Source organism: Pseudomonas sp. 1912-s, assembly GCF_029269205.1.
Taxonomy (GTDB): domain Bacteria; phylum Pseudomonadota; class Gammaproteobacteria; order Pseudomonadales; family Pseudomonadaceae; genus Aquipseudomonas.
Window position 1 is genome coordinate 227597 of record NZ_JARIXR010000005.1, and the last position, 57671, is coordinate 285267.

45 protein-coding genes and 2 riboswitches (2 of these 47 running past the window's edge) are annotated in these 57671 nt (G+C 62.0%); of the genes, 26 read left to right on the forward strand and 19 right to left on the reverse strand.

The genetic code is table 11. From position 1 onward, the window contains the following. Together P3C29_RS09045 and P3C29_RS09050 are read left to right on the forward strand one after the other, a co-directional pair. On the forward strand, positions 1–3 hold the end of the coding sequence (locus tag P3C29_RS09045) for a serine/threonine transporter (RefSeq protein WP_169388124.1). Its footprint begins 1275 nt before the window's first position; the window shows 3 of its 1278 coding nt (coding positions 1276–1278); its start codon lies beyond the left edge, outside the window; it ends in the stop codon at positions 1–3. Between the two features lie 80 nt (positions 4–83). Beyond that, positions 84–1730: a SulP family inorganic anion transporter gene (locus P3C29_RS09050; protein WP_010173018.1), complete on the forward strand. Its 1647-nt coding sequence runs from the start codon at positions 84–86 to the stop codon at positions 1728–1730. Positions 1731–1738: 8 nt separating this feature from the next. Here P3C29_RS09050 and P3C29_RS09055 read toward each other — a convergent pair whose 3' ends face one another. Continuing rightward, positions 1739–3244 carry an FAD-dependent oxidoreductase gene (locus P3C29_RS09055; RefSeq protein WP_275964342.1) on the reverse strand — a complete coding sequence of 502 codons (1506 nt, stop codon included), beginning with the start codon at positions 3242–3244 and terminating at the stop codon, positions 1739–1741. A gap of 52 nt (positions 3245–3296) precedes the next feature. Here P3C29_RS09055 and P3C29_RS09060 point away from each other — a divergent pair, with 52 nt between their 5' ends. Beyond that, entirely contained in the window at positions 3297–3797 is a 501-nt protein-coding gene (locus P3C29_RS09060) for a MarR family transcriptional regulator (protein ID WP_275964343.1), read from the forward strand. 56 nt (positions 3798–3853) lie between these two features. Here the strand turns inward: P3C29_RS09060 and P3C29_RS09065 are convergent, their stop codons facing one another. Next, complete coding sequence (locus tag P3C29_RS09065; RefSeq protein ID WP_010173013.1) at positions 3854–4348, reverse strand: DUF934 domain-containing protein; 495 nt, start codon at positions 4346–4348, stop codon at positions 3854–3856. Beyond that, positions 4332–5990 (reverse strand): nitrite/sulfite reductase, encoded by a 1659-nt coding sequence (locus P3C29_RS09070; protein WP_275964344.1) that lies wholly within the window; start codon positions 5988–5990, stop codon positions 4332–4334. Before P3C29_RS09070 ends, P3C29_RS09065 begins: the two co-directional genes overlap by 17 nt. 451 nt (positions 5991–6441) lie before the next feature. Here P3C29_RS09070 and P3C29_RS09075 point away from each other — a divergent pair, with 451 nt between their 5' ends. Next, positions 6442–7521 (forward strand): ABC transporter substrate-binding protein, encoded by a 1080-nt coding sequence (locus P3C29_RS09075; protein ID WP_201123546.1) that lies wholly within the window; start codon positions 6442–6444, stop codon positions 7519–7521. Between the two features lie 6 nt (positions 7522–7527). Here the strand turns inward: P3C29_RS09075 and P3C29_RS09080 are convergent, their stop codons facing one another. Continuing rightward, positions 7528–7743 carry a DUF2970 domain-containing protein gene (locus P3C29_RS09080; RefSeq protein ID WP_177088140.1) on the reverse strand — a complete coding sequence of 72 codons (216 nt, stop codon included), beginning with the start codon at positions 7741–7743 and terminating at the stop codon, positions 7528–7530. A gap of 147 nt (positions 7744–7890) precedes the next feature. On the opposite strand from P3C29_RS09080, the gene P3C29_RS09085 reads away from it, so the two are divergent. Next, entirely contained in the window at positions 7891–14862 is a 6972-nt protein-coding gene (locus tag P3C29_RS09085) for an NEL-type E3 ubiquitin ligase domain-containing protein (RefSeq protein WP_275964345.1), read from the forward strand. Positions 14863–14901: 39 nt separating this feature from the next. Here P3C29_RS09085 and metH read toward each other — a convergent pair whose 3' ends face one another. Continuing rightward, positions 14902–18612 (reverse strand): methionine synthase, encoded by a 3711-nt coding sequence (metH, locus tag P3C29_RS09090; RefSeq protein ID WP_275964346.1) that lies wholly within the window; start codon positions 18610–18612, stop codon positions 14902–14904. A 164-nt stretch (positions 18613–18776) separates the two neighbouring features. Between metH and P3C29_RS09095 the strand changes: the two genes are divergently transcribed. Beyond that, entirely contained in the window at positions 18777–21068 is a 2292-nt protein-coding gene (locus P3C29_RS09095) for a fatty acid cis/trans isomerase (protein WP_201123556.1), read from the forward strand. A 94-nt stretch (positions 21069–21162) separates the two neighbouring features. Further along, positions 21163–21747 (forward strand): Fe-S biogenesis protein NfuA, encoded by a 585-nt coding sequence (gene nfuA, locus P3C29_RS09100; RefSeq protein WP_003210817.1) that lies wholly within the window; start codon positions 21163–21165, stop codon positions 21745–21747. Positions 21748–21958: 211 nt separating this feature from the next. On the opposite strand, the gene cobM is transcribed toward nfuA, so the two are convergent. The 5 genes from cobM to fabF all read right to left on the reverse strand — a co-directional run bounded on the left by cobM (position 21959) and on the right by fabF (position 25693). Further along, positions 21959–22705, reverse strand: a complete 747-nt coding sequence (gene cobM, locus P3C29_RS09105) for a precorrin-4 C(11)-methyltransferase (RefSeq protein ID WP_201123558.1) — start codon at positions 22703–22705, stop codon at positions 21959–21961. Positions 22706–22787: 82 nt separating this feature from the next. Beyond that, on the reverse strand, positions 22788–23180 hold the full coding sequence (locus P3C29_RS09110; RefSeq protein ID WP_275964347.1) for a cobalamin biosynthesis protein: 393 nt from the start codon (positions 23178–23180) through the stop codon (positions 22788–22790). Beyond that, complete coding sequence (locus P3C29_RS09115) at positions 23177–23875, reverse strand: CbtA family protein (RefSeq protein ID WP_177088128.1); 699 nt, start codon at positions 23873–23875, stop codon at positions 23177–23179. The genes P3C29_RS09110 and P3C29_RS09115 overlap by 4 nt, the downstream gene beginning before the upstream one ends. A gap of 11 nt (positions 23876–23886) precedes the next feature. After that, the gene (locus tag P3C29_RS09120) at positions 23887–24075 is read right to left on the reverse strand and encodes a CbtB-domain containing protein (RefSeq protein ID WP_003217883.1); all 189 of its coding nucleotides are present in this window, start codon (positions 24073–24075) and stop codon (positions 23887–23889) included. A 96-nt stretch (positions 24076–24171) separates the two neighbouring features. Next, a riboswitch (cobalamin riboswitch) is annotated at positions 24172–24388 on the reverse strand. A gap of 36 nt (positions 24389–24424) precedes the next feature. Further along, a complete protein-coding gene (gene fabF, locus P3C29_RS09125) occupies positions 24425–25693 on the reverse strand; it encodes a beta-ketoacyl-ACP synthase II (RefSeq protein WP_275964348.1) in 1269 nt (422 codons plus the stop codon). Positions 25694–25805: 112 nt separating this feature from the next. Between fabF and P3C29_RS09130 the strand changes: the two genes are divergently transcribed. The 5 genes from P3C29_RS09130 (at position 25806) to P3C29_RS09150 (ending at position 33117) form a co-directional block, all read left to right on the forward strand. After that, a complete protein-coding gene (locus tag P3C29_RS09130) occupies positions 25806–26327 on the forward strand; it encodes a helix-turn-helix domain-containing protein (RefSeq protein ID WP_169388134.1) in 522 nt (173 codons plus the stop codon). Beyond that, positions 26324–26526, forward strand: a riboswitch (cobalamin riboswitch). It overlaps the preceding gene by 4 nt. Before the next feature lie 92 nt (positions 26527–26618). Further along, a complete protein-coding gene (gene cobW / locus P3C29_RS09135; protein WP_201123569.1) occupies positions 26619–27686 on the forward strand; it encodes a cobalamin biosynthesis protein CobW in 1068 nt (355 codons plus the stop codon). Between the two features lie 3 nt (positions 27687–27689). Next, on the forward strand, positions 27690–31463 hold the full coding sequence (gene cobN, locus P3C29_RS09140) for a cobaltochelatase subunit CobN (protein ID WP_275964349.1): 3774 nt from the start codon (positions 27690–27692) through the stop codon (positions 31461–31463). Continuing rightward, positions 31463–32461: an AAA family ATPase gene (locus P3C29_RS09145; protein WP_275964350.1), complete on the forward strand. Its 999-nt coding sequence runs from the start codon at positions 31463–31465 to the stop codon at positions 32459–32461. The genes cobN and P3C29_RS09145 overlap by 1 nt, the downstream gene beginning before the upstream one ends. A gap of 53 nt (positions 32462–32514) precedes the next feature. After that, positions 32515–33117, forward strand: coding sequence for a VWA domain-containing protein (locus P3C29_RS09150; protein ID WP_275964369.1), 603 nt, complete (start codon positions 32515–32517; stop codon positions 33115–33117). Here the strand turns inward: P3C29_RS09150 and P3C29_RS09155 are convergent. Then, on the reverse strand, positions 33074–34060 hold the full coding sequence (locus P3C29_RS09155; RefSeq protein ID WP_201123573.1) for a DUF1853 family protein: 987 nt from the start codon (positions 34058–34060) through the stop codon (positions 33074–33076). The two genes, P3C29_RS09150 and P3C29_RS09155, sit on opposite strands and share 44 nt — an antisense overlap. A 143-nt stretch (positions 34061–34203) precedes the next feature. On the opposite strand from P3C29_RS09155, the gene P3C29_RS09160 reads away from it, so the two are divergent. The 6 genes from P3C29_RS09160 to pepN are packed head-to-tail and all read left to right on the forward strand — an operon-like array spanning position 34204 to position 40711. Beyond that, complete coding sequence (locus P3C29_RS09160) at positions 34204–35094, forward strand: NAD(+) kinase (protein ID WP_003217892.1); 891 nt, start codon at positions 34204–34206, stop codon at positions 35092–35094. Further along, positions 35091–36065 carry a metallophosphoesterase gene (locus P3C29_RS09165; protein ID WP_177088513.1) on the forward strand — a complete coding sequence of 325 codons (975 nt, stop codon included), beginning with the start codon at positions 35091–35093 and terminating at the stop codon, positions 36063–36065. The genes P3C29_RS09160 and P3C29_RS09165 overlap by 4 nt, the downstream gene beginning before the upstream one ends. Next, positions 36062–36937 (forward strand): rhomboid family intramembrane serine protease, encoded by an 876-nt coding sequence (locus P3C29_RS09170; RefSeq protein ID WP_010172965.1) that lies wholly within the window; start codon positions 36062–36064, stop codon positions 36935–36937. Before P3C29_RS09165 ends, P3C29_RS09170 begins: the two co-directional genes overlap by 4 nt. A gap of 15 nt (positions 36938–36952) precedes the next feature. Then, the gene (locus tag P3C29_RS09175; protein ID WP_003217900.1) at positions 36953–37213 is read left to right on the forward strand and encodes a DUF1315 family protein; all 261 of its coding nucleotides are present in this window, start codon (positions 36953–36955) and stop codon (positions 37211–37213) included. Continuing rightward, positions 37210–38040, forward strand: coding sequence for a DUF2797 domain-containing protein (locus P3C29_RS09180; RefSeq protein WP_177088511.1), 831 nt, complete (start codon positions 37210–37212; stop codon positions 38038–38040). The genes P3C29_RS09175 and P3C29_RS09180 overlap by 4 nt, the downstream gene beginning before the upstream one ends. A gap of 13 nt (positions 38041–38053) precedes the next feature. Beyond that, a complete protein-coding gene (gene pepN / locus P3C29_RS09185) occupies positions 38054–40711 on the forward strand; it encodes an aminopeptidase N (RefSeq protein ID WP_275964351.1) in 2658 nt (885 codons plus the stop codon). 235 nt (positions 40712–40946) lie between these two features. On the opposite strand, the gene P3C29_RS09190 is transcribed toward pepN, so the two are convergent. Beyond that, complete coding sequence (locus P3C29_RS09190; protein ID WP_169388141.1) at positions 40947–42002, reverse strand: aldo/keto reductase; 1056 nt, start codon at positions 42000–42002, stop codon at positions 40947–40949. 182 nt (positions 42003–42184) lie between these two features. Between P3C29_RS09190 and P3C29_RS09195 the strand changes: the two genes are divergently transcribed. The 4 genes from P3C29_RS09195 (at position 42185) to P3C29_RS09210 (ending at position 45034) form a co-directional block, all read left to right on the forward strand. Next, positions 42185–42901 carry a YafY family protein gene (locus tag P3C29_RS09195; RefSeq protein ID WP_275964352.1) on the forward strand — a complete coding sequence of 239 codons (717 nt, stop codon included), beginning with the start codon at positions 42185–42187 and terminating at the stop codon, positions 42899–42901. Between the two features lie 52 nt (positions 42902–42953). Next, entirely contained in the window at positions 42954–43295 is a 342-nt protein-coding gene (locus P3C29_RS09200; protein WP_010172953.1) for a nuclear transport factor 2 family protein, read from the forward strand. A 22-nt stretch (positions 43296–43317) separates the two neighbouring features. Beyond that, positions 43318–44451 (forward strand): cell division protein ZapE, encoded by a 1134-nt coding sequence (gene zapE, locus P3C29_RS09205; RefSeq protein ID WP_275964353.1) that lies wholly within the window; start codon positions 43318–43320, stop codon positions 44449–44451. Between the two features lie 91 nt (positions 44452–44542). Next, positions 44543–45034, forward strand: coding sequence for a GNAT family N-acetyltransferase (locus P3C29_RS09210; RefSeq protein WP_010172950.1), 492 nt, complete (start codon positions 44543–44545; stop codon positions 45032–45034). 100 nt (positions 45035–45134) lie between these two features. Here the strand turns inward: P3C29_RS09210 and P3C29_RS09215 are convergent, their stop codons facing one another. The 4 genes from P3C29_RS09215 to P3C29_RS09230 form a co-directional block, all read right to left on the reverse strand. Next, complete coding sequence (locus P3C29_RS09215; protein WP_010172949.1) at positions 45135–45350, reverse strand: hypothetical protein; 216 nt, start codon at positions 45348–45350, stop codon at positions 45135–45137. A 152-nt stretch (positions 45351–45502) separates the two neighbouring features. Continuing rightward, on the reverse strand, positions 45503–47752 hold the full coding sequence (locus P3C29_RS09220; RefSeq protein ID WP_275964354.1) for a TonB-dependent siderophore receptor: 2250 nt from the start codon (positions 47750–47752) through the stop codon (positions 45503–45505). A 156-nt stretch (positions 47753–47908) separates the two neighbouring features. Next, positions 47909–49651, reverse strand: coding sequence for a phosphoethanolamine transferase CptA (locus P3C29_RS09225; protein WP_275964355.1), 1743 nt, complete (start codon positions 49649–49651; stop codon positions 47909–47911). 152 nt (positions 49652–49803) lie between these two features. Further along, positions 49804–49980: a DUF6026 family protein gene (locus P3C29_RS09230; protein ID WP_158000316.1), complete on the reverse strand. Its 177-nt coding sequence runs from the start codon at positions 49978–49980 to the stop codon at positions 49804–49806. 244 nt (positions 49981–50224) lie between these two features. Between P3C29_RS09230 and gnd the strand changes: the two genes are divergently transcribed. The 3 genes from gnd to P3C29_RS09245 are packed head-to-tail and all read left to right on the forward strand — an operon-like array spanning position 50225 to position 53573. Continuing rightward, on the forward strand, positions 50225–51232 hold the full coding sequence (gene gnd, locus P3C29_RS09235) for a phosphogluconate dehydrogenase (NAD(+)-dependent, decarboxylating) (protein WP_275964370.1): 1008 nt from the start codon (positions 50225–50227) through the stop codon (positions 51230–51232). Further along, the gene (gene zwf / locus P3C29_RS09240) at positions 51229–52752 is read left to right on the forward strand and encodes a glucose-6-phosphate dehydrogenase (RefSeq protein ID WP_275964356.1); all 1524 of its coding nucleotides are present in this window, start codon (positions 51229–51231) and stop codon (positions 52750–52752) included. Before gnd ends, zwf begins: the two co-directional genes overlap by 4 nt. Next, on the forward strand, positions 52749–53573 hold the full coding sequence (locus P3C29_RS09245) for an HAD family hydrolase (RefSeq protein ID WP_201123584.1): 825 nt from the start codon (positions 52749–52751) through the stop codon (positions 53571–53573). The genes zwf and P3C29_RS09245 overlap by 4 nt, the downstream gene beginning before the upstream one ends. Before the next feature lie 137 nt (positions 53574–53710). Here the strand turns inward: P3C29_RS09245 and P3C29_RS09250 are convergent, their stop codons facing one another. Continuing rightward, on the reverse strand, positions 53711–53971 hold the full coding sequence (locus tag P3C29_RS09250; RefSeq protein ID WP_010172941.1) for a hypothetical protein: 261 nt from the start codon (positions 53969–53971) through the stop codon (positions 53711–53713). Positions 53972–54312: 341 nt separating this feature from the next. On the opposite strand from P3C29_RS09250, the gene P3C29_RS09255 reads away from it, so the two are divergent. After that, positions 54313–55641 carry a sigma-54 dependent transcriptional regulator gene (locus P3C29_RS09255; protein WP_010172939.1) on the forward strand — a complete coding sequence of 443 codons (1329 nt, stop codon included), beginning with the start codon at positions 54313–54315 and terminating at the stop codon, positions 55639–55641. A 65-nt stretch (positions 55642–55706) separates the two neighbouring features. Here the strand turns inward: P3C29_RS09255 and P3C29_RS09260 are convergent, their stop codons facing one another. Then, positions 55707–57020 (reverse strand): hypothetical protein, encoded by a 1314-nt coding sequence (locus tag P3C29_RS09260; RefSeq protein WP_275964357.1) that lies wholly within the window; start codon positions 57018–57020, stop codon positions 55707–55709. Positions 57021–57069: 49 nt separating this feature from the next. Further along, on the reverse strand, positions 57070–57671 hold the 3' portion of the coding sequence (locus tag P3C29_RS09265; protein ID WP_201123587.1) for a hypothetical protein. The gene runs 148 nt beyond the window's last position; 602 of the gene's 750 nt are visible here — the last part of the coding sequence; its start codon lies off the right edge, out of view; its stop codon occupies positions 57070–57072.

Below are 57671 nucleotides of genomic sequence, written 5' to 3' on the forward strand. Positions count from 1 at the left end.
TGACAGCACCCCGTTTCAATGCAATGATCACGGCCAATTCGCAGACTGCGGATTGGCCGTTTTTTTTGCCAGGGAATTAAGGATTGATCACCACGCCTGAGAGCAACACCGCGCCGAACCGAGCACAAGACTTGCTGGCCGGCCTGTCCATCGCCGGCCTGCTGCTGCCCGAGGCCGTGGCCTATTCCAGCATCGCTGCGTTGCCGCCCCAGGCGGGCGTGATCGCCTTGTTTGCCGGGTTGCTGTGCTACGGCCTGTTTGGCACCAGCCGTTTTGCGATTGTCTCTGCCACATCGTCTTCGGCAGCTGTTCTGGCGGCGGCCACCGCGACGTTGGCCGGGGATGATCCGACGCTGCGGCTAAGCCTGGCGATGGGCCTGGTGCTGGTGACCGGAGCCTTTTTCCTGCTGGCCGGGTTGCTCAAGCTGGGCGGCCTGACCTCGTTTATCGCCAAGCCGGTGCTGCGTGGCTTTGCCTTCGGCCTGGCGCTGACGATCATCCTCAAGCAATTGGCCAGCGTGGTCGGTGTACACCTGACCGACAACAACCTGATTCGCTTCCTGCCCCAGCTACTGGAACAACTGCCTCACTGGAACTGGGCAGCGGCTGCCGTGGCGGGTGTCGCCTTGCTGCTGCTGTGGCTGTGCGCGCGTGTCCGGCGTTTGCCGGGCGGGTTGCTGGTGGTAGTCCTCGGGATTGCCGCCGGCCAGTGGCTGGACTTGCAAGCCCATGGCGTGGCGTTGATCGGCGTGATCGACCTGCGTCTGGAACTGGCAAGCCTGCCGGTGTTGCCGTTTGCCGACTGGCTGCGCCTGGGCGAGCTGGCGTTTGCCATGGTGATGATTCTCTACGCCGAGTCCTACGGCTCCATCAGCTCGTTCGCCCTCAAGCATGGCGACCGGGTGTCGTCCAACCGCGACTTGCTGGCGCTGGGGGCGGCTAACCTGCTGTCCGGGTTGTTTCAGGGCATGCCCACCGGAGCCGGTTATTCGGCGACATCGGCCAATGAAGCGGCAGGCGCCAACTCCCGGCTGGCGGGAGCGGTGGCGGCGCTGGTGGTGTTGGCTATTGTGCTGACGGTGCTGCCGCTGGTGGCATTGACGCCGGAGCCGGTACTCGCGGCCATCGTCATCTATGCCTTGGGCCGTGGCTTGAGCCTGCAACCCCTGGGCCGCTATTTTTCGTGGCGCCGCGACCGATTGCTGGTGATCTGCGCGGTGGCCGCGGTATTGGTGCTTGGCGTGCTGGACGGCCTGTTGGTGGCGGTCGGGATCAGCGTGGTGTTGATGCTGCGCCAGATGTCGTCGGCGGATGTCCGTGAGCTGGGGCGCATCGATGGCGGGCATGATTTTGTCGACCTGCAACATCATCCCGGCGCCGAACGGATTTCGGGCGTGCTGATCGTAAGGCCCAGCGAAGCGCTGTTTTTCGCGAATGCCGAGCGCGTGCTGGGCGCCGTGTTGCATCTGATGCGGCGGGTGTCGTCGCCGGTTCATACCGTGGTGCTGAGCCTGGAAGAGTCGCCGGACCTGGACGGCACCAGTATCGAGGCGCTGCAGGCGTTTTTCGTGCAGGTGCAAGGCGAGGGCAAGTGCCTGGTGCTGGCCCGCGTAAGGCATGAGGCGCAGGAAGTGTTGCAGACGTTGCCTGAAGCGTGCGCGCCTCAGGTGCTGATCAGCGGGTTGAGTGTGGATGGCGCGGTGCAGTTGGCCTTGCAGCCAACTGCTTGAGTTCGAAACTAAAACGTCTCGGCGCTGATCCCCACTTGGGCGAGGTAGCCGTGCAGTGCCTCAAGGTCGTCGTCCGTGACGATCGCACCGACATAGCCATCCGGGCGCACCAGCACCCATTCGCCATGGTCGAGGTTGTAAGCGTCATTGAACTGTCGTTGATCATCCGCCAGGTCGGCGCCTGGCCCGAAGCGATGGATATGCAGGCCAGGACCAGGCTTCAACGACCCGCGCTTCACCTCGTAGCCCAGCAACGTCCAATGCGTGCCTTGGAACAGGTTGAATAGCCGGGACGAATGACCAGCGGCGTCCCGGACCGTTGCATCGGGTGCCCGGTCGCCGGCGAGCAAGCGGCCGTCACGTTCAGCCGGTTGCAGCGCAAGGCTGGAGTGGGGATACCCGATATCGAGTTGGTGCACCTCGCGGCCACGACGCATGTCGCCGTTTTTCATCCCGTCCAGCAGCTTGGTCGACAGGCCGAGCATCGACGCAGCCACCGGGCGTCGCTCTTCCTCATAGGTGTCGAGCAATGCGTCGGGCGCACCGGCAATGACCGCTGCCAGCTTCCAGCCCAGGTTGTAGGCATCCTGCACGCTGGTATTGAGGCCCTGGCCCCCGGTTGGCGGGTGAATGTGCGCGGCGTCCCCGATGAGAAACACCTGCCCGACGCGATAGCGGTCGGCGAGCCGCGCATTCATCGTGTAGGCCGACGCCCAGGAGACGGACTGGATGTGAATGTCCTGCCGACCTGTGCGCTGCGCCACCATGGTCATGAGCCCTTCGGCACTGAGGTCAACTTCTGCGTCCAGTGGAATCGGCGCCTGTATCTGAAACAGCTCGGTCCCCGCCAATGGGCAGATAGCGATCTGCGTTGTCATGCACTCATTGCTGAACCGGTGCCAGTAGTCCCGTGACAGGCCGGTCATTACAACGTCGGCCACGATGGCGCGAACGCCGAGGGTTTGCCCGGGAAACCCGATATCCAGCGTGCGCCGTACCACACTGCGGCCGCCGTCTGCGCCAACGAGCCAACGCGTGTGAAGGGTGTGTCCGCCGTCATGGCCGGCCAGATGTGCGGTCACGCCCTGGCTGTCCTGCTCGAAGCCCACCAGCTCGCAGCCAAACTCCGGGCGGTGCCCCAGTTCCAGCAGGCGGTCGCGCATCAGCCCTTCGGTCAGGAACTGCGCCAGCATCAAGGGCTGCTGATAGGGCTCCGCTGGCGTCGGCTCGGACTGCTCGACCACCTTGGCGTCTGTATGGCTGCCGTCTGCGTTGTATCGCCGCTCGGGCGGGTAGACGTCGCCCGCGGCGATGATGCGGTCGAGAATGCCGAGGTCTTCGAAGATTTCCTGGGTCCGGGGTTGAATGCCCTTGCCCCGTGAGCCATGGAACGGCGAGGGCGCTTTCTCGATCAGCCGGAAGGACACCCCCCGTCGCGCCAGCTCGATTGCCAGGGTCAAACCGGCTGCACCCGCACCACAAATCAGAACGTCGACTGCGCATTGCTGTTTCATCTGGATCGCCTTTATATGTAATATGCACATATATTTGAACAAGGAAAAATCCGTGTCAACAGAAAGTGTGCAAAATACACCTATCGGTCGTCAGATTCGTGAGCTTCACGGGGCGCTGATTGAAATTGTCGGCGCGATGAACCGCCCCCAGCGCGACGAAGTGATGGTCCGCGAGGCCGGGATAGCCCTCGATCGGGCACTGTTTCCGCTGGTGGTGCTGGTGGAGCGGTTGGGGCCGATTGGCGTTGTGGAGTTGGCCGACCGCGTGGGGCGCGACTACACCACGGTCAGTCGCCAAGTGGCGAAGCTGGAAAGCCTTGGCCTGGTCGACCGCCAGGAAAGCGCCAAGGACCGCCGGGTGCGCGAGTCGGTTATCACCCCAGAGGGCAAGGCGATGACGGATCGGGTGGATGAGGCGCGGACCCGCATGGGCATGGCTATCTTCGCCAACTGGGAGCAGCAGGATATTGATCACCTGGTGCGGCTGATGGGCAAGTTTGCCGCCGACCTCAACGACGATGCGCTGGTCACGCTCAGCCTGGAAAGCGAATAGAAAACCCGGGCAAAAAAATACCCCTCAATGAGGGGTATTCAGACGGCTTCCAGCGGTTACCGGCGGCGGAACAACGGCAGCGGTTCATCCGTTGCAGCCTGGTACGTCACCGAGAAATCCTTGAGGCTTTCCAGTGCTTCGTACGGGTCTTTGTCGGCGCGCAAGGCGAAGGCATCGAACCCGCAGCGGCGCAGGTAGAACAGTTGGTCGCGCAGCACGTCGCCAATTGCCCGCAGCTCGGCCTTGTAACCGTAGCGGTCACGCAGCAGGCGGGCGTTGGAGTAGTTGCGACCGTCGGTGAAGGCCGGGAAGTTCAGGGCGATCACCTGGAAATGCTCCACGTCATCACCGATCTCTTCGGCTTCTTCATCGGCATCCAGCCACACGCCCAGGCCGCCGTCGCGGGCTTTCAGGGCGTGAGCGTGCTCGCGCCACAGGGCCAGCGGCACGATCAGGTCGTCGCAGTTGGAGATGCCATCGAAACTCGCATCCTTGGGCAGCAGGTGCCAGGTTTCGTCGACGACTTCGTTGTTCTTAATGATTCGCTGCATAGACGCGCTCCTTGAACAGGTCAATGCCGATGCGCTGGTAGGTGTCGATGAAACGCTCATCTTCGGTGCGCTGTTCAACGTACACGTCGATCAGCTTGCCGATCACGTCAGGCATGGCTTCCTGGGCGAAGGACGGGCCGAGGATCTTGCCCAGGCTCGCATCGCGGCTGGCGCTGCCACCCAGGGACACTTGGTAGAATTCTTCGCCTTTCTTGTCCACGCCCAGGATGCCGATGTGGCCGACGTGGTGGTGACCACAGGCGTTCATGCAACCGGAGATGTTCAGGTCCAGCTCGCCGATGTCGAACAGGTAGTCCAGGTCGTCGAAACGGCGCTGGATCGACTCGGCAATCGGGATCGACTTGGCGTTGGCCAGGGAGCAGAAGTCGCCACCCGGGCAGCAGATGATGTCGGTCAGCAGGCCGATGTTCGGCGTGGCAAAACCCTGCTCGCGCAGCTCGCCCCACAGAGTGAACAGTTGAGACTGTTCAACGTCGGCGAGGATGATGTTCTGCTCGTGGGAGGTGCGCAGTTGGCCGAAGCTGTAGCGCTCGGCCAGGTCGGCGACGCCGTCCAGCTGCTTGTCGGTGATGTCACCCGGTGCAACGCCGGTAGGTTTCAACGACAGGGTCACGGCCACATAGCCCGGCTTTTTGTGGGCCAGGGTGTTGCGGGTGCGCCAGCGGGCAAAACCTGGGTGCTGCTGGTCGAGTTCGGCCAACTCGGCGTCCTGATTGCTCAGTACCTTGTAGTCCGGGTCGACGAAATGCTTGGCGACGCGATGCACTTCGGCGTCGGTCAGGGTGGTCTGGCCGCCGCGCAGGTGTTCCATCTCGGCGTCGACTTTCTGGGCGAACACCTCAGGGGTCAGCGCTTTTACCAGGATCTTGATCCGGGCCTTGTACTTGTTGTCACGACGGCCATAGCGGTTGTACACCCGCAGGATCGCGTCGAGGTAGCTCAACAGGTCCTGCCACGGCAGGAATTCGTTGATGAAGGCACCGACCACCGGCGTACGGCCAAGGCCACCGCCGACGAGCACACGGAAGCCCAGTTCGCCAGCGGCGTTATGCACCGGCTCCAGGCCGATGTCGTGCACTTCGATGGCGGCGCGGTCCGAGGTCGAGCCATTGATGGCGATCTTGAACTTGCGCGGCAGGTAGGCGAATTCCGGGTGGAAGGTGGTCCATTGACGGACGATTTCACACCACGGGCGCGGGTCGATCAGTTCGTCAGCGGCAACGCCGGCGAATTGGTCGGTGGTCACGTTGCGCAGGCAGTTACCGCTGGTCTGAATGGCGTGCATCTGCACGGTGGCCAATTCAGCCAGGATGTCCGGCACGTCTTCCAGGGCCGGCCAGTTGAACTGGACGTTCTGGCGGGTACTGATGTGGGCGTAGCCTTTGTCGAAGTCGCGGGCAATCTTGGCCATCATGCGCGTCTGACGGGAAGTCAGTTGGCCATAAGGCACGGCAACCCGCAGCATCGGCGCAAAGCGCTGAACATAAAGGCCATTTTGCAGGCGCAGAGGGCGGAACTCTTCTTCGCTCAGTTCACCTGCCAGATAGCGTCGGGTCTGATCACGGAACTGCTTGACGCGGTCCTCGATGATGCGCTGATCGTATTCGTCGTATACGTACATATAGGTCCTGTTCTCGGCAAATCTGCGCGCACGGCCGCGCACTCCCAACGGAGCCGGCGCACGATACCAGTTTGCGTTTATGCGCAAAAGTGATGTTTGAGTATATGCAAATAACCAAAACGCCTAATGAGAACCGTTATCGCGATACCCACATTTGTCATGCGGGCAATCATGAACTTTACTGTGCTCGTGTCTTTGTGCAATCACCTATAAAACCGACAAGAGGCGATGCTATGAGCAATCCGACCAAAGCCCGCAAAAGTGACAGCAGTGTCGATGCCTGGGCCATTTTGTTCCTGATTATCCTGGTGGTTTCCACTGCCGTGTTCTGGGTCAGCCATCAATAAAGGGGGGTTACCCGAGCCGGATTGTCCGACAATCGGCAATTAACCGAGATTGACCGGCCCGATGCCATTATCATGGGCTGTCATTCCGAAGGGCTCAGGCAACGATGTTGAAGGTTCTCTGCAAGTGCTTGCTGGTGCTGAGCATGCCGTTCTGGGCCATTGCCCAGGCGACGTCGGTGGTGTTTCTCAACCCTGGCAATTCGACCGAGACCTTCTGGGTCAGCTACGCGCAATTCATGCAGGCCGCCGCCAGGGACCTCGGCCTGGATTTGCGTGTGCGCTATTCCGAGCGCAACCCCGAGACCACCCTTTCCCAAGCCCGCGAGGCGTTGCAGGGCAGTCAGCGGCCGGACTACCTGGTGCTGGTCAACGAGCAATACATCGCCCCGCAGATCCTGCGCCTGTCCGAGGGCAGTGGGGTCAAGCTGCTGATCGTCAATAATGCGCTGACGGCCGATCAGACCCAATTGCTCGGCGCGGGCAAGTACCCCAACTGGATCGGCAGCATGGTCGCCGACGACGAGGAGGCGGGCTACCTGATGCTCACGCAGCTGTTGCGCCTGCATGGGCCTGTCGCCCCTGGCCAGACCCTTGACCTGATTGCGTTCTCCGGCGCCAAGACCACACCTGCCGCTCAACTGCGTGAACGGGGTTTGCAACGCGCCCTGGCCGACCATCCGCAGGTGCGCCTGCGCCAATTGGTGTATGGCGAGTGGAGCCGCCAGCGGGCCTTTGACCAGGCCACGCAGCTCTTCAAACGTTACCCGCAGACAGCGTTGGTGTGGTCGGCCAATGACGAAATGGCACTGGGGGCGATGGACGCACTCAAGGAGGCCGGGCGAGCGCCGGGCAGGGACGTGTTATTCAGTGCGGTCAACAGCTCGCCTGAAGCGTTGCAGGCGCGCCTTGACGGACGCCTGAGTGTGCTGGTGGCCGGGCACTTTACCCTCGGCGGCTGGGCGATGGTGGTGCTGCATGACGATGCCCGTGGGCTGGACATGGCGCAGTACGGCGGGCGTGAGCGCAAGCTCGGGCTCTTTCGAATGATTGACCCACCACACGCCACGCGCCTTTTGCAGTTGCAGGGGCGCGAGGACTACGGTGTGGATTTTCGTGCGCTGTCGGCCCTGGGCAAACCAGCCACCTACCGTTACCCGTTCAGCCTGCAATTGCTGATGCACTGACCGGGCTCAAACCCCGGCCAGGTGCAGCACCAGCTTGACGATGCCAAACAGGGTCAAGGCGAAGACGGCGGTGAACAGAATGCCCAGCACCACAAAATGACTGGGCTTGCCGTGGGTAAAGTCGCGGGCGCGGTTCTTGCCGCTTTGCACGCCGAAGGCGGCGGCCATGACGCTGTGGAGCATTTGCCAGAACGTCGGTGGCTTGTTGTTGGAGTCGTCCATGTGGTCCTCGACGGCGGGATAAGCCCAATGTTCCCCAAAGGATAGTCAACTTGCAGTAAAACGCGGCCCCATAGCTATCTACTGCCTGGCAGGGCGCTGCACTGGATGTACTGAGACTCCTTAACTCGCATCATCAGGAGTCACTACATGCCAGCCATACCCCCTCGCGCAGACGACGGTTTGCATACGAAACAGATCAGAGCCAGCCTCCCGGCGTGGATTGCTCACAGTACGCTCACCGATATTCAACGCCTCAAGCCCGCAGTGTTTCCCGGTCATTCCCCGTCAGGCCCGCTACCGCAATGGCTGATCAGCGCCAGCGGCGAACTGCAGCGCGCCCTCAGCGCCAGTCAGGCAAGCAGTCGCACCTCCCGAGAGCGTCTGGCCAGGACCCTGGCGACATTAAAAGGGGTGAGTAAGTTTGCCGAGCCGCTGCTGGTCGAGGCCTTGAAGAAGCGTTTGGGGCAGACCCTGGATGTGAATAAAAATGCGCTGTTCTACCTGCGCTACCGCATGGCGACGGAGCAACACACCTTGTTGCAGGCGGCGTTGTTGAACTTCGAAGGCAATGAGGACTTTTCCCAGACGTCGCTGGGTGAAACCAGTGCCTTGGCACCCATCGATGCGCTGGTCACTGAGTATGGAGCGTTCGACCGCGCAGCAGGAGGCTGGTCGGCGACTTATCGCTACACCGAAAAACTGTCGCTTTCCCCACAGGATTTCTCGCAGCTGTGCCGCACGCTGGATCTGGGGCGGCAATATCAGGACCACTTGAAACAGGTGTTCGAGGCGCCTGACCGAGCCGCAACGGTGCGGGCACAGATGATTGCCGCGCAAAAAGACCTATTGGCGGTGCGGGTACACGCCGCCCGCATGAAGAATGAAATCACTCAACCGTTCTATCGGGCGCTGCTGGCTGTCCTGTCCGGCACCCCCTACGCCACGCTGGAGGGCAAGCCATTGGCCTACAGCCGCTTGTCGATCTTCGGTATGCCCCTTGGCGAAATCGTCTTGATCGGCCCGGGCTTCAAACCCCAGGGCCGTACGGTGTTCGACTGGGTCTTTCCGCTCCCGGGCGCGATCGACTGGTTGACCCCCAAGGTACCGGTCGGGCGCTTTGTGGTATGGATCCCAGGGGCGCCGCTGTACCCGCTCAAGGAATACGATTCGATTGCGCAATTCAACCAGGACCTGGCGATCAACTTGCGCGCACCGTCCTATCAGAAGCTGTTCGCCAGCCTGCTGCCGCAGAACAAGGCGGCGGAGTTTTTGCAGCGTTTGAACGCCAAGTTGTACACCCACAAATGGAACAACCAAGGGCTGCGCGAGCAGGTGTACGACGAGAATATCGATCTGAACCTGCGCGACACACCCGTCATCGGCGAGCCCTTCGGCGCCCTTTACGATCTGCATGTGCAGCGCTTGAAAGACAACGCGCTGACGGTGGCAGTACCCACGGCCGAAGCCGATCGCCAGGCCGCCAGGGAGCGTCTCGACTATTGGCTGAGTATCGGCATGAATGTGCTGAACGTGGCGGCGTTTGTCGTGCCTGGGGTGGGCGAGTTGATGATGGCGGTGACCGCCGTTCAACTGGGGATGGAGGTCTACCACGGCCTCGAATCCTGGCAACAGGGCGACATGGAGGGTGCCTTGGGGCATTTGGAGTCGGTGGCACTGAACGTTGCCTTTATGGCAAGTTTGGGCGTTGCCGGTGTGATGGCGGGCAAGGCGCCGGTGATTCAGGTGTCCAAATGGGTCGATGGGATGGTGCCGGTCAAGTTGCCCAACGGTGAAGCCCGGCTGTGGAAACCGGACCTGACCCCTTATCGCAGCGAAGTGGTACTGCCCCCCAGCCTGCGGCCTAACGCACAAGGCCAGTATGAGACTGGTGGCAAGATTTACGTACGCCTGGGCGAGGACCTGTTTGAAAAGGGCTTTGATACGCGCCAGGGCAAATGGCGGCTCAAGCACCCCACCAATCCCGATGCCTACCAACCCATCCTTGAGCACAACAATGCCGGGGCATGGCGCCACACCCATGAAAACCCGCTGCTGTGGAATCGCACGACGCTGCTGCGCCGCCTGGGTCACGAGGCCGAGGGGTTTTCCGATGAGACCCTGAACACCATCGGCGATATCAGCGCGGTGCCAGATGATGTACTGCGCAAGGTGCACATGGACGGCCGCCCGGTGCCGTCGTTGCTGGCCGATACCCTGCGCCAATTCCGCGCTGACCGGGGCGCCAGCGAAGTGATCGAACAATGGCGTACCGGTGTCGGCATCGATGACCGTTATGAATACGCCTTGCCGTTGCTGGTGCAAATGCCGAACTGGCCCGCCGGACGGGTGCTGGAATTGTTCCAGGGGCCGGAACCCTGGGGCGTGTCTCGCCGCTATGGCAAACCGTTATCGGCCGCAGATATGCGTGCCACGATCAAAATCACCCGTGGCGAGATGCTGGCGGGCAAGTTGCCTCGCCAAGTGCTGGCCGAACTGGGCGAGCAGGGCAGCAGTGACCTGTTGGGGGCTCATGCACAAGGTGACCAGGAGTACGTCTTCCGTACCCGGCTGGTGGACTTTGCGCAGAAGCGCAAACCGGCGCTGGTCGACAGCCTGTATCGCTCCGGCGAGCCCAAACAGGTGGTGTCCCAGGTGCTTGAGCAGCGCTTCGCCTCGTTGCCCCGTGGGGCAGTCAGTGAAGTGCTGGAGCAGGCAAGTGTTCGCCAGCGCGCGGAATTGGTCCGCACCGGTCGGGTCCCGGCAAGCCTGGATAACCTTGCGCGTATCCGCGCTCAACAAGGGCGGCTGAGCCGGGCAATCACCGGCCTGCATCGCCTGACCATCGCCTCGGCCGACAGCGAGCGCCTGGCGTTGCATAGCCTGGAACAGTTGCCGGGCTGGCCTGCGACTTTGCGCCTGGAAGTGCGCGGCGAAAGCGTCACTGGCCCGCTGATCGACAGTATCGGCCCGCAAAATGCCGTCGAACGCAAATACCTGGTCAAGACCGGCGATATCTATCAGGCCTTCGACGAGCGGGGTCAAAGCCTCAACAGCCTCACGCCCGACGGTCGCAACTTCTTTGAGTCGATCATGCAGGCCTTGCCCGATCAGGCGCGACAGTCATTGGGCCTGCCGTCCGTCACCCAGGATGCCGAGCTGCAGCAGGCCTTGGCGCGCTATGCGACGACCCATCGTGACGCCATGGCGGCCATTTTGAAGCAGCGCGTGCCGCGTTCCCGACCCTCCCTGGCACCGACGACCGGGCCGGTGGGATACGCGCTGAGTGGGCGAGGTGATGCCTTTGCCCATGAGACGTCGCTGACCACCCGGCTGCGGGCCATTTATCCAAACTTCTCCGAGGAAGAGGCCGAGCGTTTTGTGCTGATGCGGCTGGCCAGCGGCGAGACGCAACAGCAGATTCTGCATCTGTTGACCACGCGCCAGCGCGAGCTGGACGGGCTGAAGGCAATCCTGGACGGGTGGGCGCAAGGCAACCCCGGTCGCCAGCGCATAGCCGACGTTTTGATCGGTGGCTGGCGACAAGGCCTGGTTCGCGGGGTTGACGCGCATGCCTATCTGGACCTGATGGAAATCAGTGAGTTACCGCTGCTTGTTGCCGACTTCTCGCACGTACGTGGGTTGAAATTGTCTGGCGCGGCAGTAGCCGGCCAGACACGGGCGGCGCTGTTCCGGCAATTTCCCAATGTCAAACGTGTGGACCTTTATGTTGAGCAGGCCGAGTTGAACGCCATCGCCGATGGCCTGGGCGCGTTACCCGGCGTGACCGAGTTGGCCATTGATGGGTATCAGTTGAGCTATACGCCCGAGTTTATCCAGGGCCTCAACCAACGGGTGCAACTTGAACGTTTGAGCCTGGCGGGCGACCTTCCTGCCCTGGACGTCAGCGGCCTGAAAAACCTGCGCAGTCTCAGCGTCTCCGGCTCTCTGGCCGAATGGCCGACCGGCGTGCTGGCCCTCGAACACCTGGAAGCCTTGAACCTGTCCGGTACACGGATCAATACCGTTACGCCGCAGTTGTTCGCCGGGCATGAGCGGGTGTGGCGTGGTTTGACCATGAAATGGTCGGCCTTCGAGCCCTCCGCATTTATGGCGGTGTTTGACCACGTGCACGGTAACGCGGCGCACCTGATGGACGAAGCGCAACTGGTACAAACGTATTGCGCCGGCAGCCTGGCCAACTTGAACGCCGGGGATTCGGCGTTCGCCCGAAATGCGTTGGCCGAATTCACCCGGCTGGGACTGTCCGCGCGTGAACAGGTAGTGCGGGTCAACACCCTGCATGAAGAACACCGGGTTTTGACGGCAGAGCTGGAGAGCTGGCAGGCCCGTGAGCTTCGGGTAGGCGGGAAATTGGTCGATGTCTTTTATCGTCAGCGTGCGGCCAGAAGTATTCTGGACTGCTGGCGCGCGGGTCTGGAGCAGCGCTATGGCGGGGGTGCGGCAGTAGCAGGACCTTCTTCACGGGTGGAAAGCGCAGTGAGCCTGGACCTGTCGGGCGGCATGCTGGGTGATTTGCCCGAACTTCCGGCACAGGGTTTTACCCATGTGAGCCAATTGCAACTGGCCAGCGCCCGTCTGTCGTTGCCGGCGCTGGAAAGCGTGTTGGGCAAGGTGCCCAATCTGCGCCGCCTGGGGCTGAGCGGCAACAAGCTTTCAACATTACCGAGGGCGTTCAGCGACCTGCAGGCCCTGCAGTTCCTCGATCTGTCCCGCAACCAACTGACGGTGACGCCCGCCATCCAGCATCAACTCAACGCCATGACGCAGTTGCAGCAACTGACAATGTCGTTCAACCGCCTGGGCGTTCTGGATGTGCGGATGTTGTCGAAACTGCAAAAGCTGGACCTGAGCCATACCGCGCTGCGTGAGTGGCCGACCGGCGTTCTCGAACTGCCGCAGCTGGGTGAATTGAAGCTCAATCACAGCGCGATCACGCGCATTCCGCCGCAGGCCCTGAGCGGCCACGACCTGCTGATGTTGAGGACTAACCTGCGGGGTTGTCCGCTGACGCTGCAAGCCTGCGCCGACATCGAGCAATTCTCCCGGCGCCTGTATCGAGACGATCCTCTGCATCTGGTTTCGACACAACAGGCCTTTGCTCAGGCCGCCTACCTGGACAGTCCCATGGGCATTCCCAAGGCCGGTCTGGCCGAAGGCTCGACCGGCGGTGAGCCGGAGTATTTCCCTCTTGAAGTGTCGGAAGACCCCGACATGTTGATTGCGCTGGCGTTGGACCCGGCGGGCGCTGAATCGCGGCTGACTGCGGCGCAGCGCTTGCGCCGCCTGGCACCCCAGCTGAGCGACAGTGGCGCGGTGAGCCTGATCGATGGCTTGCGCGAAAGCGGCCTGGGGGCGCTGGATATCGAAGCGCGCCTGCGGCAGTGGACGCAGCAGCACAAGGCACTGGTGATGATGTTGAACGAATGGATCGACGTTCGCGGTTACCGCGAGGACGGTGGCTGGATCAGCGCCATTGACCGTCGGCGTGCGGCCGACCGGATTCTGGACAGCTGGCGGCACAACCTGCGTGCCGACCCCGGGAAGCCAGCGATCGATGGTCGACACCGGTTGGACTTATCCGGGCTGTATCTGGGGGAGCTACCTGCGGTGCCCAGGCAGTTCAATCACGTCACCGAATTGAACTTGAACGCGGTCAGGCTCACCGAACAAGGTTCCAACGGGTTTTTGCGTGCATTTGCCCAGGCCCGCAGCCTGGTACTCAACCACAACGGTTTGAGCCGCTTGCCCGAAGCCCTCGACGAGTTCAGCGCGCTGACTCGATTCGAAGCGGCTTACAACGATCTGCGCGACAGCGCTGGGCTGGAGCAATGCCTGGCGCACTGGCCGGCACTTGAATGGCTGGACCTGAGTGAAAACACGCTGGCGAACCTGGACATCCGCGCCTTGCCCAACCTGCGGCATCTGGATGTGCACGCCAACATCCTCGAAGACTGGCCGGCCGGGGTGTTGCACGCGCGTAACCTGAGCAATCTTGACCTGAGCAATAACCAGATTGAAACCATTCCACTTGGGGCACTGGATGACGAGCACGAGGTGCTGATGCGAAACACTGATCTGTCCGACAACCTGCTGCTCGAGCAGGAACTGGAGGCGTTGCGCGAATATCAGGCACGAACCGGCAATGGTTTGGGCTTCTCCCAGAATGATATCGACCGCCTGCTGGAGGGCTACGCCACAACGGAGGAGTCCGGCAGCAGCGAAGATGAGGCCCACCCTGAATTATTGACGGAGGCCGAACAGAAAGCGCAATGGTTTGCCGGCATACCCGACGGCTCATCCCGGCACCGTGTATGGGAAAACCTCAAGGCGAACGAGCAGAGCCGGGATTTTTTCTACATTGTGGCCCAATTGCGGCATGCCAAGGACTTTGTCCAGGACAAAGCGGAGCTGAGCCGTCGGGTCTGGGAGGTGCTGGAAGCTGCCGACCAGTACCCGCAATTGCAGGCAACCCTGTTTGTGAGGGCTCATGCCTCAATCTCCCGCGTCACCTGTGGTGATGGCTGGATCCTGTTGTTCAGCGACCTGGAGGTTCGGGTCTATGAGTTCAAGGCACTCCACAGCGGTACCGAGGGCCAGGAAGGCCCGGCGTTGCTGAAGCTGGCCACCGGCATCATCCGCCTGGAAGAAGTGGAGGCCGTGGCCGAAGCCGCGATCCTGCGACGACCGGGTATCGACCCGGCAGAGATTCGCCTGGCCTACCGTATCGGGCTGGCCCAGCGCCTGGCGTTGCCTCGCCAGCCATCCACCATGATCTACCGCAACCTATCCCGGGTCTCCGACGCCGATATCGATGCGGCTTATGCATCGATCATCGCCAAGGAGGCCCAACCGGCCTTTGTCGAGAAGTTGGTGGGTCGTGAGTACTGGGTGGATTACCTGAAGCGGCGTTACCCGGCTGAATTCTCCGCCTTGACCCAGCAACGGCAGGTCCGCCTGGACGCACTGGAGACGCGGCATTCCGAGATCACCCCGGGCTACCTGGAAGAGATTTCGGCACTGGACACGCAGTACAAAGCTGAACAGGCGGCGCTGGCCATACGGCTTTGCGCAATCGAACGCGCGGCGCTCAATCTGTGAAGAAAGCCGGAGCCGGTCCGAGCCTGGCTCCGGCATCGATCAGTTGTCGTAACCCAGGTTTGGCGCCAGCCAGCGCTCGGTCACACTCAAGTCCTGATCCTTGCGCGCGGTGTAGCTCGCCACCTGGTCCTTGTCGATCTTGCCCACGGCGAAGTACTGCGCCTGCGGGTGGGCGAAGTACCAGCCGCTGACCGCCGCTGCCGGGAACATCGCGTAGTGCTCAGTGAGGAACACGCCGCTGCGGCCGGCCTGCATTTCGCGGGCTTCAGGGTCCAGCAGTTGGAACAACTGGGCCTTCTCGGTGTGATCCGGGCACGCCGGGTAGCCTGGAGCAGGGCGGATGCCGCTGTACTGTTCCTTGATCAGTGCTTCGTTATCCAGTTGCTCGTCCTTGGCGTAGCCCCAGTGCTCTTTACGCACCTGCTGGTGCAGCCACTCGGCGCAGGCTTCGGCCAGGCGGTCGGCCAGGGCCTTGACCATGATCGAGTTGTAGTCGTCGCCAGCGTCCTGGTAGGCCTTGGCGACTTCTTCGGCGCCGATGCCGGCGGTGGTGATGAAACCACCGATGTAGTCGGTCACGCCGCTGTCCCTGGGCGCCACGAAGTCGGCCAGGGAGAAATTGGGCTTGCCGTCGGTCTTGATGATCTGCTGGCGCAGGTGGTGCAGCTTGGCAATTGGCTGGCCATCGTCGCCGTAGACTTCCAGGTCATCCTCCTGCACCTGGTTGGTCGGCCAGAAGCCGAACACGGCGCGGGCGCTGATGAGCTTTTCGTCGATCAGCTTCTTGAGCATTTCCTGGGCATCGGCGTACAGCGCGGTGGCGGCTTCACCGACCACTTCGTCTTCAAGGATGCGCGGGAACTTGCCGGCCAGGTCCCAGGAGATAAAGAACGGCGTCCAGTCGATATACTCGGCCAGCACCTTGAGGTCGATATTGTCCAGCACTTTGGAACCGGTAAAAGTCGGCTTGACCGGCGTGTACGTGCTCCAGTCGAACTGCGGCTTCTTGGCAATCGCCGCCGGGTAGCTCAGTCGCTCGGTGCGGGCGCTGCGGTTGGAGGTGCGCTCGCGCACGTCAATGTATTCCAGGCGGGTTTTCTCGACAAAACCGGCCTTCAATTCCTTGGACAACAACTGGGTGGCCACGCCCACGGCGCGGGAGGCGTCGGTGACGTAGATCACGGCGTCATTGCTGTACTTCGGTTCGATCTTCACCGCCGTGTGGGCCTTGGAGGTGGTGGCGCCACCGATCATCAGCGGCAGGTGGAAGTCCTGGCGCTGCATCTCACGGGCGACGTGCACCATCTCGTCCAGGGACGGGGTGATCAGGCCGGACAGGCCGATGATGTCGCACTTCTGTTCCTTGGCCACTTGCAGGATCTTCTCGGCCGGCACCATTACGCCCAGGTCGACGATGTCATAGCCGTTGCAACCCAGCACCACGCCGACGATGTTCTTGCCGATGTCGTGCACGTCGCCCTTGACGGTGGCCATCAGGATCTTGCCCTTGGCTTCCGGCTTGTCGCCTTTTTCCAGCTCGATGAAGGGGATCAAGTGGGCCACGGCCTGCTTCATCACCCGGGCGGATTTCACCACCTGGGGCAGGAACATTTTGCCGGCGCCGAACAGGTCGCCGACGATGTTCATGCCGGACATCAGCGGGCCTTCGATCACCTCGATCGGGCGCGCGAACGACTGCCGGGATTCTTCGGTGTCTTCGATGATGTGGGTGGTGATGCCCTTGACCAGCGCGTGTTCCAGGCGCTTGTTCACGTCCCAGCCACGCCACTCTTCGGTCTCGGCTTCCTTGACGCTGCCGTCGCCCTTGTACTTGTCGGCGATGGCGAGGAGGGCGTCGGTGCCTTCCGGAGTGCGGTTGAGCACCACGTCTTCCACGGCGTCGCGCAGTTCAACCGGGATCTGGTCGTAGATTTCCAGCTGGCCGGCGTTGACGATACCCATGCTCAGGCCATTGCGGATTGCATACAGCAGGAACACCGAGTGGATCGCCTCGCGCACCGGGTTGTTGCCCCGGAACGAGAACGACACGTTGGACACGCCGCCCGAGGTCAGTGCATACGGCAGCTCGTCGCGGATGTAGGCACAAGCGTTGATGAAGTCGACGGCGTAGTTGTTGTGCTCTTCGATACCGGTGGCCACCGCGAAGATGTTCGGGTCGAAGATGATGTCTTCCGGCGGGAAGCCGACTTCGTTCACCAGGATGTCGTAGGAGCGCTTGCAGATCTCTTTCTTGCGCGCTTCGGTGTCGGCCTGGCCGGCTTCGTCGAAGGCCATCACCACCACTGCAGCGCCGTAGCGCTTGCACAGCTTGGCGTGGTGAATGAACTGCTCGACGCCTTCCTTCATGCTGATGGAGTTGACGATGCCCTTGCCCTGGATGCATTTCAGGCCGGCCTCGATCACTTCCCACTTGGAGGAGTCGATCATGATCGGTACGCGGGAGATGTCCGGTTCGCCGGCAATCAGGTTGAGGAAGGTCACCATGGCCTTCTTCGAATCCAGCATGCCTTCGTCCATGTTGATGTCGATCACCTGGGCGCCGGCTTCCACCTGCTGCAGGGCGACTTCCAGGGCTTCGGTGTAGTTGTCTTCGCGGATCAGGCGGGCGAAGCGGGCGGAACCGGTGATATTGGTGCGCTCGCCGACGTTGACGAACAACGAACTGCGATCAATCGTGAACGGTTCCAGGCCAGACAGGCGGCACGCCTTGGGGATGTCCGGGATCGGACGCGGGGCGTAACCGGCCACGGCCTTGGCGATGGCTTCGATGTGGCCCGGCGTGGTACCGCAGCAGCCGCCGACGATGTTGAGGAAGCCGCTCTGGGCGAACTCTTCGATGACCTTGGCAGTTTGCGACGGCAGTTCGTCGTACTCGCCGAATTCGTTGGGCAGGCCGGCGTTCGGGTGCGCGGAAACGTGGGTGTTGGCCTTGTTCGACAACTCTTCCAGGTACGGGCGCAACTCGCTGGCGCCCAGGGCGCAGTTCAGGCCCACAGACAGCGGCTTGGCGTGGCTGACCGAGTTCCAGAAGGCTTCGGTGGTCTGGCCCGACAACGTACGGCCGGAGGCGTCGGTAATGGTGCCGGAGATCATGATCGGCAGTTCGACGTTCAATTCTTCGAACACACCCTGCACAGCGAAGATCGCGGCCTTGGCGTTGAGGGTATCGAAGATGGTCTCGATCAGGATCAGGTCGGCGCCGCCCTCGATCAGGCCCTTGGTGGCCTCGGTGTAGTTTTCCACCAGCTCATCGAAGGTCACGTTGCGGTAGCCGGGGTTGTTCACATCGGGCGACAGCGAGCAGGTACGGCTGGTCGGGCCGAGCACGCCGGCGACGAAACGCGGCTTGGCCGGGTTTTCCAGGGTCTTGGCGTCGGCGATCTTGCGTGCCAGGCGTGCGCCTTCTACGTTTAACTCGTAGGCCAGCTCCTCCATGCCATAGTCGGCCATGGAAATGCGCGTGGCGTTGAAGGTGTTGGTTTCCAGGATGTCGGCGCCGGCATCCAGGTAGGCTTTTTCGATGCCGCCGATCACGTCCGGACGGGTGATCACCAGCAGGTCGTTATTGCCCTTGACGTCGCTCGGCCAGTCAGCGAAGCGTTTGCCACGGTAGTCTTGCTCTTCCAGCTTATAGCTCTGGATCATCGTGCCCATGCCGCCGTCGAGGATCAGGATGCGTTCCTTGAGGGCTTGGTGGAGGGCTTGCAGACGAGCGCTACGATCGGGCATGGGACTACTCTGGTCAGGTATCACGGAGGGCGAAGATCATAGCAAACCTGTGCGCTTTTAGAGCATGCACCGGTTTTGCATGAATATCGCTCATGTTGTCGAGGATGTTACATCGGTAGAATCGCCGGATTTTTCACTGTACGCATTGAATCGGGACCGGGAACATGTCACTTCGCCTTATCGCCAGCGCCGCGTTTGCGCTGTTCGCTCTCACCGCACAGGCAGAAGGTCCCGCCCCGGCGATCTCTTATACCCGTGATATCCAGCCAATCTTCACCGAGAAATGCGTGGCCTGCCACGCCTGTTATGACTCGGCCTGCCAGCTCAACCTGGGCAGTGCCGAAGGCGCGGCCCGCGGCGCCACCAAAGTGCCGGTGTACGACGGCGAGCGCAGCCAGGCCAGCCAACCTACGCGCCTGTTCTATGACGCCTTCGGCAAGGCCGCCTGGCAGCAGAAGGGCTTCTACTCGGTGCTGGATGCCCAGGGCAGCCAGGCCGCACTGATGGCACGGATGCTGGAGCTGGGGCATAACGCGCCTTTACAGCCCAACGCCAAGCTGCCGGATGACATTGTGCTGGGCCTGAACCGCGAAAACACGTGCCCGATGCCGGGCGAATTCAATGCCTACGCCGGTTCGCACCCCAAAGAAGGCATGCCGCTGGCGGTCACCGGCCTGACCGACCAGCAGTACCAGACCTTGCAGCGCTGGCTGGCCTCCGGTGCGCCGATCGACGAACAAGGCCTGGCGCCGAGTGCCCAGGAAGCCCTGCAAGTACAGCAGTGGGAAAACCTGTTCAACCAGCCCGGCGCCCGGGAAAGCCTGGTCGCGCGCTGGTTGTTCGAGCACCTGTTCCTCGCCCACATCTACTTTGAAGGCGGCGAGCCGGGGCATTTCTTCCAGTGGGTACGCTCGCGCACGCCCAGTGGCCAGCCGATCGACCTGATCAACACCCGCCGTCCCAACGACGACCCCGGCACCCAGATTTACTACCGCCTGTGGCCAGTGCAGGGCGTGATCGTGCACAAGACCCACATCACCTATCCGTTCAGCGCCGAGAAAATGGCCCGGATCAAGTCGCTGTTCTATACCGATGACTGGCAGGTGCACGCGTTGCCGGGTTACGGGCCGGGCCGCCGGGCCAACCCGTTCGAGACCTTCGAGGCGATTCCGGCCAAGGCGCGCTACCAGTTCATGCTGGATAACGCCGAATACTTCGTGCGCACCTTTATTCGCGGGCCGGTGTGCCGGGGCCAAATCGCCACGGACGTGATCCGTGACAACTTCTGGACCCTGTTCCAGGACCCCGACCACGACCTGTACATCACCGATGCCCGTTACCGCGGCCAGGCCACGCCGTTGCTGGCGATGCCGGGGCAAATTGATGATGTGGGCAGCGTGCTCAGCCTCTGGATCAAATACCGCGACAAGCGTAATGAGTACGAGGCGTTGCGTCGCGACAGCTATGCCGACGTGCCGCCGCCGAGCTGGTCGAGCCTGTGGGCCGGCAATGACAACGCGCTGCTGACTATCTTCCGCCACTTTGACAGTGCGTCGGTGACCAAGGGCTTGATCGGCGAAGTGCCGCAGACGATGTGGCTGTTCGACTATCCGTTGCTGGAGCGCACCTATTACCAGTTGGCGGTGAATTTCGATGTGTTCGGCAACGTCTCCCATCAGGCCCAGACGCGCCTGTATTTCGACCTGATCCGCAATGGCGCCGAGCAGAACTTCCTGCGGTTGATGCCGGCCGATTCCCGCGATGACTTCCTCGACGATTGGTACCAGAACAGCGGCAAGGTCAAGCTGTGGCTGGACTATGAGGCCATCGACGATGACAAGCCCACGGGGCTCAAGCTCGATGAAAAAGACCCCAAGCGTGACTTTGCCAACCAGTTGCTGGCCCGTTACGGCGACCTGAACGCCAGCCCGGACCCGATCAACCGCTGCGTCAGCGCCTATTGCTCGCGCCCTGGCGTCGACCCGGCGTTGCAGGACGCCGAGCAGGCCCTGAGCCGCCTGACCAACCGCCCGGCGGCGGGGCTCAAGGTGATCGACCAGTTGCCGGAAGCCACGATGCTGCGCATCGAAACCCGCAGCGGCAAACGCGAGGTCTATAGCCTGTTGCGCAACCGCGCCCACAGCAACGTGGCTTTCATGCTCGGTGAGGCTTACCGCTACCAGCCGGGCCTGGACACGGTGACCGTCTATCCCGGGGTGCTGAGCAGCTACCCGAACTTCATGTTCAACATTCCCGCCGAGCAAGTGCCGGAGTTTGTCGCCGCCCTGGAGAACGCCAAGGACGCCAATCGTTTCGAGAAGATTGTCGACCGCTGGGGCATCCGTCGCAGTCACCCGTTGTTCTGGCAGTATTTCCACGACCTGTCGAAGTACATCCGCGAAACCACGCCGGTGGAAGAGGGTGTGCTGGACATGAACCGTTATGAAAACCTTTGATCGGGGGCGAAAGTCTTTTCCGACAAAATTACTAGGACTTTGTACCTCGGTAATAATTTGGCGTAAACTGCCGGCAAGCCTGTGAGGAGTTTCCATGACTGCCATAACCATTACCGACGCCGCCCACGATTACCTGGCTGACCTGCTGTCGAAGCAGAACACCCCGGGTATCGGCATCCGCGTCTTTATCACCCAGCCCGGCACCCAGTACGCCGAGACGTGCATTGCCTACTGCAAGCCGGGTGAAGAAAAACCTGAAGATACGGCGCTGGGGCTGAAAAGCTTCACGGCGTATATCGATGCGTTCAGTGAAGCGTTTCTTGACGATGCCGTGGTGGATTACGCCACTGATCGCATGGGTGGCCAACTGACCATCAAGGCGCCGAACGCCAAGGTACCGAATGTTAATGCGGACAGCCCGATCAACGAGCGCATCAACTACTACCTGCAAACCGAGATCAACCCGGGGCTGGCCAGCCACGGCGGTCAGGTAAGCCTGATCGATGTGGTGGATGACGGGATCGCCGTGCTGAAGTTTGGTGGCGGTTGCCAGGGCTGCGGCCAGGCAGACGTGACCTTGCGTGAAGGCATCGAGCGCACCTTGCTGGAGCGCGTTCCGGAGCTTAAGGGCGTGCGTGATGTGACTGACCATACGCAGAAAGAAAACGCCTACTACTAAGTAAGGTGTTCACTGCGGTCATAAAAAACGGCGCCCCGTGAGCGCCGTTTTTTTATGTTTGTTATTCAGTTAGTTACATAATCTTCTTAACAAAGAAGATCACGTGTGGGAGCGGGCTTGCTCGCGAACGCGGTGGATCAGTCGACACCTATATTGACTGGCCCGACGCATTCGCGAGCAAGCCCGCTCCCACATTGGGTTCTATGTTCATTCAGGGGCGATAGAGGTGGGCATGGCCGGCGCGATACAGCGAGGACTCGCTGAAGCTGTCACTGGCCAGCACCCGGCCTACCAGAATCAGCGCCGTACGCCGAAAGCCCTTGGCCGCGACTTTCCCGGCGATATCGGCCAGGGTGCCGACAGCCCAATCCTGATCCGGCCAGGTCGCTCGATGCACCACGGCAATCGGACAGTCCGCGCCATAGTGAGGCAACAATTCGGCCACGATCTTCTCCAGATGATTCACCCCCAGGTGAATCGCCATCGTCGTCCCGTGCTGCGCCAGGCTGCTGAACGCCTCACCCTCGGGCATCGCGGTCTTGTCGGCATAACGGGTCAGGATCACGCTTTGAGCGATGTCTGGCAGCGTCAGTTCAGCCTCCAGCAGCGCCGCACAGGCCGCTACGGCGGTAACGCCGGGAATGATCTGGAATGGAATCCCCAGTTCCCGCAACAAACGAATCTGCTCGCCGATCGCCCCATACAGACTCGGATCCCCGGAATGCACCCGCGCCACATCCTGGCCTTTCCCGTGGGCGGTCTTGATCAGCTCGATGATCTGCTCCAGATGCAATTCAGCGCTGTTGACCACCACTTCCGCCTGATGGCCCTCAAGCACCGCCGCCGGAACCAGCGAGCCGGCATAGATGATCACCGGGCAACTGCGAATCAGCCGCTGGCCCTTGACGGTAATCAGTTCCGGGTCGCCTGGGCCTGCGCCGATGAAAAAGACAGTCATGGATATGTTCCTGTGAAAAAAGCACGCGAGCAGGGCTTCAGATGAAGATGGCTCATGATGGAAGCTGATGATTATCGGGAATTCAGCCGGCGCACGCCAATGCAAAGGTGGCCTGGGCGGTTTTTTGGCGGGTGACCAATAAGGTGGCGGGGCGTCGGGACAGCTGTTCAGCCAACGCCAAGGCAGCACTTTCGGCGATGCCGTAGCAGCCGGTATGGGCAAAAACAGTCTCTGATTTATGGCTCAATCGATCTTCGTAAGGCACCAGTTCCGCCGCACTGAAAAACGTCAAAGGCAGTTCCAGCGCATGGGCGAGTGCGAGCAGCCCCGGCTCATCCTGCTTGCGATCAAGGCTGGCCAGCGCGGTAATTCGCTGGCGCTCAATACCACCCTCGGCAAGGGCGGCATTGAACAGGTCGAGCAGGGCGTCGACAGGACAGCCCCGCTGGCAACCCAGGCCAACTGCCAGGATCATGCCGCGTACTGATCATCACGGTTACGGCGGAACAACCATGCACTGATCAAGCCCAGCGCCAGCCAGAAGGCCACGTTGGTCAGTTGCGAGGCAATCTTGAACTGAGCTTCCAGGGCTTGCGGCGCCAGCATCGAGTGGACTTCCGGCTGTGGCGCGCCGATCACGTGGGGCACCGCCAGGATCGCCACGCCCAGCACTTTCAGCAGCCAGTTGCGACCGAACACGATCAGCGCGATACCGGCCGCGGTGGAGGCCGCAGTGCCGATCCACCAGATTTGCCGTTGTGCCAGGTCTGCCGCAGCGGTCCCCGGCAATTCAGGCGGCAAACCGAGGGTTGGCGCGAGCACGAACGTGGCGTAACCGGCCAGGCCCCAAAGCAGGCCTTGAGCCGTGCGGGTCGGGGCACGCAGGGTGTACAGGCCGGCAAGCATCAGGGCAAAACCTACCGCGACCACCAAATTGCCGCCCGTGGTGGACAGCACGCGCTGCCAGCCGTCTTCCGGCTCCCAGGCTTCGGCGTCGTGGGTGTGAGCGGCAGCCCCGGCGTGTTCATGCACTTCGGCAGCGGCCGGGGCGTTTTCGTAGGTTTCCGCCTGCAAAATCAGCGGGGCAACCCAAAAGCTTTGCAGCAACGTCAGCAACAAGGCGGCCAGAAGCCCGGTGAAACCTGCGGTTTGAGCAATACGCTTGATCATGTCGGCAGGTCTCAGTGGCACGGGAACGCGGCGCTGTGGCGGGTATCGTGGGCGGCGTTGTGCACCGCTTCGATGTGCGAGAAACCGGCGAAATACACCAGGCACGCGCCAAGAATCGACGCACCGATGGCGGCGGTCAGGCGTTGGCTCAAAGTGGCAGTGGTGCTGGCGGTAGAGGCAGTGCTGCTGATGATCGACATGGCGCGTCCCTTCTGGGTTTCAGGGTGACACGAGCGCATGAAAACCCCGCGAGCCAGGCACGCAGGGTTCTGAACAGCGCCCGCCCACCGCGGGTTTGTTATCTGATTTTTTCGGGCCGGTCTCCGGGCTTGCGAGGGGCCTGGGCCTTAAAAACATCACCTTCCCATGCCGTACAGGCACAGTGGATTTGATGTTTCACTCGCTTACCGTTGCGGGGGCAGCACCGGACTCGTCACGCCCTTGAGTAAAGGCACATGACTCACCGGTTTCCCGTTTCACCCTGTGAAGGGCACCCGAAACAAGATGTGTAGGAGAGCATGGGCGGGCGATGGGCGTCAAATCGCCGGTTTACTGCCAGCGCTTGAACAGCACGCTTGCGTTCACGCCACCAAACCCGAACCCGTTGGAAATCGCGTATTCAATCGGCAGCGGCCGGGCCTGGCCACGCACCAGATTCAGCCCGGCGGCGGCCGGGTCCGGGTTGTCCAGGTTGAGGGTGGCCGGGGCTATCTGGTCACGCAGGGCAAGCACGGTGAAAATCGCCTCAATCCCGCCCGCAGCGCCCAACAGATGGCCGGTCGCCGATTTTGTGGCACTGATAGCGACACTCGAATTGGCGCCGAACAGCGTATTGATCGCCGCCAGCTCACCGTTGTCACCGACCGGTGTGGAGGTGGCATGGGCGTTCAAATGCTGGATCTGTGCCGGGGTGATCCCCGCTTGGGCAATCGCCAACTCCATTGCACGACGTGCGCCGGAGCCGTCTTCGGGCCCTGAAGTCATGTGATAGGCATCGGCACTGGTGCCGTATCCCACCAACTCCGCAATCGGCGTCGCGCCCCGGGCCAGCGCATGCTCCAGCTCTTCGATCACCAGTAACCCGGCACCTTCGCCCATTACAAACCCGTCGCGGCCTTGATCAAATGGGCGGGAAGCGAGCGCCGGCGTGTCGTTGTAATCGCTGGACAGCGCCCGCGCCGCAGCAAAGCCGCCCAGGCTGACGCGGTGGATGCAGGCTTCGGCGCCGCCACACACGGCGATGTCGATTTCGCCGGCGCGGATCATGCGCGCGGCATCACCAATGGCTTGTACGCCGGCGGCGCACGCGGTGACGGGGGAGCCAAGCGGGCCTTTCAGCTGATGCTGGATCGACACATGCCCGGCGGCCATGTTGCCAAGGAATGACGGGATCTCGAACGGCGACAGGCGGCGCGGCCCTTTGCTGTCAGCGGTGCGCACAGCCTCCGCAATCGCCGGGAAACCACCGACGCCGGAAGCAATAATCGTCGCGGTGCGTTCTTGCTGGGAGGCGGTTTGCGGCGCCCAGCCTGCCTGCGCCAGGGCTTCCTGCGCAGCGGCGAGGGCGAACACGATGAACCGATCCATCTTGCGTTGCTCTTTGGCGGCGATCACGCTGTCGGGGTCAAACCCGGCGTGCGGGTCCTGATCCCGGCCCAGCACCTGGCCGCCAATGCTGATTGCCAAGTCACCGACCAAGGCCTCGGGTAGCCTGCGGATCCCGGATTCACCTGCCAACAGGCGTTTCCAGGTCTGCTCCACGCCGGTTGCCAGCGGGGTGACTGCACCCATGCCGGTCACAACAATTCGCTTATTCATGATCGCTTAGCTCCGCCATTTCAGTTTGGTAGCAATGCTGCGACGAAACTATCATTATGAAAGTAACATCGAACAGCTTAAATTTTCGGGGCTGCCCCACGGAGGAACTGCAATGCAACGTAAGTCACTGGTAAATGCCGAATGCCCGGTAGCCCGTGGAGTGGAAAGGGTAGGCGAGTGGTGGAGCATTCTGATCATGCGCGATGCGCTGCAAGGCTTGCGGCGCTTTGACGAGTTCTCCCAGAGCCTGGAGATTGCCCCCAACATGCTCACGCGCCGGCTTAACAGCCTGGTGGACGCCGGCCTGCTGGAGCGCCGGCAATACAGCGAGCGGCCGCCGCGTTTCGAGTACGTGCCGACGCCGGTGGGCGAGGACTTCCGGGTGGTGATCATGGCATTTATCGGCTGGGGCAACCGCCACTTCGCCACCGAAGGTGAAAGCCTGCAGTTGGTCGACCGGGAAACCCGGCGCCCAGTGGAAGTGGCGGTGGTGGAAGCCGGTAGCGGGGCGCGCGTGCCCGTTGAACAATGCAGCGTGCAAGCCGGGCCGGCAGCGAGCGAGGGCATGCTGGAGCGCCTGGCGCTGCTTCGCGCCAAGCGCTCGGACATTGACCCGTCCCCGCGCACTGCGTAGCCTTGCACGTTCGAGGTTCTTCGGCCCAGGCCGAAGCTAAGAAGGGAACGCGGTCGATGCCGCGGCTGCCCCCGCAACTGTAAAGGGTTTATCTGACTGCCACGCCACTGCCTGAACAAGGCGGGAAGGCGCAGCCAGCGCCGGCCACACCGTCGGCAAGCCCCAAGCCAGGAGACCTGCCTCGCAACCGATTTTCTACTTCAACCGGGCGGGGTGATCCGGTGGCGAATTCTGCTTCTGCGCACCCGCGCAGGGCCACTCGTCCCGTATGCCCGCCCCAAAGGGCATCCGATGAAAACACTGGCCAAACTCCCCGTCACCATCGTTACCGGCTTTCTCGGCTCGGGCAAGACCACCTTGCTGCGCCACATGCTGGACAACGCCCAGGGGCGCCGCATTGCAGTGATCGTCAACGAGTTCGGCGAGCTGGGCATTGACGGTGAAATCCTCAAGCAATGCTCCATCGGCTGCACCGAAGAAGAAGCCAACGGCCGCGTCTACGAGCTGGCCAACGGCTGCCTGTGCTGCACCGTCCAGGAAGAGTTCTTCCCGGTGATGCGCGAACTGGTGGCCCGTCGCGGCGACCTCGACCATATCCTCATCGAAACTTCAGGCCTGGCCCTGCCAAAACCGTTGGTCCAGGCCTTCCAGTGGCCGGAAATCCGCAGTGCCTGCACCGTTGACGCGGTGATCACCGTGGTCGACAGCCCGGCCGTGGCCGCTGGCACTTTCGCCGCTTTCCCGGACCAGGTTGACGCCCAGCGCAAACTCGACCCGAACCTGGACCACGAATCCCCACTGCACGAGCTGTTCGCCGACCAACTGGCCAGCGCCGACCTGGTGATCCTCAACAAGTGCGACCTGATCAGCCCTGAAGACCTGGCCCGTGTGCGCCTGGAAGTGGCTGAAGAACTGCCGCCCGCGGTAAAAATCATCGAAGCCAGCAGCGGTCGCCTGCCGCTGGACGTGCTGATCGGCTTGGGCGCCGGCTCCGAAGAGCACATCGACGGTCGCCACAGTCACCATGATCATCACCACGAAGGTGAAGACGACCACGACCACGACCACGACGCCTTCGATTCGATTTCCATCGAACTGCCCCAGGCTGACGAAAGCCTGCTGCTCGACGCCCTGACCCAACTGGTGGTCCAGCACGGCATCCTGCGGGTCAAGGGTTTCGCGGCGATCCCGAACAAACCGATGCGCCTGCTGATCCAGGGCGTGGGCACGCGTTTCGACAAGCACTTCGACCGCACCTGGCGCGCCGATGAGCCGCGCGCCACGCACCTGGTGCTGATCGGCCAGGAACTGGACGCCGCCTTGCTCGAAGCGCAATTGCGCGCTGCCCTCAGCGTTTAAACCATGCACCTGCTCAGGACCCAGCCCGGCGGTTTCGTCTCGGATGACAACATTGCCGACCTTGGCCAAACCCCCGCCGAGCTGGTGATCCTGTGCAGCGGTGACTCCAGCCTGGCGCTGCTGGCAGAAGCGGCCCAGCAGTTGCCCGAGGATTACCCGAGCCTGCGCCTGGCCAACCCGATGCAGGTGCAGAACCACGCCTCGGTCGACTTGTACGTGGACGAGGTACTGCGCCACGCCAAGGTCATCCTGATTTCGCTGCACGGCGGTATCGGCTATTGGCGGTACGGTATCGAGCGCCTCGTTGAGCTGGCCGAGCGCGGTGTGCAGCTGATCCTGGTGCCGGGGGATGATCGCCCGGACCCGGAACTCAGTGGCCTGAGCACCGTGGGCGTGGAGGAGCGTGACCGGCTTTGGCACTTTCTGCGCCAGGGCGGCCTGGGTAATGCGCTGGATTTCTATCGTTGCCTGGCGGCCGGCTACCTGGGCCGCGATTACGCCTGGGACGAACCGCAAACCCTGCCGCGTACCGCGATTTATCACCCGCACAAAGCCAATGCCCGTCTCAACGATTGGCAAGCCGACTGGCAACCTGGTTTTCCGGTGGCGGCGGTGCTGTTCTACCGCTCCCATTTGCAGGCGGCCAATACCGGTTTTATCGATGTGTTTTGCCAGCGCTTGCAGGCGGCGGGCCTTAATCCGTTGCCGATGGCGGTGGCCAGTTTGAAAGAACCCGGCTGCCTGACGGTGGTCGAGGACCTGCTGGACGAAGTGCACGCCTCGGTGATTCTCAACACCACCGGCTTTGCCCAGTCCAGCCCCGAAGCGCCGCACCTGCGGCCGTTTCGCCGCAACATCCCGGTAATCCAGGCGATTTGCGCGCAGGACAACGAGCCCGGCTGGCAGGCCAGCGAACAAGGCCTCGGCCCGCGCGACCTGGCGATGCACATTGCCTTGCCGGAACTGGACGGGCGCATCATCAGCCGGCCCATCAGCTTCAAGGACCTGGCCTGGCGCAGCGAGCGCAGCCAGTCGGATGTGGTGTGCTACCGCGCGCAGCCGGAACGCATGGACTTCGTCGCCGAGCTGGCGCGGCGCTGGGTCGATCTGGCACGGGTACCGAATGGCGAAAAGCGTATCGCACTGATCCTCGCCAACTACCCGACCCGGGACGGACGTATCGGCAATGGTGTGGGGCTGGACACGCCGGCCGCCGCGCTGAATATCCTGCGGGCCTTGAAGATCGAAGGTTATCCGTTGCCGGACGTGCTGCCGGAGAGCGGCACGGCGTTGATTCAGGAACTGTTGGGCGGCGTCAGCAACGACCTCGACAGCCTTGACCTGCGTCCCTGTCATCAAAGCCTCGCGCTCGATGACTATGAAGCGATGTTCAACCGTTTGCCCGAATCCAATCGCCAGGCGGTGTTGGCACGCTGGGGCACGGCCCATAACGACCCGATGTTCCGCGACGGCCGCATGATGATCGCCGGCTTGCGCTTCGGCCTGACCTTCATCGGCATCCAGCCAGCCCGGGGTTACCAAGTGGACGCCAGCGCGGTCTATCACGATCCCGACCTGGTGCCGCCCCATGGCTACCTGGCGTTCTACTTCTGGTTGCGCCAGACCTACGGTGCCCACGGCGTGATCCACGTCGGCAAGCACGGCAACCTGGAGTGGCTGCCGGGCAAGGGCGTCGGGCTTTCGGAAAATTGCTGGCCTGACGCACTGCTGGGGCCGTTGCCGAATATCTACCCGTTTATCGTCAACGACCCGGGCGAGGGCGCCCAGGCCAAGCGGCGCACCCAGGCGGTGATCATCGACCACCTGATGCCGCCGCTGACGCGCGCCGAAACCTACGGGCCGCTGCGCGACCTGGAGCTGTTGGCCGACGAATATTACGAAGCCCAACTGCTCGACCCACGGCGCGCCCGTGAGCTGCAAAAAGACATCCTCAAGCTGGTGCGGGAAACCCGTATCGACCAGGAACTGGCCCTCGACGAAAACCTCGACAGCGATGCCGACGCCGCCATCTGGCTGCCACGCCTGGACACTTACCTGTGTGACTTGAAGGAGTCGCAGATTCGCGATGGCCTGCACATCTTCGGTGAGTCGCCCGAGGGCCGGTTGCGCATCGACACCTTGCTGGCGTTGCTGCGCATTCCGCGTGGCGATGGTCGCGGGCCGCAATCGAGCCTGCTGCGGGTACTGGCCAAGGCCTTTGAGTTGGGCTTCGACCCGCTGGATTGTGCCCTGGCCGAGCCGTGGACCGGGCGCCGTCCATTGGTGTTGCAGAATATCGACCCGCAATTGTGGCGTACCGCCGGCGACACCCGCGAACGCCTCGAATTGTATGCCGCCCGCCTGATCGAGCAGGCGCTGGAAGGGCCGGTGGAACAGCTTGAAGAGCCCGGCTGGGAAGACGTCAAGTCGGTGATCGAGAGCCTGCGCATCGTCGTCGCGCCGCGCCTGGATGCTTGCGGCCCGGCGGAAATGCGTGGCTTGCTGGATGCACTGAGCGGGCGCTTCGTGCCAGCCGGTCCCAGCGGCGCGCCGAGCCGTGGTCGCCTGGACGTGTTGCCTACCGGGCGTAACTTTTTCTCGGTGGATGTGCGCAACCTGCCGACCACCACCGCCTGGCGGATCGGCTTCCAGTCGGCGAACCTGATTCTTGAGCGTCACCTGCAAGACCACGGCGACCACCTGCGTCAGCTCGGCCTGTCGGTGTGGGGCACCGCCACCATGCGCACGGGCGGCGACGACATCGCTCAGGCCATGGCGCTGATGGGCGTGCGCCCGGTGTGGGCGACGGGCAGCCAGCGGGTGGATGACTTTGAAATCCTGCCGATCAGCCTGCTGGACCGGCCGCGAGTGGATGTGACGTTGCGTGTGTCGGGGTTCTTCCGCGATGCGTTCGCCAACCTGATCCGCCTGTTCGACGCGGCGGTGCAAGCCGTGGCTGCGCTGGACGAGCCCGACGACCTGAACCCCCTGGCGGCCAAGGTGCGCAGCGAGCGTGAGGCCTTGCGCCTGTCGGGCCTGGATGAGGAGGCGGCGGCGAAGCAGGCGGGCTGGCGGATCTTCGGCGCCAAGCCCGGTGCCTACGGTGCCGGCGTGCAGGGCGCAATCGACGGGCGCCTGTGGCAGAGCCGCGAAGACCTGGCCGAGGTTTACCTGAACTGGGGCGGCTACGCCTATGGCGGCTCCGACGAAGGCACTGCCGCCCGCGAACAGTTTGCCCAGCGCTTGAGCCAGGTGCAGGCAGTGTTGCAGAACCAGGATAACCGCGAGCACGACCTGCTCGACTCCAATGATTACTACCAATTCCAGGGCGGTATGCTTGCCGCCGTGGAAACCCTGAGCGGCGACAAGGCCGCCAGCTATCATGGTGACCACAGCCAGCCGGACCTGCCGAAGGTCCGCACGCTGAAGGAAGAGTTGAACCGGGTGATCCGTGCCCGGGCCGCCAACCCGAAGTGGATCGAAGGGGTGAAGCGCCACGGCTACAAAGGCGCGTTCGAGATGGCCGCGACGGTGGACAATCTGTTCGCGTTCGACGCCACCACGGCGCTGATCGACGATCATCAGTACGCGTTGCTGGCCGACGCCTATTTGCTCGACCCGGACACCCGGGCCTTTGTGCAGCAGCACAACCCGGATGCCCTGCGGGACATGACCGAGCGCATGCTCGAAGCCCAGCAGCGTGGCCTGTGGCAGGAGCCCGGGGCGTACCGCGAGGCGTTGGAAAACCTGTTGTTGGATATAGAAGAAGGCAGTTGATGACCGACCTCCCGCATTTCCCGCTGTCTGCCGTTGTCGGCGCCGATGACCTGAAACTGGCCCTGTGCCTGACCGCCATCGACCCGAAAATTGGCGGCGTGCTGATCGAAGGCCCGCGCGGCATGGCCAAGTCCACCCTGGCGCGCGGCCTGGCAGACCTGCTCGCCAGTGGTCAGTTCGTCACGCTGCCCTTGGGCGCCACCGAGGAACGGTTGGTGGGCACCCTCGATCTGGACGCGGCGCTCGGCGAAGGCCGCGCACAATTTTCCCCCGGCGTGCTGGCCAAGGCCGACGGTGGCGTGCTCTACGTCGATGAAGTCAACCTGCTGCCCGACCATCTGGTGGACCTGCTGCTGGACGTGGCCGCCAGCGGCACCAACCTGATCGAGCGCGACGGGATTTCCCACCGGCATTCGGCGCGCTTTGTGTTGATCGGCACCATGAACCCGGAAGAGGGCGAGTTGCGCCCGCAATTGCTCGACCGGTTTGGTTTCAACGTGGCGCTGAGCGGGCACACCCAGCCCGCCGAACGTGGGCAGATCATCCGTCGCCGCCTGGATTTCGACAGCGATCCCCAGGGTTTCTGCGAGCAATGGGCCGATCGGCAGGCCGCGTTTCGCGAGCGCTGCACCCAGGCGCGGGCGCTGTTGGACAGCATCCCGCTGGATGACCAGGCGCTGGCGCAGATTACCGAGCGCTGCTTTGCCGCCGGCGTCGATGGCTTGCGCGCCGATCTGGTCTGGCTGCGTGGCGCCCGTGCCCATGCGGCTTGGCGGGGCGCTACGGCCATCAGCGAAGAAGATATCGAAGCCGTCGCGGAATTTGCCCTGCGCCATCGTCGCCAGGAGCAATCCCCGCCGGCAACGCCGCCCGCTGGCGGTCAATCACCCAAGCCCAATGATGCACCTGAAGGCCAGGGCCAATGGGGCGACATGCCCGCACCCGCACTGCCGACAGGCGCTCGCCGAGACGTGCCCACCTGGCCAAAAAAGCCCTAGGCATTCGCCCCAAGCCTGACGCGGGGGCGGATGCGCGGCCCAAGGCGGGTCGACTGAACAAGGGCCGGCGAGGCCAGGCGCGCAGCGCGGCGCAAGGTTCGATCAACTGGCCGGGCACGCTGCTCGGCGGGCGACCGCAACGCCGTGAAGACCTGTTGTATCAACTGCGCAGCCGCACGCCCCATGAGCTGTGGCTGGTGATTGTCGATGCATCGGCTTCCACCCGGCGGCATCAGGCGCTGAGCGATGCCAAGGGGTTGCTGGCCCAGCTGTTTGACGATGCCTATCGGCAGCGGGCGCGCATGGCGTTGCTCACTGCGAGCGGGCAATCGCCGAAATGGCAGGTGCAGGGATTAAAGGCAGCCAAAGGGCTCAATCACTGGCTTGAAGGGCTCGGCGCAGGCGGCGGCACCCCATTGTTGGCAGCGCTGAACGAAGCGGGGCAGTGGTTGGCGGCCCGACGCACGCGTTATTCGGCGGAGCAGCAGCGGTTGCTGGTGGTCACCGATGGACGGCTGAAGGATGTGACGGGGCTGCCGCCACTGGGCTGCCCGGGTTTGCTGGTGGACATCGAGCGCGGCCCGATTCGGTTGGGGCGCGCGAGGCAGCTGGCTACGGAGTTACAGATTGATTATCGGCATATCGATAACCTGTAAGCGCCGGCACGTTCGGCCAAAGATCCGCCACCAGGAACAACCGTTCAGCCTCTTCCCACTCGCCTTCGCTGTTTTCCACCAGGCGCACCAGCAATTGTGCGGGCGCCATCGGGTCCAGCTCGGTTAGCCAGTGCTGCATCCGGGCCGCGCCCCAGGCTTCGTCCGCCGGGTAGTGTGCCGGCGCCAGCCACGCGTGGCGGGGCAGCGGTTGCCAGCGACCGGCGGGGCTCTGTTCGATAAACCTCGACCAGTCGCGCTGATGCAGCCAGCGGCCATTCAGATGCTGCGGATGTGCGCCCACCGGCGCGTGTGCCATGCCGGGCCATGGGTAGAGCAGATACCCGCCCAGCCATAGATGGGCATCAAAGGCTTGAATGTCCAGGGCGGCCAGCACTTCCCGGCTTTCCGGCCGGGCGGAGATCGGCAGTTGATGCTGGGCCAGATGGGCCAGCTTGCGGTCCAGTCGGTCGTGGCAGCCCGGGCCCAGCCATTGCGCGGCGTCCCGGCCGTCGCCGTCCTGGGGGCCGAGGTAGAGTTTGATCGCCAGTTCCAGATGGTGCACGCCGTCTCGGTCACGCAGCAGCATGTCGAGCTCGCCCAGGGTATGCCCGGCCTGGCGGATCGGCAGGTTGGCCGCGAGCAATTCCACGCCCGGCGCATGCTGCACAGCAAATTGCCACAATCGTTCGTAATACAACCCCAGCCGCCGGGTCCGTGCCTGGCTCAGCCAGTGCAGCAGGGCGCTGCTGTCCTGGTCCAGTTGGCGTAGCCAGTGCTCCAGCAAATGCGGGGCCTGCACCCAGTCGCTGCCGGTCAGCGGGTGGCGTTGCGGCCACGGCGTTTGCGCGAGCATCGGCGGGGCGAGCATCACCCACGCGAGGTCGCGCACCTCGGGGTGACGCAGTTGGCGGGGCAGGTGCTGTAAATCAGGGAACAGGGTCATGGTCCGAGCATAGCCTTTTACAGCCGGGAAGGGGGCTGAGAACCGTTGTCGTCTGGGGTTTGCGGCGACAAAGGATTTTGTGTAACGCCGGCTTTCGCCCATAATCGTTCTTTTTTGCAGAACCCGAACCCCGCAGGAGCCCCATGGAGCAATTTCGCAATATCGGCATTATCGGTCGCCTGGGCAGTACCCAGGTGTTGGACACCGTCCGCCGGCTGAAAAAGTTTCTGCTCGAGCGCCACCTGCATGTGATCCTCGAAGACACCATCGCTGAAATCCTCCCGGGCCACGGCCTGCAAACCTCGTCGCGCAAAATGCTCGGTGAAGTCTGCGACATGGTGATCGTGGTGGGTGGCGACGGCAGCCTGCTGGGCGCCGCCCGTGCGCTGGCGCGGCATAACGTGCCGGTGCTGGGGATCAACCGCGGGAGCCTGGGGTTCCTCACCGATATTCGCCCCGACGAGCTGGAAGTCGAAGTGGCCAAGGTGCTGGACGGTCATTATCTGGTGGAAAACCGCTTCCTGCTGCAGGCTGAAGTGCGCCGCCACGGTGAAGCCATCGGCCAGGGCGACGCCCTCAACGACGTGGTGCTGCACCCTGGCAAATCGACGCGGATGATCGAGTTCGAGCTGTACATCGACGGCCAGTTCGTGTGCAGCCAGAAGGCCGACGGCCTGATCGTCGCCACACCGACCGGCTCTACCGCGTACGCGCTGTCTGCCGGCGGGCCGATCATGCATCCCAAGCTGGATGCCATTGTGATCGTGCCGATGTACCCCCATATGTTGTCCAGCAGACCGATTGTGGTCGACGGCAACAGTGAGCTGAAAATCGTGGTCTCCAAAGACATGCAGATCTACCCGCAAGTCTCCTGCGACGGGCAGAACCATTTCACCTGCGCCCCCGGTGACACCATCACCGTGAGCAAAAAGGCGCAGAAGCTGCGGTTGATCCATCCGCTGGACCACAACTACTACGAAGTGTGCCGGACCAAGCTGGGCTGGGGCAGCCGCTTGGGGGGTGGAGGCGACTGATGCTCGATCCCGCGCGTAGCTACGACCTGATTGGTGACGTGCACGGTTGCGCTCATACCCTTGAGCACTTGCTCGACCAATTGGGTTACCACAAGCAGGGCGGCACCTGGCGCCATCCGTCGCGAATGGCCGTGTTCCTCGGCGATATCATCGACCGCGGGCCGCGTATCCGCGAGGCGCTGCACATCGTCCACGACATGACCGAGGCCGGCCAGGCGCTGTGCATCATGGGTAACCATGAGTTCAACGCGCTGGGCTGGAGCACGCCGGCCACCCCGGGCAGCGGCAAGCAATTCGTGCGCGAGCACACCCCACGCCATGCGCGGTTGATCCAGGAAACCCTGACCCAGTTCGAACAGCACCCGGCGGACTGGCACGACTTCCTCGGCTGGTTCTACGAGATGCCGCTGTTTGTCGATGCCGGGCGGTTCCGCGTGGTGCACGCGTGCTGGGACAACGGCTTTATCGAACCCCTGCGCGCGCATTTTCCGGACGGCTGCATCGACCAGCACTTCCTGCAAGCCGCCGCCGTGCCCGGCAGTTTCGCCAGCAACGCCTTCGACCGCCTGTTGCGCGGCACCGACATGCGGCTGCCGGACGGCCTGACCCTGACCGGTGGCGACGGCCTGACGCGTTCGTTCTTCCGCACCAAATTCTGGGAAGACGACCCGAAGACCTACGGCGACATCGTGTTCCAGCCCGATGCGCTGCCGGAGCCGGTGGCCGCCACGCCACTGTCGTCCAGCGAGAAAAATTCCCTGCTGCGCTATGGCGTCGACGAACCGTTGCTGTTCGTCGGCCACTACTGGCGTAGCGGCAAACCGGCGCCGATCCGCCCGAACCTGGCCTGCCTGGACTACAGCGCGGTGCTGTACGGCAAGCTGGTGGCCTACCGGCTGGATCAGGAAACCCGCCTGGACCCGCGTAAATTTGTTTGGGTCGACGTCGAGCGCCCTGAGGTTATTTCATGAGTACCGTGGCTGTTTTACGTTTGCCGCTGGCGGTGGATTTGAGTGGTTTCGTCAAACTGCTGCAACGCATGCAAGTGCCCCATCGCGTGAGCGAGGAAGCCGGGGAACAGGTGCTGTGGGTGCCCGATGCCATCAGTGAAGACGTGAAGGTCTTGTACCAGCGTTTTCCTGCCGGCGACCCGGACCAGCAACTGGATATTCCGGACCAGGCACCGCCGGCCCGGCGCCCCGGGTTTGTCCAGCAGTTGCGCCACAGCCCGGTCACCGGGCTGGTGCTGCTGCTGAGCATCATTGTCGGTGCGGTCACGCTGCTGGGGGATAACCTGCAGGCGATGAGCTGGCTGACTTTCCTGCCGTTCAGCGTGGTCGGTGAGTACATCCGATTCACGCCATTGACCGACAGCCTGGCGTCCGGGCAGTGGTGGCGGTTGGTCACGCCGATGCTGATCCACTTCGGCATCCTGCACCTGGCCATGAACGGCATGTGGTACTGGGAGCTGGGGCGGCGTATCGAGCTGCGCCAGGGCAGTATCAACCTGCTGGGCCTGACGCTGTTGTTCAGCCTGGTGTCCAACTACGCTCAATATTATTTTGGTGGTCCCGGCCTGTTTGGCGGGTTGTCCGGCGTGCTGTACGGCTTGCTCGGGCATTGCTGGATCTATCAATTGTTGTCGCCCAATCCGGTGTATCGCCTGCCTCGCGGGGTGTTGGTGATGATGCTGGTGTGGCTGGTGCTCTGCCTGTCGGGCCTGGTCTCGATGATCGGCTTCGGCGAAATCGCCAACGCGGCCCACGTGGGCGGCCTGGTGATCGGGTGCCTGACCGGCTTGCTGGGTGGCTTGTACAGCCGCCGCAAAATGTCCCCTATTTAGTTAAGGAAGAGTCTTATGTCCTCTTTTGTCGAAATGATCGAAAACATCACCCCGGACATCTACGAGAGCCTCAAGCTCGCCGTGGAAATCGGCAAATGGTCCGATGGCCGCAAGCTCACCGCCGAGCAGCGTGAACTGTCGTTGCAGGCGGTGATCGCCTGGGAACTGCAGAACCTGCCGGAAGACCAGCGCACCGGCTACATGGGCCCGCAGGAATGCGCCTCGAAGTCGGCACCGGTGCCGAACATCCTGTTCAAGTCGGATGCCATCCATTGATTGAGATTGGCCGTGGTGCAGTCAGCAAAATGTCGGCGCAGTTGGGTGAGCCGACCGTTCAATACGCGTTTCGCCTCGGCGATATCGAGGTACCGGTCAACCCGTTGATCGGCACCACCGTGCGCCTGGAATACCTCGGTGCGATTCATTGCACCCATTGCGGTCGCAAGACCAAGACCAGTTTCAGCCAGGGTTACTGCTACCCGTGCATGACCAAACTGGCCCAGTGCGACCTGTGCATCATGAGCCCCGAGCGCTGCCATTACGACGCTGGCACCTGCCGCGATCCGGCCTGGGGTGAAAAATTCTGCATGACCGACCACGTGGTGTACCTGGCGAATTCGTCGGGGATCAAGGTCGGCATCACGCGCGCCAGCCAGTTGCCAACCCGCTGGCTGGACCAGGGCGCCAGCCAGGCGCTGCCGATCATGCGTGTTGCCACGCGCCAGCAATCGGGTTTCGTCGAAGACCTGTTCCGCAGCCAGGTGGCCGACAAGACCAACTGGCGCGCGCTGCTCAAGGGCGATGCCCAGGCAGTCGACCTTGCGCAGGTGCGCGACGAACTGTTCGCCAACTGTGCCGAAGGCTTGCTCGGTTTGCAGGAACGCTTTGGCTTGCAAGCCATCCAACCGGTGACCGACATCGAACCGATCGAAATCCGCTACCCGATCGAGCAGTATCCGACCAAGATCGTCAGCTTCAACCTGGACAAGAACCCGATTGCCGAAGGCACGCTGATGGGGATCAAGGGCCAATACCTGATCTTCGACACCGGCGTGATCAACATTCGTAAATACACGGCCTACCAGCTCGCCGTGCATCAGTAGAAGGACGACAGACATGCGCACCGAACAGCCGAAGATGATTTACCTGAAGGACTATCAGGCGCCGGACTACCTGATCGACGAGACGCACCTGACCTTCGAGTTGTTCGAGGACCACAGCCTGGTCCACGCGCAACTGGTGATGCGCCGCAACCCCGAGCGCGGCGCCGGCTTGCCGCCGCTGGTGCTGGACGGGCAACAGCTTGAGCTGGTGTCGGTAAACCTCGCCGATCAGGAACTGACCGACGCGGACTATCAGTTGAGCGACAGCCACCTGACCGTGCACCCCACCAGCGCGACCTTCACCCTCGACACCACGGTGAAGATCCACCCGGAAGCCAATACCGCCCTGGAAGGCCTGTACAAATCCGGCGGCATGTTCTGCACCCAGTGCGAGGCCGAAGGCTTCCGCAAGATCACCTATTACCTCGACCGCCCGGACGTGATGAGCGTCTTCACCACCACGGTGATCGCCGAACAACACAGCTACCCGGTGCTGCTGTCCAATGGCAACCCGATTGCGTCCGGCCCCGGCGAAGACGGCCGGCACTGGGCGACCTGGGAAGACCCGTTCAAGAAACCGGCTTACCTGTTCGCACTGGTAGCCGGTGATTTGTGGTGCGTCGAAGACACCTTCACCACCATGACCCAGCGCACCGTGGCGCTGCGCATCTATGTCGAGCCGGAAAACATCGACAAGTGCCAGCACGCCATGAACAGCCTGAAGAAGTCCATGCGCTGGGACGAAGAAGTCTATGGCCGTGAGTACGACCTCGACATTTTCATGATCGTCGCGGTCAACGACTTCAACATGGGCGCCATGGAGAACAAGGGCCTCAACATCTTCAACTCCAGCGCCGTGCTGGCCCGTGCCGAAACCGCCACCGACGCCGCTCACCAGCGGGTCGAGGCGATCGTCGCCCACGAATACTTCCACAACTGGTCGGGCAACCGCGTGACCTGCCGCGACTGGTTCCAGCTGTCGCTGAAGGAAGGCTTCACGGTGTTCCGTGACTCGCAATTCTCTGCCGACATGAACTCGGCGACGGTCAAGCGTATCCAGGACGTGGCCTACCTGCGCACGCACCAGTTCGCCGAAGATGCCGGTCCCATGGCGCACGCGGTACGTCCGGACGGCTTTATCGAAATCTCCAACTTCTACACCCTGACCGTGTACGAAAAGGGCTCGGAAGTCGTCCGCATGATTCAAACCCTGCTCGGCGCCGAAGGCTTCCGCAAGGGCAGCGACCTGTACTTCGAACGCCACGACGGCCAGGCCGTGACCTGCGATGACTTTATCAAGGCCATGGAAGACGCCAACGGCGCCGACCTGAGCCAGTTCAAGCGCTGGTACAGCCAAGCCGGCACGCCACGCCTGGCGGTGAGCGAGTCCTACGACGCAGCCGCAAAAACCTACAGCCTGACCTTCCGTCAAAGCTGCCCGGAAACCCCGGACAAAGTGCAAAAGCTGCCGTTCGTGATTCCGGTCGAACTGGGCCTGCTGGACGGGAAGGGCGCGGGTATCGCCCTGCGCCTGGCCGGTGAAGCGGCGGCTGGCGCCACGTCCCGGGTGATCTCGGTGACCGAAGCTGAACAGACCTTCACCTTTGTCGACATCGCCGAACACCCGCTGCCTTCGCTGCTGCGTGGCTTCTCGGCGCCGGTGAAGCTGAGCTTCCCGTACAACCGCGACCAACTGATGTTCCTGATGCAGCACGACAGCGATGGTTTCAATCGCTGGGACGCCGGCCAGCAACTGTCGGTGCAGGTGTTGCAGGAACTGATCGCCCAGCATCAGCGGGGCGAGGCGCTGGCGCTGGACCAACGCCTGATCACCGCGCTGCGCACGGTGCTCAGCGACCAGAGCCTGGACCAGGCGATGGTTGCCGAGATGCTCTCGCTGCCGAGCGAGGCCTACCTGACTGAAATCAGCGAAGTCGCGGATGTCGACGCCATCCACGCGGCCCGCGAGTTTGCCCGCGAGCAACTGGCGGATCATCTGTTCGAAGGCCTGTGGCTGCGTTATCAGGCCAATCGCGACCTGTCGAAGAAAACCCCGTACGTGGCCGAGGCGGAACACTTTGCCCGTCGCGCCCTGCAGAACATCGCGCTGTCGTACCTGATGCTCAGCGGCAAGCCCGAAGTGCTGGCGGCGACCCTTGAGCAGTTTGACGCGTGCGACAACATGACCGAGCGCCTCACCGCCCTGGCGGTGTTGGTCAACTCGCCGTTCGAAGAAGAGAAGGCCAAGGCCCTGGCGGTGTTTGCCGAAAACTTCAAGGACAACCCGCTGGTCATGGACCAGTGGTTCAGCGTGCAGGCCGGCAGTGGTTTGCCGGGCGCGCTGGAGCGGGTCAAGACGTTGATGCAGCACCCGGCGTTCAACATCAAGAACCCGAACAAGGTGCGGGCATTGGTGGGCGCGTTTGCCGGCCAGAACCTGATCAACTTCCACGCGGCCGATGGCTCGGGTTATCGCTTCCTGGCGGACCTGGTGATCCAGCTGAACGGCTTCAACCCGCAAATTGCCTCGCGGCAGTTGGCGCCGTTGACCCGCTGGCGCAAATACGACAGCGCCCGGCAGGCGCTGATGAAAGGTGAGCTGGAGCGGATTCGCGCTTCGGGCGAGCTGTCCAGTGATGTGTTTGAAGTGGTGAGCAAGAGCCTCGCATAACGGAGGCGATTGTTGACTCAAGGCCGAACACCGTCCTGTAATGAGGGTGCTTGCCTCTGGTGAGGGTGCTTGTCCCTGGTGAGGGGGCTTGCCTGTGGTGAGAGGGCTTGCCTGTGGTGAGGGGGCTTGTCTGTGGTGAGGGGGCTTGTCCCCCGCTGGAGTGCGCAGCGCTCCCGCTTTTTTTGGGGCCGCTACGCAGCCCAACGGGGGACAAGCCCCCTCACCACAACTGGCCTTAGATAACCGGCGGCCAGCGCAAGTCTTGGGCGTCATCACCGGCGTATCGCGGGAAGCGCTCGGCGATCATCTCGTGGGGCACACCCAGCGCAATCGCGCTGGCAGCGTCCAGGCGGGCCACTTGCTCGGCCGAAAGTTGCACCGTCAGCGCGCCCAGGGTGCCATCCAGTTGCTCGCGGGTGCGCGGCCCCAGGATCGGGATCAGCGCGGTGGTCGAACGACGGGCTTTTTCCCGCAGCCAGGCGATGGCAATGTGAGTCGGCGTGGCATTCAGTTCGCCGGCAACGGCCAGCAGGGTGTCGAGCACGGCGGTTTCCCGTGCACTTTTCTCGGCGTGAACCAAAATCCCCAGCTTGCTGGCACGGGTATCGTCCTGGCTGTTGCGGTACTTGCCGGTGAGGAAGCCACCGCCCAGGGGCGACCATAACGTGGCGGCCAGGCCCAGCGCTTCGGCCATGGGCAGCAGCTCACGGTCGGCAGTGCGTTCGGCCAGGCTGTATTCCGTCTGGATCGCCACCAGCGGCGCAAAGCCGCGCACTTCGGCGAGCAGGTCGGCGCGGGCAATGCGCCAGGCCGGGAAGTTCGACAAGCCGGCGTAGTGGATCTTGCCGGCACGCACCAGGTCATCAAAGCCCCGCAGGATTTCTTCCATCGGCGTGACGTTGTCGCTGATATGGGCCCAGAACAGGTCGATGTGATCGGTGTTCAGGCGTTTCAGGCTTTCTTCGACGGCGCGCACCATGTTCTTGCGGTTATTGCCAAGCTTGAGGGTGCCTTCGTCTTGCGGCTGGGTGCGCAGGGTGTACTTGGTCGCGATCACCAGGCGGTCCCGTTCCGAGGCAATGAACTCGCCCAGCAGCACTTCCGATTGGCCGAACTGGTAGCCGTTGGCCGTATCCAGGAAATTACCGCCGGCTTCCAGGTAACCGTCGTAGATCCGCTTGGACTCTTCGCGCTCGGCGCCATGGCCCCAACCCGTGCCGAAGTTGGCGGTGCCCAAGGCCAGCTCTGAAACCCGCAGGCCGCTACGACGGCCGAAGACTTTATTGCGCATACGAGAACTCCTGACGCTGTGATTGATTTAAATGTTTGGCAACATCTATTTAATATGATGTGAGTCATATTTTTCGTCAAGCGGCTTTTTTGCGGGCTGAGGGGAAGGGCGCCGGCTCCTGACACTTTCTGACAGAGGCCTCTGCTAAGCTGCGCGACTTTCCTCTTTCGAGCGTGATCAACGTGTCGCGTACCAGTCGTCTGCTGACCTTGTTGCAAGTCCTGCGGGGCAAAAAACGCCCGGTGACCGCCGCCGTGCTGGCGGCGGAGCTGGAGATCTCCGAACGCACCCTGTACCGCGACATGGCCGAGCTGACCGCCTTGGGCGCGCCGATCTACGGCGAGGCGGGCGTGGGCTACGTGCTGCGTGCAGGGCTGTTCCTGCCGCCGCTGATGCTCAATGCCGACGAGACCGAGGCCATCGTGCTGGGCTTGCGGTATGTCGATCAGCGTGGCGACGAAGTGTTGAGCCAGGCGGCCGCCAACGCGCTCGCTAAGATTGCGGATGTGCTCGACCCGGCGGCGCAGGAAGCGTTGCGCAATCCCACGTTGCTGCCGGGCCCGCCAGGCTTCGGCTACCCGGAAAATCGCGTGCCGCTGAATGTGTTTCGCGAAGCCATTCGCGGCCAGGCCAAACTGCATATCGACTACGCGGACGCGAGCCAGACTGCCAGCCAACGCTTGATCTGGCCCCTGGCCCTGGGCTTTCTCAACGAAGTGCGGGTGATCGTCGCGTGGTGCGAGTTGCGCGGTGCTTACCGCACCTTCCGCACCGACCGTGTGGCCGCTGCGCGCCTGCAAGGTGAACGTTATCCGGGGCGGCGCAGTGACTGGTTGCGGGGCTGGCGCAAGCTGATGGAACAGAACCAATCCGGGCCGTTCACTCCTGACAAGAACTGACACAACGCTGCTTTAGCATGGCTCCATAAATCACTAACAAGGAGCTGTCACCATGTCCCAACCCATCCCTGAACTGGCCCCGGCGATCGCGACCTACATTGCCGCCGCGAATACCGGCGACACCTCGCTGGTGGTCGACTGCTTTGCCGAGGATGCCAACGTGTTCGACGAAGGTGAGCACCAGGTCGGCACCGCCGCCATTGCCCGCTGGATGGAAGACACCGGGCGCCGTTATCAGCCCAAGGTCCAGGTGCTCAATGTGCAGCACCGCACGGGCAAGGTACTGGTCAGCAACCTGATCACCGGCAGCTTTCCCGGCAGCCCGCTGGAGTTGCGCTATACCTTCCGCCTCAATGAGCAGGGCAAGATTTCGCGATTGGACATTTCCCTGTAGCCGTCATGGCATACTGCCGGGCATGACTTTCGACTCGCCACTCGCCGCCTACCAGCACGCCATCACCGAACAGGGTTTCGTCCCCGACGACGCCCAGCGCGAGGCGGTGCAAGCCCTGCAAGACTGCCACCAGGCCCTGCACCACGGTGACAGGCCGATCACCGGCGTGTACCTGTGGGGGCCGGTCGGGCGCGGCAAGACCTGGCTGATGGACCAGTTCTACCAGAGCCTGCGGGTGCCTGCGCGGCGCCAGCATTTCCATCATTTCATGGGGTGGGTGCATCAGCGCTCGTTCCAGCTGACCGGCACCCACGACCCCTTGCAGGCCCTCGCTCGGGAAATGAGCCGGGAAGTGCGGGTGCTGTGTTTTGACGAGTTGTTCGTCAATGACATCGGTGACGCCATCATCCTTGGCCGGCTGTTCCAGGTGATGTTCGAGGAAGGCGTGGTGATGGTCTGCACGTCCAATCAACCTCCGGATCAACTGTATGCGGACGGTTTCAACCGTGATCGCTTCCTGCCGGGCATCGAGGCCATCAAGCAGCATATGCGCGTGGTGGCGGTTGACGGTGGGGAAGATCACCGCCTGCATCCAGGAACCGCGCTGCAGCGCTACTGGGTTGATCAGCCGGGTGCGCTGGCCGAGGTGTTTCGCCAGTTGAGCGGCGGGCAAGCGGTCAGCAGTGCACCTGTTGCGGTCGGCTATCGCTCCATCGTCGCGGTGCAGTCCAGTGAAACGGTGCTGTGGTGTCGCTATGCCGAGCTGTGCGAACAGCCCCTGGCCGCCATGGATTTCATGCTGCTGTGTGATCGTTTCAAGGCCATCTTGCTGGGGGAGGTGCCCAACCTCAGCGCGCAAAAGCGTCCGGGGCGCATTGCCCGCGGCACGGAAGACGCCGCCCAGCGGGTAGATGCCGGTGACCGGGAACTGCCGGAGCTGTCGGTGCATGACGACAGCGTCCGGCGCTTCATCGCGCTGGTGGACGAGTGCTACGACCGCAAGGTGCCGTTGTACATCGAGGCCAAGGTGCCATTGGAGAGCCTCTACACCGAGGGTTACCTGGAGTTTCCATTTCGCCGCACCCTGAGTCGCTTGCAGGAGATGCAACTGGCGCGCTTTGGTGAGCCTGGCGCGCTTTCACGCGGGGAAATGTAGTTAATCTCCTTCAGCTAATGCCCGCTCCACGCTTACAATCGAGCCCTTTTATGGGGACCGAGTCCCTGTTGCACCGTTAATGAGGAAGGAAATGGACAGCGCAGACATCCTGGTGCTGCAAGCCAGCTACACCAATCCGGTTCACGCCGAGGCCATTGGCCTGGTGCTCAACCATTACGCTGAAGACCCGATGGGCGGTGGCCACAGCCTGCCGGCCGATCGCCTGGAACAACTGCCGGCGGAGCTGGCCAAGCGTGCGCATGCATTCAGCGTGCTGGCATTTGTCGGCGGTGCACCTGCCGGGCTGGTGAATTGCTTTGAAGGGTTTTCCACCTTTGCCTGCCGCCCGCTGGTCAATGTGCACGACGTGGTGGTGATGGATAAATTCCGTGGCCTGGGGCTGAGCCAGAAGATGCTGCAAAAGGTCGAGGAAATCGCTCGCCAGCGTGGCTGCTGCAAAATTACCCTTGAGGTGCTCGAAGGCAATGCGGTGGCACAGTCGGCTTATCGCAAGTTTGGTTTTGATGATTCGGTGTTTGATCCGGAGCATGGCCGGATGTTGTTTTGGAATAAGCCGCTTTAATTAATATTTATTTAATTAAAGGCGAAAAAAAGGCGCCAGCAAGTGGCGCCAAGTTGACCTTAGCTATCAGAGCGGAATAGCGCAGGGTATTACGGGTAAATCAGCTGTTCGGCGTGTTGGTAGTTTGATCGGCAGTTGCGGGCTTTGCAGTCTTGCCGTCAGCCATTGCTGTTTGCTGGGCAGCACCGTGGACTTGTTCCTGGACGAAGGTGAAGTTGTTGTAAAACTCCTTCGAGCGCTCGGAACCGCCCTCTGCGAAGGCGGCTACGGAAGTCATGGTCATCAGGCCGGCAAGGATAACAGTCGAAATTTTCATGGCAGTGTCTCATTTAAGTGTGTTGGGTTCCGCGCGTTGTGGTCAGCGGCGGGATGGGGAGACTGTGGGCCAATAATATTAAGTAAGGGTTAACCTCGGGCTGACCGGAAGTTAACGATTTCGTTAACTTCCAATCTGTCGCAGCGATGAAATCAGAGCTTCCAATCCAGTGCGACGCTGATGGAACGCGGGTCTCCCCAATACACACCATTGTAAAAGCCGACGCGCTCGTAATATTTTTTATCAAATAGGTTGTTGATATTAAGTGACGCCGACAAATGGTCGTCGAACTGGTAGCGGGACATCAAGTTGACCACGGTATAGGCCTGTTGGGTGATCCGTGTGCGCTCCCTGATCAGTGTTCCACTGGTGTCTCGGCCTACCGGGCGGTAGGCAAAGTCGTAGAAGTCGCTCTGCCAGTTCACCGCGCCGCCGACGGTGAGGGCGTGCCATTCGCCGGGCAGGCGATAGGCCGTGGAAACGCGTAGCAGGTTCATCGGCAGGTTGGTGTTGTTGCGCTGTTTCTCGCCATTCAGGGAATGGGTGTAGGTGTAGCCGGCGGTCAGGTTCCAGTCGGGGCGCACCTCTCCGGAGACTTCTACCTCGAAGCCTTGCACTTTGTTGCCTTTGCCGCCGGACTTGTAAAACTGCTCGCCGGTCTCCGTGTCCGGTTGCGCGGTGCTGTCCAGTTCCGCGACGTTGTCTTGCTTGCTCCAGAAGTACGCGGCCGCCAGGTTCAGGCGTTCCTCCAGCAGGCTGCCCTTGAGGCCCACTTCGTAGTTGCTGCCCACCACCGGCTCCAGGTATTTCTTGCTGGCGTCGCGTTCGCTTTGCGGGTTGAAGATATCGGTGTAGCTGGCGTAGACGGTGTACTCCGGGGTCAGGTCGTAGAGCAGGCCGGCGTAAGGGGTCCACATGTCGTTATGGGTCTGGCTGGACTTTGTCGCGCCGAGGTACTGGTCGGTGTCCTTGTCATAGTTATACGTGGTGCTTTCAATCTCCCAACTGCCATAGCGACTGCCCAGTACGGCATGCAAGCGGTCGGTCAGGCTCAGGCGGGTGGCCAGGTAACCGGCCTTTTGCCGGGTGCTGCCTTGTTCGCCCTTGAGGCCGGTATTGGAGTCAGGGAATTTGCCGATCCCGCCCAGGTGCTTCCAGTCGTCGATGCTGGTGTAGCCCTTGGGCACCGGCCCGTCGCGCAGGTGTGGCGAAGAATCACGTTGCTCGGATTCGCCGTAACCCACCATCAACTCGTGTTCACGGCCCAGCAGGGAATAGGAACCCGCCAGGTTCACGTCCACCACGTCCATTTTCGAGGTGCCCAGCATGTGGCTGGTCCAGGCAGTCATGCCACTGCGGTCGGCGTTGGGAAAGCCTGAGCCGCCGTAGTAGACCTTGCCGTCGGTGTCGCTTTCGCGGTGGGTGTAGGCGGCCTTCAGGTGCCAGTCGCCGGCCAGCCGGTGGTCGAGGGTGGCGAAGGTGGTTTCATCTTTCAGCGGCCAGGAACTCCAGTTGGCCGCGATGTTGGCGGAGCGGGGCAACTTGGCTTTGCTGCCATCGCTGTTCCAGTAGGGCAAGGTGCCCCACGCGGTGCCCTGCACGTGTTTGTTCTGGTAATCGAAGCCCACTGCCAGCACCGTGTCGTCGGTGAGGTCGCCCTCGAGGATGCCGTAGCCGACTTCCCGTTGCAGCGCGTAGTTGTCGCGATAGGACTGGCTGTCGCGGTAGGCGAGCACCGTACGGCCCCGCAGGCGCCCATCAAACGCCAGGGGCCCGCCAACGTCCAGGTAGCTGTAGTAATCGTCATGGGAGGCACCACTGACACCCGCCTTGGCCTGCCACTGGGCGGTCGGGCGTTTGCGCACCATGTTCACGGTGGCCGAGGGATCGCCGGCGCCGGTCGTCAGGCCGGTGGCGCCGCGTACCACCTCGACCCGGTCATAGATGATGGTGTCGGCGTCGGACTTCATGCGGCCGAAGGTGTTGAGCATGCCGTCAACCTGGAAATTGTTGATCTCGTAGCCGCGGGAGGAGTAGCTGACCCGGTCGGAGTCCAGGTGCTGTACCGCCACGCCGGTGGTCTGGCGCATGACCTCGGTCAGGGTGTTGAGGTTGAAATCATCCATCTGTTGGCGGGTGATCACCGAGACCGACTGCGGTGTTTCCTTGATGGACAGGTTCAACTTGGTGGCCGTGCTCATCGCGCCGGTGGTGTAGGCGCCGGTGTGCTCGGTGGTGGCGCCCAGGCCCTGGGCGGTGATGCTGGTGCTGCCCAGCTCCAGGGTTTTGGCCGGTGTGTGTGATTCCTGTTCGGGATCGTTTTCAGCCAGCAGGTCCGGGCTCAGCACCATGCTGAAAAGGCCCAGGGTCAAGGTCATGGAACGGGTAATAGGCGCAAACATCGCGGCGAACTCCTTGTCGTCTATGAAAAATGCCATTGGCTCAAAGACGAAAAGAGGCGAGGAAGTTTAGCGCTAAACGAGAATAATTATTATCTTGGCGCTGCTGGCAAGTCGGGTTTCACCGCGTTGCACGGATGAAACCCGGGGCTATTCAAGCTACTTGACGACCACGTTGGCGGCGTCCGTTTGCTTGGGCTTGATCAGGCTGAAATCAATCAAGGGCTTTTGCTGGCGTGCATACGGATCGCCAATCAACCGGGGTCGAGGCTTGAAGCTGTCACTGACCAGGCTCTTGCTGGGGTCCAGTTCATCGAAGCTCAAGCCTGCCATGTCGGCCCAGGTATGAATCAGCTGCGAGCTGCTGTAAGGCCGCTGCAAGTCGCCGGCAAAACTCCAGTCATGGCTTTCGCGCCACTTGGGCGAGGCGTAGGCCATGAACGGAATGGTGTACATCGGCGCTGTCGGCTTGGCTTCGTTGCGGCCCAGGGTGCTGTGGCCGGCCGAGTCGAACACGTCTTCACCGTGGTCGGAGAGGTACAGCAGGAAGCCGTTAGGGTCAGTCTTGGCGTAGTCCTTGATCAGGCTCGACACCACGAAATCGTTGTACAGCACCGCATTGTCGTAGCTGTTGTAGGTCGGCAACTGCGCGTCGCTGACCCCGTCAGGCACGCCCTGGCGATCGGTGAACTTGTCGAAGGTCGGCGGGTAGCGGTACTGGTAGCTCATGTGGGTGCCCAGCAAGTGCACCACGATGAATTTGCGTTCGGCGGTGTCAGACATCGCCTTGGCGAACGGCTCCAGCACGTCGCCGTCGTACTGGCGCGCATTCTGGTTGCGGTTGTTGTTGAGGTACACCTGTTCGTCGGCCTGTTCGGAAAAGGTCGTGAGCATGGTGTTGCGCTTGGTCATGGTCTGCTGGTTGGTGATCCAGAAGGTCTTGTAGCCGGCCTGCTTCATCACGCTGACGATGGACGGAGTCTTGAGGTACAGGTCCGGGTTTTCTTCGTCGGCGAAAGTCAGCACCTGTTGCAGCGCTTCGATGGTGTAGGGGCGCGGGGTGATGACGTTGTCGAACACCGCCAGTTGGTCGCGCAGTTTGTCCAGTTCCGGCGTGGTGTTGCGCGGGTAGCCGTACAGGCTCATGCGCTGACGGTTGGTGGACTCACCGATCACCAGCACCAGGGTCGACGGCTGGCCGGCCATGCTGTCCTTGAGGTTGGTCAGGGGCGGGATCTTGCTGGCGCTGGTCAGCATGCCTTGCATGTTGTCCAGTTGTTCGGTGTAGCGGCGGTAGGCGACGATCATCTGCCATGGCACGGCCGGCTCGATGCGGGTTTCGAAGCGGTCGATGGCCAGTTCCATGGTCTCGCTCTTGGCGATCTGCTTGACCAATGGGTAACCGACGATGGCAATCACAATCGCCGTGGCCGCGAGCATCGCCTGGCCGCGTGGCAGGTACACCGGGCGTACGCGGGTCCACAGGAAAACGGCCATGGCGGTGTGGGCAATGAACGCCAACACGATCCACCAGGCAAAGTATTGGGTGGCGTATTCGCCGGCTTCAGAGATGTTCGACTCGAACATGATGAAGATGACGCTTTGGGAGAATTCCTGCTGGTAGATGAAGAAATAACCCAGGCTGGCCATGGAGCAGGCCCACAGCACCACGCCAATCACCGCGGCCACCAGGCGCGCGCGACGGGGGAACAACAGCATCGGCGCCAGCCACAGGGCGCTCATGAAAAATGCCTGGCGGAAACCACTGAAGCCGGAGGTGCCGGTCAGTTGGATCAGCAGTTGGGTAATACCCGAGAAGTACCAGAAGAACAGGAACATCCAGCCAAGGCCGGCCCAATCAAAACCTTTCGCAGACGTAGTGCTGCGTTTGAACATCGCCATCCAGCGCTCCAACCCGGTAAATTTCAGTCGACGCGCAGGGACGCACGCAACAGAGGGCCTGCGCACGTGGCGCGGCCCTATTCGGCGGGAGTATCGGGAGGGGGATGTGAAAACTTCGTGAGTTATTCCTGAACGGTTCGTTCAGCTCACGTTCAGCAAAGGGCGGGCTGGGTGCCGGACGGCTGATTGAGCTGCCCTTGCAGGTGCGAGCGCAGACGCATGACTTCCTGTTGCAGTTGGTCGCGCTCGTCTTTCAACTGACGCAATTCATCGCGGCGGATGCTGACATAGAGGGTCTGTGGTGGGCGGGTCATGTGTGCAGTGCTCATTGCTTACCTCGCAAATGGCGGGTGTATCGCGCTGCCAGAGCGCTTGATTCGAGGCTCTCGGCAACAGTCGGCGCAATTCTGAATTCTTTTTTAAACAAAGGGAACTTTTTTATTTTTGGTGGTCGCTGTGACTTTTTCAGGGGTGAAGGCTAAAGCATGGCCACTTTTTGTCATGAAACTATGCCAATCCGCTCTGGACTAACCCTCATTAGCCTCATTGCGCTATAAACTGTGACACACATTTATTCGTAGTAAGGAGCATCAGCACATGCAACTGGGGATTATTGGACTAGGCCGCATGGGTGGCAACATTGCGCGGCGCCTGATGCTCAATGGGCATACCACCGTGGTTTACGACCGCAATGAAGCATTCGTAAAAGGGTTGGCAGGCGAGGGCGCCACGGGCGTTGCCGACCTGAAGGGCCTGGTGGCCGGGCTGCAAAAACCCCGGGCGATCTGGGTGATGCTGCCGGCGGGCGACCCGACCGAGCACACCATTGAAGAACTGAGCCAACTGCTGGAAGACGGTGACGTGATCATCGACGGCGGCAACACCTTCTATAAGGATGACATCCGCCGCGCCAAGACCTTGTCGGAAAAAGGCCTGCACTATGTCGACGTCGGCACGTCCGGCGGCGTCTGGGGTCTGGAGCGCGGCTACTGCATGATGATCGGTGGCGACGCCGAGACCGTTAAGCGCCTGGACCCGATCTTCGAAAGCCTGGCGCCTGGCCTGGGCAACATCCCGCGCACCAAGGACCGTTCTGCCACTGCGGACAGCCGTGCCGAGCGTGGTTATATCCACGCGGGCCCAGCCGGTTCCGGGCACTTCGTCAAGATGATCCATAACGGTATCGAATACGGGATGATGCAGGCCTTCGCCGAAGGCTTCGACATCCTCAAGACCAAGAATTCGGAAAACCTGCCGGAAGACCAGCGGTTCGACCTCAACGTTGCCGATATCGCCGAAGTCTGGCGCCGTGGCAGCGTGGTGTCGTCCTGGCTGCTGGACCTGACCGCCGATGCACTGGCTACCGATCCGAAGCTCGAGGGTTATTCCGGCTCGGTTGCCGACAGTGGCGAAGGCCGCTGGACCATCGAAGCCGCGATGGAGCAATCGGTGCCGGTACCGGTGCTGTCGAACTCGCTGTTCGCGCGTTTCCGCTCGCGCCAGCAAAGCACCTACGGTGACAAAATGCTTTCTGCCATGCGCTTCGGCTTTGGCGGCCATGTGGAGACTCCCAAAAAATGACCGCTAACGGCAAGAAACCCAAGGCCGAACCTGCTCCGCCCACCACACTGTTTCTGTTTGGTGCCCATGGTGATTTGGTCAAGCGCCTGCTGATGCCGGCGCTGTACAACCTCAGTCGCGACGGGCTGCTGGGCAGCGGTTTGCGCATTGTGGGCGTTGATCACAACGCCATCAGCGACGCCGATTTCGCCAAGAAACTCGAGGATTTCATTCGCACCGAGGCCGCCAGCAAGGTCAAGGGCAATGCCGAGAACGCCTTGGACCCCGTGTTGTGGGACCAGTTGGCCAAAGGCATCAGCTATGTCGAGGGCGATTTTCTCGACGACGGCACCTACGCCGATATCGGCAGGAAGATTGCCGACAGCGGCACCGGCAACGCGGTGTTCTACCTCGCCACCGCGCCGCGCTTCTTCGCCGAAGTGGTGCAGCGCCTCGGCGCGGCCGGCTTGCTGGAAGAAACCCCGGAGGCGTTCCGCCGGGTGGTGATCGAAAAGCCGTTCGGCTCGGACCTCGCCACCGCCGAAGCGCTGAACGCTTGCCTGCTCAAGGTGATGAGCGAGAAGCAGATCTATCGCATCGACCATTACCTGGGCAAGGAAACCGTCCAGAACATCCTGATCAGCCGTTTTTCCAACGTGCTGTTCGAGGCGTTCTGGAACAACCACTACATCGACCACGTGCAGATTACCGCTGCCGAAACCGTTGGCGTGGAAACCCGGGGCAGCTTCTTCGAACACACCGGCACCTTGCGGGACATGGTGCCCAACCACCTGTTCCAGTTGCTGGCGATGATCGCCATGGAACCGCCGGCCGCCTTTGGCGCCGATGCGGTGCGGGGTGAGAAGGCCAAGGTGATCGGGGCCATACGGCCCTGGTCGCTGGAAGACGCACGCGCCAACTCGGTTCGCGGCCAGTACACCGCCGGTGAAGTCGCCGGCAAGCAACTGCCGGGGTACCGTGAAGAGGCCAACGTCGCGCCAGACAGCAGCACCGAGACCTTCGTCGCTCTCAAGGTACTGATCGACAACTGGCGCTGGGTCGGCGTGCCGTTCTACCTGCGCACCGGCAAACGGATGAGCATCCGCGACACTGAGATCATCATCTGCTTCAAGCCGGCGCCTTACGCGCAGTTCCGGGATACCGAGGTCGATGAGCTCAAGCCGACGTACCTGAAGATCCAGATCCAGCCCAATGAAGGCATGTGGTTCGACCTGTTGGCGAAAAAGCCCGGGCCGACCCTGGACATGGCCAACGTCGAGCTGGGTTTTGCCTACAAGGACTTCTTCGAGATGCAGCCGTCGACGGGTTACGAAACCCTGATCTACGACTGCATGACCGGCGACCAGACCTTGTTCCAGCGCGCCGACAACATCGAAAACGGCTGGCGTGCGGTGCAGCCATTCCTCGATGCGTGGAAGCAGGATGACGGTATCCAGGCCTACAAGGCGGGTGAAGACGGCCCGGCGGCGGCTGATGCGTTGCTGGCCCGCGATGGCCGAACGTGGCACAGCCTCGGATGAGTGACTTGCCGAGCCAACCCATCCGGTTTGTCCTGAGTGATATGGACGGCACGTTGCTGCATCCCGATCACAGCCTCAGCCAACGCACCATTGATACGGTTCGCGCCTTGCGCGCTGCCGGGGTGTTTTTCAGCCTGGCCAGCGGGCGGCCGCCGAAGGCCATGCGTCAGCAGGTGGAGGCGCTGGGTGTGGATGTGCCCATTGCCGGCTTTAATGGCGGCACGCTGGTCAATCCGGACGGCAGTATTCTGGTGGCGCATCACTTGCCGGCCGAAGCCGCGCTGGTGGCATTGGCCTTGTTTACACCGCAGCCGGACGTGGAGGTCTGGCTGTTTGCCGACGGCGACTGGCTGCGCCGTGATCCTGGCGGACCGATGGCGGTTCGCGAGGAACACGGCCTGGGCTACGGGGCGATCGTGGTGGAAAGTTTCGAGCCGTTTCTGGATCGGGTCGACAAGATTGTGGCAGCCAGTACCAATACCCAACTGCTGATGGAGCTTGAAGCGCAGTTGCAGCCGAGAGTCGAAGGATTGGCCCAGGTCTCACGCTCGCAGCCGGTGTTTCTGGACGTGACGGCGATGAAGGCCAACAAAGGCGAAGCCTTGAGAACCCTGGCGGCGCATCTGGGTGTACCGCTGGAGCAGACGGCGGTGATTGGTGATGGAGGCAACGACCCGGCGATGTTTCACGTGGCCGGGCTGTCGATTGCCATGGGCCAGGCCGAAGAAGTGGTCAAGCGCCAGGCCAGCGTCGTGACCGGCAGCAATGTCGATGACGGCGCAGCGGAAGCCATAGAGCGGTTTATTCTCTCGGCCTATTGATTGGCAAACACAGTAATAAGTAGTCAGCTATGCAAAGTTGCAACTTGCATGGCTGGCTGCGCATCCATGTTATTTCCAGTCAATATACTGCGTCGTCGGGCGGCACACTTTCTTGTGCCGCCCAACGCCAGTTTCAGTTACTTGGGCATCGCCCAGGATTGCAACTGATAGCCATCTTTGTCGAGTTCGGCGCGGGCTTGCAACAGCAAGTTCTCAAGCTGCGCCGGGTCGGAATAAGTGCTGGAAGACAGCTGCTTGCTGCCGATGCGGGTATTGGTGCGGTCGATGACGCTCAGGCTCAGGGCGCCGTTGCCGTCGTGCCAGGCCACACATTGAAAGGGCTGGAAGGCACGGTCTGCGATCAAAAGAGCTTCGTTGATGCGGAGCGGGGCGTTCATGGGGTCTTCTCTCTAAATGCCCATTCAAGTGAAGTCGTTGGTTGGGCGTGCCTGACGACTGGTTACTTGTACTGATGCACGATCACCGGGTACGGGTCACATGTTAGAAGAAGATTTTTCAACTTTCCCTGATTAATGTCATGTAAGGGGCTATTTTGAAAGCTTCACGAAAGTTACGCCGCGACAATTGACCGCAGGGCCGTAACGGAAAAGCGCGGTTTGCCCACGACTTATAGCGAATCGGTACAAAGGCCGCGTCAAGATCTTGCTAGGGTTACCAACAGACTTCCCAAATAGCTGTTTTTAAATAACTTTAACGATTTTGACGCCAAGGAATAGTCATGATTGTTACACCTGCCCAGCGCCGCCTGCTTGTGGTCGATCCCTGTGATGACTGCCATCGGCTGTTGCCCGGTTTGCGCGCCGCGGGGTGGGACGTGGACAGCTGTGCCCTGGAGGCTGTGGGTGAGCGCTCCTGTGACGTGGGATTGTTGCGTCTGCAGCCGTTTCACCTGGAGCGCCCCGAAGCGGTCAAGGAGCTGATCAGCCGCAGCGGCACCGAGTGGATTGCCGTGCTTAACCAGGAAGTGCTGCGGCTGCAGAATGTCGGCGATTTTGTCTGCGAATGGTTTTTCGATTTCCATACCCTGCCGTTTGATGTGTCACGGGTGCAGGTCACCCTCGGCCGCGCCTTCGGCATGGCGCGCCTGCGGGGCAAAGGCAACAACGCGCCTGCCGGCCAGCCGGAACACGAACTGCTGGGCGACAGTCGCCCCATCCGCGAACTGCGCAAACTGCTCGCCAAACTGGCGCCCACTGAATCCCCGGTGTTGATTCGTGGCGACAGCGGCACCGGCAAGGAATTGGTTGCCCGCACCTTGCACCGCCAGTCCCAGCGCCACGCCAAGCCGTTTGTGGCGATCAATTGCGGGGCGATCCCCGAGCACCTGATCCAGTCCGAACTGTTTGGCCATGAGAAAGGCGCCTTTACCGGTGCCCATCAGCGCAAGGTCGGGCGGATTGAGGCGGCGCATGGCGGCACGTTGTTTCTCGATGAAATCGGCGACCTGCCCATGGAGCTGCAAGCCAACCTGCTGCGCTTTCTCCAGGAGAAACAGATCGAGCGCGTCGGCGGCAGCCAACCGATTCCCGTGGACGTACGGGTGCTGGCCGCCACCCACGTGGACCTGGAAGCTGCGGTTGAAAAGGGCACCTTTCGTGAAGACTTGTATTACCGGCTCAACGTCCTGCAAGTGGTGACCGCGCCGTTGCGCGAGCGCCATGGCGATGTGGCGATGCTGGCCAACCATTTCTCACACTTCTACAGCCAGGAAACCGGCCGCCGCCCGCGCAGCTTCAGCGAAGACGCGCTGGTGGCCATGGGCGAGCACGGCTGGCCGGGCAATGTGCGGGAATTGGCCAACCGCGTACGCCGTGGCCTGGTACTGGCTGAAGGGCGGCAGATCGAGGCCGTTGATCTGGGACTGCAAAGCCAGCAGGCAATCGCGCTGCCGATGGCTACACTGGAAGATTACAAGCACCGCGCCGAACGCCAGGCGCTGTGCGATGTGCTCAACCGGCACAGCGACAACCTGAGTGTCGCGGCCCGTGTGCTGGGGGTTTCCCGGCCGACGTTCTACCGGTTGCTGCACAAACACCAGATCCGCTAGGGCGGGTAAACCGAAAAGCCCCGCAACGACCCTTATCGTTGCGGGGCTTTTCCCGTTGTCATGCCTTAAAAGTAATACGGGAACTTCAGGCTGAAGCTGAACGACGGTGCATCCGGCGTGATCCCGATCGCCAGGTTCGGCACGATCGTCAGGTTGTCGGATGCCGCAATCGTCATGCCCACGTTGAAGTAACCCGCGTTGGCGTCGCTGGAAACCACCGACTGCCAGTCGCCGCCATCCGGCTTGAGCTTGCTCCTGCGTTGCACCAGGTCGGACACCGAGAACGACATACTCATCTTCTCGTTCAACGCAAACGCCACGCCTGCGCCGATCTGGAAGCTGTCGCCCAACTGCACTTTGCCGGGAGTTTTCTGGCCGACCTGAGAGTTGATATCGCTGAACGAGTCCTCGAAGTTGTGGGTATACGACAGCGAGCCAAACAGTACCGCCGGGTCGAAAGTCTTGACCAGCGAGATCCCCGGCGTGATCGACCATACGCCGTTGCCGGTCGGCAGGCTTTCCGGTACGAAGAGGTTGGTATTGCTTGATGACTGGACCAGCTTGATGCCGAATGGGTCTTCGCCGGTGGGCGCCTTGACCCGCACCGACACCACCGCATCCGGCAGGTTGACGCTTTCGTCGAGGAACTTGTAGGCAATCCCGAAGTTGATGTCCCCGATAGTCGGGTCGCGGGTGACCGACTGTTCCGAGGTCGCCGTGCCGCTGCCGCCGTTGGCGCCGCCGGACTGGTAAGTCGACTCGCGGTACACCACCGGCACGTTCACGTCGAATTGCCAGCGGTTGTCGAGGTTGTAGCGGCCCGTGAGGTCGAGGGTCCAGTTATCCGACTTGATCCGGTCCAGGTTGATGTTGCCAAGGAAGATCGAGTCCAGTGCCAGAAAACCGTTGAGGGTCAACTGGCGCGCGTCGTAGCGCGAATAGGTGACGCCGGTTTCAAAGCTGAACTTGCCGTTGCCAAAGAAGCCGCTGGCCTCGTTGTACAGGTTGCTCACGCTTTGCGCCGGGGCCGAATCATCCTTGAGGGATTGGCCGTAGGACGCGCCACCGGCCGCACCGCCCGAGGCCGCAGCGGCGCCGGTACGCGGCGTGTTGCCGGCCACGGTCGTGCCACCTTTCTGGAAGTCCGCCGGGGATTTGGCCAGGCGTTTGGGGGGCGGGGCCACCGGCTGCTCCTCAACCTGGCGCACCCGTTGTTCCAGCACCGCCAGTGCTTTTTGCTGCACTTCGTAGCGTTGCTTGAGCTCCAGCAATTCCTTTTTCAATGTGTCTATATCGGTGTCCGGCGCGGCATACAACATAGATGCGGGCAGGAGCGTGCTTAAACAAATTACGGCACGTAACGATAGCGATCGATGCATGAAATAAGCCGTCCCTTTCTATTGCACTAGTGTCGAGGCACAGCGTAGTTCAATAACCGTTAGCGCGTAGGCCCCTGAGTTGATTCAGGTTGAGGTTCTGCCCCAAATTGTTCAAACCGTTATTGCCCAGTACCACGTTGAGCTGCGTCATGTTGCTGACAAAGTTGCTGTTACCCTGCAAAACCGTACCCTGCAGAACATTCCCGCCGCCAATCTGCTGCAAGGCATTGCCCTGGTTGTTGTTGGCCAGGATCGCCATTTGCAGCCCGCCATTGGCCGCCGAAACGGTAACCTGACCGGCACCGGTGCTGCCGGTAATCGGTTGGCCTGCCACCAGCGCTTGCCCGGATTGCACGACGTTGGCCGGTGACAAACCGTTCTGGTTCACGTTGATATTGACGTTGTTGCTGGCGGTGTTGCCGTCGCCGGCAGCGCGCACACTTTGTGTCACGCCCTGGCCAGAGCCCAGGCCGGCACCACCGACGACGGTGCCCGTGCCATTGGGCTGGTTGGGCGAGACTTTAGTGGGGCTGTCGGTGACCTGCACATAAAACTGCGGAGTGACGGTCGAGGCGTTGACGTTCATGCTGGCCGAGCCGGTGACGCTGTCGCCGGCGGCATTGGTCCAGGTACTGCTCATTACAATCCCGA

What these genes read in the sequence shown, in the direction of transcription:
- P3C29_RS09055 (WP_275964342.1), bottom strand. Translation starts at nt 3,244, where the DNA reads ATGAAACAGCAATGCGCAGTCGACGTTCTGATTTGTGGTGCGGGTGCA.
- P3C29_RS09065 (WP_010173013.1), bottom strand. Translation starts at nt 4,348, where the DNA reads ATGCAGCGAATCATTAAGAACAACGAAGTCGTCGACGAAACCTGGCAC.
- P3C29_RS09070 (WP_275964344.1), bottom strand. Translation starts at nt 5,990, where the DNA reads ATGTACGTATACGACGAATACGATCAGCGCATCATCGAGGACCGCGTC.
- P3C29_RS09075 (WP_201123546.1), top strand. Translation starts at nt 6,442, where the DNA reads ATGTTGAAGGTTCTCTGCAAGTGCTTGCTGGTGCTGAGCATGCCGTTC.
- P3C29_RS09080 (WP_177088140.1), bottom strand. Translation starts at nt 7,743, where the DNA reads ATGGACGACTCCAACAACAAGCCACCGACGTTCTGGCAAATGCTCCAC.
- P3C29_RS09085 (WP_275964345.1), top strand. Translation starts at nt 7,891, where the DNA reads ATGCCAGCCATACCCCCTCGCGCAGACGACGGTTTGCATACGAAACAG.
- metH (WP_275964346.1), bottom strand. Translation starts at nt 18,612, where the DNA reads ATGCCCGATCGTAGCGCTCGTCTGCAAGCCCTCCACCAAGCCCTCAAG.
- P3C29_RS09095 (WP_201123556.1), top strand. Translation starts at nt 18,777, where the DNA reads ATGTCACTTCGCCTTATCGCCAGCGCCGCGTTTGCGCTGTTCGCTCTC.
- nfuA (WP_003210817.1), top strand. Translation starts at nt 21,163, where the DNA reads ATGACTGCCATAACCATTACCGACGCCGCCCACGATTACCTGGCTGAC.
- cobM (WP_201123558.1), bottom strand. Translation starts at nt 22,705, where the DNA reads ATGACTGTCTTTTTCATCGGCGCAGGCCCAGGCGACCCGGAACTGATT.
- P3C29_RS09110 (WP_275964347.1), bottom strand. Translation starts at nt 23,180, where the DNA reads ATGATCCTGGCAGTTGGCCTGGGTTGCCAGCGGGGCTGTCCTGTCGAC.
- P3C29_RS09115 (WP_177088128.1), bottom strand. Translation starts at nt 23,875, where the DNA reads ATGATCAAGCGTATTGCTCAAACCGCAGGTTTCACCGGGCTTCTGGCC.
- P3C29_RS09120 (WP_003217883.1), bottom strand. Translation starts at nt 24,075, where the DNA reads ATGTCGATCATCAGCAGCACTGCCTCTACCGCCAGCACCACTGCCACT.
- fabF (WP_275964348.1), bottom strand. Translation starts at nt 25,693, where the DNA reads ATGAATAAGCGAATTGTTGTGACCGGCATGGGTGCAGTCACCCCGCTG.
- P3C29_RS09130 (WP_169388134.1), top strand. Translation starts at nt 25,806, where the DNA reads ATGCAACGTAAGTCACTGGTAAATGCCGAATGCCCGGTAGCCCGTGGA.
- cobW (WP_201123569.1), top strand. Translation starts at nt 26,619, where the DNA reads ATGAAAACACTGGCCAAACTCCCCGTCACCATCGTTACCGGCTTTCTC.
- cobN (WP_275964349.1), top strand. Translation starts at nt 27,690, where the DNA reads ATGCACCTGCTCAGGACCCAGCCCGGCGGTTTCGTCTCGGATGACAAC.
- P3C29_RS09145 (WP_275964350.1), top strand. Translation starts at nt 31,463, where the DNA reads ATGACCGACCTCCCGCATTTCCCGCTGTCTGCCGTTGTCGGCGCCGAT.
- P3C29_RS09155 (WP_201123573.1), bottom strand. Translation starts at nt 34,060, where the DNA reads ATGACCCTGTTCCCTGATTTACAGCACCTGCCCCGCCAACTGCGTCAC.
- P3C29_RS09160 (WP_003217892.1), top strand. Translation starts at nt 34,204, where the DNA reads ATGGAGCAATTTCGCAATATCGGCATTATCGGTCGCCTGGGCAGTACC.
- P3C29_RS09170 (WP_010172965.1), top strand. Translation starts at nt 36,062, where the DNA reads ATGAGTACCGTGGCTGTTTTACGTTTGCCGCTGGCGGTGGATTTGAGT.
- P3C29_RS09175 (WP_003217900.1), top strand. Translation starts at nt 36,953, where the DNA reads ATGTCCTCTTTTGTCGAAATGATCGAAAACATCACCCCGGACATCTAC.
- pepN (WP_275964351.1), top strand. Translation starts at nt 38,054, where the DNA reads ATGCGCACCGAACAGCCGAAGATGATTTACCTGAAGGACTATCAGGCG.
- P3C29_RS09190 (WP_169388141.1), bottom strand. Translation starts at nt 42,002, where the DNA reads ATGCGCAATAAAGTCTTCGGCCGTCGTAGCGGCCTGCGGGTTTCAGAG.
- P3C29_RS09200 (WP_010172953.1), top strand. Translation starts at nt 42,954, where the DNA reads ATGTCCCAACCCATCCCTGAACTGGCCCCGGCGATCGCGACCTACATT.
- zapE (WP_275964353.1), top strand. Translation starts at nt 43,318, where the DNA reads ATGACTTTCGACTCGCCACTCGCCGCCTACCAGCACGCCATCACCGAA.
- P3C29_RS09210 (WP_010172950.1), top strand. Translation starts at nt 44,543, where the DNA reads ATGGACAGCGCAGACATCCTGGTGCTGCAAGCCAGCTACACCAATCCG.
- P3C29_RS09215 (WP_010172949.1), bottom strand. Translation starts at nt 45,350, where the DNA reads ATGAAAATTTCGACTGTTATCCTTGCCGGCCTGATGACCATGACTTCC.
- P3C29_RS09220 (WP_275964354.1), bottom strand. Translation starts at nt 47,752, where the DNA reads ATGTTTGCGCCTATTACCCGTTCCATGACCTTGACCCTGGGCCTTTTC.
- P3C29_RS09225 (WP_275964355.1), bottom strand. Translation starts at nt 49,651, where the DNA reads ATGGCGATGTTCAAACGCAGCACTACGTCTGCGAAAGGTTTTGATTGG.
- P3C29_RS09230 (WP_158000316.1), bottom strand. Translation starts at nt 49,980, where the DNA reads ATGAGCACTGCACACATGACCCGCCCACCACAGACCCTCTATGTCAGC.
- zwf (WP_275964356.1), top strand. Translation starts at nt 51,229, where the DNA reads ATGACCGCTAACGGCAAGAAACCCAAGGCCGAACCTGCTCCGCCCACC.
- P3C29_RS09245 (WP_201123584.1), top strand. Translation starts at nt 52,749, where the DNA reads ATGAGTGACTTGCCGAGCCAACCCATCCGGTTTGTCCTGAGTGATATG.
- P3C29_RS09250 (WP_010172941.1), bottom strand. Translation starts at nt 53,971, where the DNA reads ATGAACGCCCCGCTCCGCATCAACGAAGCTCTTTTGATCGCAGACCGT.
- P3C29_RS09255 (WP_010172939.1), top strand. Translation starts at nt 54,313, where the DNA reads ATGATTGTTACACCTGCCCAGCGCCGCCTGCTTGTGGTCGATCCCTGT.
- P3C29_RS09260 (WP_275964357.1), bottom strand. Translation starts at nt 57,020, where the DNA reads ATGCATCGATCGCTATCGTTACGTGCCGTAATTTGTTTAAGCACGCTC.